We start from the raw sequence: 57,671 nt of genomic DNA on the forward strand, positions 1-57,671 counted from the left end.
GTCAGCGAGCTGAAACTGTTTGAGGCCAACCGCCGGATGATCACCAGCCAGGAAGAGCAGATGCGGCTGCAGATCGGCCAGTTCGAGGAGCAGATCCGCGGCCTCAAGGCCCAGACCGGCTCGAGCGACAAGGAGAAGGAGATCGTCGAAAAGGAACTCAGCAAGCTCGACACCTTGCTGAAGAGCGGCCTGGTGCCGATCTCCGAACATCGCGACCTGTTGCGCCAGATGGCCCGCATCGATGGTTCCAAGGGCGAACTGCTGGCCCGCATCGCCGAGGCGGTCGGCCAGATCAGCGAGCTGCGCATCAAGCTGCTGTCGATCGACCAGAACAACCGCAAGGAAACGCAGGGCCAGATCGTCGGCCTCGAGGCCAAGATCGCCGAGCTCAGCGAGCGGGCGGTGGCGGCCGAAGACCGGCTGTCGCGCATGGTGGTGCGCGCCCCCGTCGACGGTCTCGTCTACGACCTGCAGCTCCACACCATCGGCGGCATCATCGCCCCCGGCGCCACCGCCATGTCGATCGTGCCCGAGGGCGAGGACCTGACGGTCGAAATCCGCATCCCGCCGGCCGACATCGACCGCATCGCCCCCGGCCAGCCGAGCCGCATGCGCTTTACCGTCTTCAACCAGCGCACCACCCCCGAACTCGACGGCCGCATCGACGTCGTCGCCGCCGCCACCACGCTCGACCGCAACACCGGACAGCCGTTCTATCTCGCCACCGTCGAGATCACCGAGCCGCTCGACAGGCTCGGCGGCCGCAAGCTGATGCCCGGCATGCCCGTCGAGGTCTTCGTCCAGACCGACGAGAGAACCGCAATCTCATACCTCACAAAACCCTTCACCGACCAGATGCTCAGGGCCTTCCGCGAGGAGTGAGGGGGAGACATAATCGGCGGCTACAGCAAATTTGGCATTCGGTAGCGGCGGAAGGTCTGCTTCCGCCACTTGGCGACGGTCTTCTGATTGATCCCGTAGCGCTTCGAAAGCGTCCTCAGGCTCTCTTGACTATGTTGTATTTGGCATAGGCCCAAAGCCAGGCTGTCTTTGTCGATCCTGAACCGGGAGCCAACGTCGGCAAGGTGGTTTCGTCGGCGAAGATCCGCTCCCCTTTCTTGATTTGATCAAAGAGGCAGTCGGCGAGGTGGGAACAAAAATGTCCAGAATTTTGAGGTGGTGTACTTTTCTGGACGTTTGGACAACAAAACGACCTAAAACCAAAGGCTGATTTTAGTGATGGTGCCCGGAGGCGGATTTGAACCACCGACACGCGGATTTTCAATCCGCTGCTCTACCAACTGAGCTATCCGGGCATCCTGCCGTTTCGGGCAGCGGCTCCTCTCGGAGCCCTCGGGGCGTTGTCTGTGCCCCGGAAGCGAGCGGGGTTATAACATCTTGTTCGGCGGTGTCCAGCACCAAATGAAAGTTTTTTGGCAGGAATTTCAAAGATAGTGGAAAAAGCCAAAAAACCGAAGATATTCAGGCAGATCGCGGTCAGCGATCGTCGTCGTCCGCTTTCGTCTCGTCGTCTGCGGCAGGAATGGCATAGGAGCCCGAGAGCCAGCGATTGAGGTCGACATTGCGGCAGCGGTCCGAGCAGAAGGGATAGTGCTCGCGGTGCGAGGGACGGCCGCATTCGGGGCACGGACGCGGTGCGCGCAGAGGTGCTACGTTCGAACCGCTCTTCTTGTCTTCACCAGTCACTGCCTTCAGCCTTCCAGCCAACGGTTGTGAACGTCGTAGCCTTCGCCGACCAGCAGGCCGACCGTCTCATAGAGCGGCAGGCCGACGACGTTGCTGTAGGAGCCGACGATTTTGACCACGAAGCTGCCGGCGATGCCCTGGATGCCATAGGCCCCTGCCTTGCCGCGCCATTGGCCGGAGGCAAGATAGCTCTCAATGTCGAAGCCGGAAAGGCGCTTGAAGCGAACCTTGGTGTCGACCACCTTCTGGCGCAGCGTCTTGTCGGGCGTGATCAGGCAGACGCCGGTATAGACGCGGTGGCTGCGGCCCGACAGAAGATGCAGGGCGCTCGAGGCTTCGCTGACGAGTTCCGGCTTCGGCAGGATGCGCCGGCCGACACAGACGACCGTGTCGGCTGCCAGGATATAGCTGCCATCCCAACCGGCTTCGCCCTTGATCGCCGCAAGCGCCGCCTTCGCCTTCTCAGCCGAGAGGCGACGCGCCAGCGAACGCGGATGCTCGGAACGCTTTGGCGTCTCGTCGAGATCCATCGGCATCAGGCGCGCAGGCTCAATGCCTGCCTGGGCCAAAAGCTCGACGCGACGCGGCGAACCGGACGCCAGTATCAGTTTTTGAGCCGCTGTCATCGGAACGCGCCGTCACCCCAGAGATATGATGAAGCCACCTGTCGGTGGTTTACTTGAAACGATAGGTGATGCGACCCTTGGTCAGGTCATAGGGCGTCATTTCGACGAGCACCTTGTCGCCGGCCAGAACGCGGATACGGTTCTTGCGCATGCGGCCTGCGGTATGGGCAATAATTTCATGTTCATTTTCGAGCTTCACGCGGAAGGTCGCATTGGGAAGCAATTCCGTGACCACGCCCGGGAATTCGAGGACTTCTTCTTTCGCCATGTAGGACTGTTCTTTCTGTGTTTGTTCGGGGATACGACACGCATCCCGAAAAATTCGCCGGAAACTACACAATCGACGAGGATTTGTGAACCGCTTTGCGCCGGCTTTTCCGCTTTTGTACTGCCTTAGGCCTTTTCGCCCGCGGGCGCCACTACCAGACGGCGACTAATCAGAGTGGCAAGGTGATCACGAACGGCGCGATAGGCGTCGACAATCTGCTCACGCGTGCCGGTCGCAACCGTCGGGTCCGGCGTCGGCCAATAGACCACGTCGACGGCCATGGAGCGCGTCAATTCCAGTGCTACGTGGTGCGCCTCCGGGGCCAGCGTGACGATGAGGTCGAAATAGTCGTCCTCGAGCTCGTCCAGGGTGCGCGGCTGATGCCGCCCGATCGACAGGCCAATCTCATCCAGCACGACATCGACAAAGGGATCGCGCTCGCCGTGGCGTACGCCGGCGGAGGCGACATAGGTGCCCGCCGGCAGGGCCGCCTTGGCAAGCGCCTCTGCCATCGGCGAGCGGATCGCGTTCATGCCGCACATGAAGAGAACGGAACGGGGCGTTGTCGGCGGGTGCGTCGCGGTTCCCGTCATCCCGGTCTCCGCCGTCATCCGCGCCAATAGAGCACGCAAACGAGCGTGAACAGGCGGCGGGCGGTGTCGAAATCGAGCCTGATCTTGCCGGACAGGCGGTCCATCAGCGTCTGCGATCCCTCGTTGTGGATGCCGCGGCGCCCCATGTCGATCGCCTCGATCTGGCTCGGCGTCGCCGAGCGGATCGCCTCGTAGTAGCTCTCGCAGATCATGAAGTAGTCCTTCACGATCCGGCGAAACGGCGTCAGCGAGAGAATATGGGTGGCGACGTCAGATCCCTTCTCGGTCGAGATCGCAAAGACCAGCTTGGCATCCATCAGAGAGAGGTTGAGCTTGTAGGGGCCGCCGGGATGGCCGACCGGTTCGAACAGGTTTTCTTCGAGAAGGTCGAAGATCGCAACCGCGCGCTCATGCTCCACGTCGGGCGTCGAACGGCCGATCGTCTCGTCCAGTACGACATCGCAGAGGCGCTGGTTGCGGTCAGCTTTCATCCCGCATCCCCGAGATTGAGGCGAATGGCGACCGAGCGCGCATGGGCCTCAAGCCCTTCGGACCGTGCCAGCGCGATCGCGGCCGGGCCGAGGATGCGAAGCTGCTCCGCGTCCAGACGCAGGATCGACGTGCGCTTCATGTAATCGAGAACGCCGAGACCGGAGGAGAACCGTGCCGAACGCGCCGTCGGCAGCACGTGGTTCGAGCCGCCGACATAGTCGCCGATGACTTCGGGCGTGTGGCGTCCGACAAAGATGGCGCCGGCATTGCGGATCCTGGCGACCATCGGCTCGGGATCGGCAAGCGCCAGTTCCAGATGCTCGGCGGCTATGCGGTTTGCAAGCGGTATAGACTTTTCGAGGTCCGGAACCAGGATGATCGCGCCGAAATCGCGCCAGCTCGCCGATGCCGTCTCGGCCCGCGGCAGGGTTTTCAGCTGACGCTCGACCGCCGCTTCGACCGCCTGGCCGAAGGCCGCGTCGTCGGTGATCAGGATAGACTGGGCGCCGACATCGTGCTCGGCCTGCGCAAGCAAGTCGGCAGCAATCCAGTCCGGGTCGTTTTCCCGATCGGCGATGACGAGCACCTCGGACGGGCCGGCGATCATGTCGATGCCGACGGTGCCGAAGACCTGGCGCTTGGCGGCAGCGACATAGGCATTGCCCGGCCCGACGACTTTTGCCACCGGCGCGATGGTTGCGGTGCCATAGGCAAGGGCAGCGACCGCCTGCGCGCCGCCGATGCGGTAGATTTCCTCGACACCGGCAAGCCGCGCCGCGGCCAGCACCGCCGGGTTGATCTTGCCGCCACTGGCCGGCACGACCATGACGATGCGCTCGACGCCGGCGACTTTGGCCGGCAGCGCGTTCATCAGCACCGAGCTCGGATAGCTCGCCGTGCCGCCCGGGACGTACAGCCCGACGGCGTCGACCGCCGTCCAGCGCGAGCCGAGGCCGACGCCCATCGTATCCTCGTAGATATCGTCCTTCGGCCGCTGGCGGGCGTGGTGCGCCTCGATACGGACGGCGGCAACCTTGAGCGCGCCCAGCACTTCCGGCTCGACGCTCTGGATCGCGGCATCGATTTCCTCGGCACTGACGGCCATCGGCGTCGTTGCGAAGTCGATGCCGTCGAAGCGGGCGGAATATTCCGCCACCGCCTGATCGCCGCGCAGGCGAACATCGTCGATGATCGCCTTGACCGTCGCGTTCACGTCCTCGGAAACTTCACGCTTGGTGGTCAGGAATGCCGCGAACTGCTGTTCGAAGTTACCGTCGAGATAGTTCAGCCTGATTGCCAACGCAAAATGTCCTTGTGGTATGCCAGTGTCGTGGGGTTCAAACGCCTTCGGGATGCCGGGGCTTGAAAGCGGTTTCCCACGCTCCGCCGGTATCTGCAAGCTGCGCCTCGATGCATTCCACATCAAGGACAATGGAAGCTTCGCCGGCAAGCACCAGTTCGACGGTGCCTTCCGGCCCCTCACCCGCAACGGCGAACCGCACCGCCAGCAGATCGAGCACGGCTTCGCCGTTGCGACGGTCAAAGCCGAGCGAGCGCACGGCGCTGACCCGCTTGAACAGGAGCACGGCGCGACGACGCTCGAAGGAACGCCGCTTGCCATCGGCCATCTCCCAGACGAAGCGGTTGACGGTGAGCGAAAACTGCTTGCGGCGCGCGTCGTATTCCAGTCCGGAAACCTTGAACACGGCATCCTGGACGTGGGCGGAGACAACCGCCAGGTCCTCCTCGTCGAGCGCCAGCAGCTTCAGACCATCCATGCGATCCATTCCTTTCGCTTTCGTCGCACATTTTGCGTGCCACAAGTGAAATGGACATAGGACGTCGCGCCTGAAACCGCAACGGCATCAGGCGCAACGGGCAAAATCAGTCGCTGACGCGCTCGACGTGAGCGCCGCAACGGGTGAGCTTTTCTTCCAGCCGCTCGAAGCCGCGGTCGAGATGGTAGACGCGCGACACCATGGTTTCGCCTTCCGCCGCAAGGCCGGCGATCACGAGCGAGACCGAGGCGCGCAGGTCTGTCGCCATCACGGGCGCGCCCTTCAGCCGGCTGACACCTTCGATCTTGGCCGTCTGGCCGGAAAGCGAGATCTTGGCGCCGAGGCGCGCCAGTTCCTGCACGTGCATGAAGCGGTTTTCGAAGATCGTCTCGGTGATGTGCGAAACGCCGTTCGCCTTGGTCATCAGCCCCATGAACTGGGCCTGCAGATCGGTCGGGAAGCCCGGGAAAGGATCCGTAACGATGTCGACCGGCTTGATGCCGGCGCCGTTGCGCACCACGCGGATGCCGCTGTTGGTCGGGGTGATCTCGGCGCCCGCCCGGCGGATCGCCTCGAGCGCGGTGTCAAGCAGCGCCATATCCGTGTCTTCGAGAATGACGTCGCCGCCGGTCATGGCGACGGCCATGGCATAGGTGCCGGTCTCGATACGGTCGGGCAGCACGCGGTGGCGCGCGCCGGACAGGGAGCGAACGCCCTCGATGGTGATCGTCGCCGTGCCCTGGCCGGTGATCTTGGCGCCCATGGCGTTCAGGCAATTGGCAAGGTCGACCACTTCGGGCTCGCGCGCGGCATTGCCGAGCACGGTGGTGCCGTTGGCAAGCGTCGCCGCCATCATCAGCACATGGGTGGCACCCACGGAAACCTTCGGGAAGGTGTAGCGGGCGCCGATCAGGCCGCCTGCCGGCGCCGTGGCGTTGACGTAGCCGCTGTCGATCTCGATGTTGGCGCTCAGCGCCTGCAGACCCTCGATGAACAGATCGACCGGGCGTGTGCCGATGGCGCAGCCGCCCGGCAGCGACACACGGGCCTTGCCTTCGCGCGCCAAAAGCGGACCGATGACCCAGAAGCTTGCACGCATCTTCGACACCAGCTCATAGGGCGCCGTGGTGTCGACGATGTTGCGGCAGGTGAAATGGATCGTGCGGGCGTAGCTTTCGCCCTGGCGCTCGCGTCGGCCGTTGACCGAGATATCGACGCCGTGGTTGCCGAGGATGCGGATCAGCTGCTCGACGTCGGCCAGATGCGGAACGTTTTCCAGTGTCAGCGTGTCGTCGGTCAACAGCGATGCGATCATCAACGGCAGGGCCGCATTCTTCGCGCCGGAGATCGGGATGACCCCGTGAAGTTCATTCCCGCCTACAATCCTGATGCGATCCATGAGGCCTCTCGAACGGGCTTGGCCCGCCTTTCCAAAAAATTGAAGTGTGTCTGAAGGCGCCTCTTTAGTGGAGACGCCGCGAAATTAGAAGTGCCTTGAACGCAAGACGGCCACGGCCACCTGCATGCGTGAAGGAATACCGAACGGCAGCCCTCCCCCTCGTCGAACTAATCTTCGGATTCGTCCGTTTTTGCGGCAGGCACGCCGATCGCCTCGTCGGCGGCACCGGAACGGCGCGCACGCATCTGCTGTTTGCGGCGCTGGAGATTGTCGCGCAGCGTCTTGGCAAGGCGCGCCTTTCTCAGGTCCTGCTCGGTCGTATCCTTTTGCTTGCGCTTTGCCGTCGCATTCTGCGGTTCGGCCAGCGGCGGTTCGCCCTCAGCGCTTTTCTTATCGTCTGTTTGCATAAGGCTGCATTAGCGCAAAACCAGGGGCTTCGGAAGCCAAAATGGATTTTCTCACAGCTCAACACCGAAAACTTCGAAATGCGGCTTGCGCTCCCCGTCCAGCTATGGCAATAGGCGCCTCGCTTGATGCGGCTTGTCAACGAACCGGCCGCGAGATGCTGCTATAGCTCAGGGGTAGAGCACTCCCTTGGTAAGGGAGAGGCCGAGAGTTCAAATCTCTCTAGCAGCACCAGTTTCCTGCATAATACTCCAAAAACCTTGTCGCCATTCAGCGCGATGATATCTTGGTGAGCGCTCGCATGTGCATACCCGCGCAACTCGTCGAGGCATCGGCGAACAAAGCCTTGCAATCGTCACATTCAGCTCCTATGTGGCGGAAATCGATATTGCTGACGAACTTTGTGTCGGCGCCCTAAGCGCGTGAGAGACGGACTTCCCTCTTCAAAATCGGTTATCTTGATCCGGAGGTTTGTTTCCGGGAATGTCTATTACGAGCGATTGAAAGGGAATCGTCATGGCTACAGGCACAGTAAAGTGGTTCAACAGCACCAAGGGCTTCGGCTTCATTCAGCCTGACGACGGCAGCCCGGACGTGTTCGTTCACATCTCGGCCGTTCAGCGCGCAGGCCTTTCCGGCCTCAACGAAGGTCAGCAGATCAGCTACGAGCTGACGCGCGACCGCAAGACCGGCAAGTCTTCTGCAGACAACCTGCAGGCCAAGTAATTTTCGCCCGACGTCGCCGAACGCAGATTTGTGGGCGGCGGCAGTGCAGCGAATGAGAAGGTCGGGCTCGCCCGACCTTTTTTGTTGCTCTTCGGTCAGCGACAACTGGCCAATTTCTCCCTGGATCGAAACCGACCCTTGGAAGACATTACGCAGCAATCTCAAAATATTACGACGCCCTTACAGCGCCGCGCATCAAATATGATGCGCAAAGGACGCTGTAACGCTTTAAACTTCTGCATAATTCCTTAAATCGATTCCGATTTAAGGAATTATGCAGTAGCGCGCCCGATCTGACTGACAGTGCCGTAAGGCCTCCATCCGATGCAGAGAACGTTTCCCGACAGCCCGCGTTACCAATTCAACGGCAACGACGTGGAGGTTCTGAAATGAAAGGCATCGTTCTCTGGCTCATGGGCGTGCCCCTGATCGCCATCATTCTGCTTTAAATGTTCGTGTTCTGACGCGCCGCTCAAGAAAGCTGAGGCGATCGGTCGATCGAAACACTGAAGCGGAAAATTTAATTTGTAGTTGCAGGCACCAAAGGATGCGCCTTAACGCAACCTTAAGATTCGGCCCCCTAGATTTGACATCGCGATGATGGACAATCGCAACGCTTAAATCCCCTTTTGAAACCGGCTCACGCCGGTTTCTTTTTGTCCAGTCGTCTGCCATCAGACCTTGACGGCCTGCTCGACGAAATCCTCGCTTCCAAAGAACTTCAGATAACGCTGGACCTCGGCGGCATCGCCCGTCGCCTTGCGCGGGTTATCCGACAGTTTGACCGCCGGCCGGCCATCCGCGTCGCTGACCTTGCAGACGATCGATATCGGATTGAGGCCCTTGATCTCCGTCGGTGCGCAATCGGCGAAGTCGTTGGTAAGGTTCGTTCCCCAACCAAAGCTCATGCGCACGCGCCCTTCGAAATGCCGGTAGGTTTCGATGATCGTTTCGACATCGAGGCCATCGGAGAAGATGAGCAGCTTTTCCCGCGGGTCGCGCCCCATCTTCTTCCACCAGGCGATGATCTTTTCGCCGCCTTCGATCGGCGGGGCGCTGTCCGGGCGGAACCCGGTCCAGTCCGCCACCCAGGCCGGCGCGTTGCGCAGGAAGGCCGCCGTGCCGAAAGAATCGGGAAGCACGATCAAGAGGTTGCCGCCGTAGAGCTGGTTCCAGTCCTGCAGCACCTTGTAGGGCGCCGCCGCAAGCTCGGCGTCGTTGCGGGCGAGCGCTGCTGCCACCATTGGCAGTTCATGCGCGTTGGTCCCGAGCGCTTCCAGGTCCGTATCCATCGCCAGAAGCACGTTGCTGGAACCGGAGAAGGACGCGCCGATGCCTTCCTTCAACGCCTCGACGCACCAACGCTGCCACAGGAAGCTGTGGCGCCGACGGGTGCCGAAGTCCGAGATCCGCAGGTTGGGATATTGCCGAAGGCGTTCGACCTTCGACCACATCTTCGCCTTGGCACGGGCATAGAGCACATCGAGCGTGAACGGGCCGAGCCCCTTCATGGCCGAACGCGAGCGCAGCTCGTTGATGATCGCGAGTGCCGGGATCTCCCACATGGTGGTCTCGGCCCAGCGTCCGCGGAAGGTCAGCTCGAACTGGCCGTCGCGTCGAGACAGCTCGTAATCCGGCAGGCGGAATTTCGCGAGCCAGGCCAGAAACTCCGGCGAGAAGATCTGCTTGCGGCCGTAGAACGAGTTACCGGCAAGCCAGATCATTTCCTTCTTGGAGAACCGCAGCTCGCGGGCATGATCGAGCTGCTCGCGCAGTTCATGCTCGTCGATCTCGTCGGCGAGGCGCACAGTCTTGGTGCGGTTGATCAGCGAGAAGGTCGCATCCACATCCGGATAGAGCTGCCAGATCATCTGCAGCATCAAGAGCTTGTAGAAATCCGTGTCGAGCAGGCTGCGCACGATCGGGTCGAGCTTCCAGGTGTGGTTGTAGACGCGCCTGGCGATATCGGTCTTGGTCATTTCGGGAATTGCTCCTCCTAGGGGCGCAGGGCTAAACCATCCGCACGCCGGCTTGCCGCATACGCACGATCATCGCGGAGAGCGAGCCGTTGAGATCGATACCCCGACAGGCATCAAGCACGACCGAGGTGGAAAACCCCTGCGCGACGGCGTCGAGCGCTGAATAGGCAACGCAGAAATCCGTGGCCAGACCGCACAAGATAACGCTCTCTATGCCACGGTCCCTGAGGTAGCCGGCAAGCCCGGTCGGCGTGCGGCGATCATTCTCGAAGAAGGCGGAATAGCTGTCGATACCGGTGCGAAAGCCCTTGCGGATCACCAGTTCGGCGCGTGTCCATTCCAGCGACGGGTGAAAATCTGCGCCTGTGCTGCCCTGCACACAATGGTCCGGCCAAAGTGTCTGCTCGCCATAGGACATCGCTACCGTTTCGAACGGCGCTTTGCCCGGATGGACGGATGCGAAGCTGGAATGGCCGGCCGGATGCCAATCCTGCGTCAGGATCACATGGTCGAACTTCCGGATCAGATCGTTGACCACAGGCACGATCTCATCGCCACCGGAAACGGCTAGCGCTCCGCCCGGGCAGAAATCGTTTTGCACGTCAATGACGATCAACGCCTCAGCAGCCATCGCTTTCCCCTCGACCGGACCAATCGCTATCGATCACCAAAATCGATTTAAGTCCAAGATCAATCACAGAATTTGAGCGACGGCAACCCGCTTCGAACGCTCCCCGGCACGATCCTCTATGGCTATAGAAAAAGGGCGCCGACCACGGTCGACGCCCTCTATGAACTGGAGCCTCGAACGGATCAGTTGCCGAGGCTGTTGATGTTGTCGGCGATCGAGAAGCCGGAATTGGCAATACCGACCGGCTGGGCGACAAAGTTGAGGAACTTCCCGAAATCGACGGACGGATGACGCGACGCGTAGATCACGTCGCGATTCTTGACCGGGAAGGTCTGGCCGACGATCAGGCTGTCCGGCTTGCTCATGTCGAAGCGGTAGACGATCGGATAGCGGCCCTGGCTGTCGGTCTTCATGCCCTTGTGCAACATCTCGTTGAAGCGCTGCTGACCGAGAAGGCTCATGACCACATCCGGCTCTTCGTAACGGAAGATGAAGTAGCCCTTCATGTCGAGCGTATAGTCGGCGCCGCCGCCGGCAAGCCCCATGGCTTCCAGCAGATTGAGATCGTTGGCGCCGAACTCGACGCGCTGGTTGGCCTTGACGGCGCCGAGGATCGTGAAGCGGCGCGGGTCACGCGCTACGAAGATCTGGTCGCCCGGCTTCACATGGATGTTTTCAGACGGGTTCTCGATGATCGATTTCAGCAGGACCGTGCCGGTCTTCTTGCCGCGCACCAGCGTGACATAGGTCTCGTAGGGCTGGGCCACGGGGCCGCCAGCCTTGGCGATGACCTCGTTTATCGTCTCGTCGACGAGGCTGAGCGGCACGACGGAGGACTTGCCGACGGCGCCCGAAACGGTGACGTTGCGCGAAGCGGTGCTCATGCTCGTGACGATGACATCGGGCTCGACCGCTTTCTGCTTTAGCGCTTCCAGGATCTCCTGGCGCGCCTGTTCCAGCGTCAGGCCGGCAAATCGAACCGAGCCGACATAGGGAATGGCTGCCTTGCCGTCCGGCTGGACGACGAGATCGATGCTGGTCTGCTTGGAGTCCTGCGTCGAGAAGAGACCGTCGCTGCCGGCCTCGAAAATCGATACTTTCAGTGCGTCGCCGACACCGATGACCACCCGGCCGACGCCGCCGCCGATGCCGAACCGACGGTTGAGCGTCGACGACACATAGTCCGAAACAAGGCGTGCGGACTGACCGTTCACATCGACGATATCAAATACGGTTGCGTTCTTCCGACCGATCTCGGCGCCGGATTGACCAGCATCCGCAACAATGGCTCCAGCCAGCGGCCCCTCGCCCGGAACAGCCTGACATCCCGCAAGCGCGGTAGAAAGCAGAAGGGCAGCTACACGTTTCAACTACGACACTCCGAATTCGGCACAGCTATGATTCTGTTCACAGTTCTGCACCGCATGATCTCCCGGTCGGGAATCCGCCGGTCTCTGAAAAGCACAATAGCCGTCTCACAACAAGTCACTTGCAGACGACGACAAGCAAAAATATTGGCCCTGCGCCTTTCCGGTCATACCTCCTATACCTTGACGGGTTTGAAGCCCGATTTGTCTTGGATGAAGGTTCTAGGCATGTATATGTTAGGCCTTTGGACTTGAAAGCTAGGTACTTTAAGTTAAAAGCTGCCTAATGAGGCGGAACGAATATACGTGGGGATAACCCTGGGGCGAGATGATTGGCGATTGCGTTTTCCGCCTGGAATCGCAATCGCAGATGCAACTTTAACGTCAGTTTAGAGCGTTCGATCATATATGGCTGTTGAGATTATTGGGCGTGCATGCCTCGCCCCTGGAGCAGAATCGCCTTCGGCGTTGTTCAAACTTCTTCGTCAGGGCAAGTGCACAGTCACCAGCATCCCATCCGATCGCTGGGACGTCGCGCGTTTCTGGCACCCGGTCATGGGCACGCAGGGCAAGACCTATTCCTTCGCCGCGGGTGTGCTGGATCAGCTCTATGATTTCGACCCGGCCGTGTTCGGCATGTCGCAGCGCGAAGCCATGTATATGGATCCGCAGCAGCGCGTGCTCCTGCAGCTCGCCTGGCGCGCGCTTGAAGACGCCAATATCTCGACGACGTCGCTGCACGGCGAGAATGTCGGCGTCTATATCGGCGCATCCAGCCTCGACCACGCCAACCTGACGGTCGAGGATCCGGCGGCGGCCGGCCCCTACTTCATGACCGGCAACACCCTGTCGATCGTCTCCAACCGCATTTCGCACATCTTCGGCCTGAGCGGCCCGAGCATGACGGTCGATACCGCCTGTTCGTCATCGCTCGTCGCGCTCGATCAGGCGATGCGGGCACTCAACGCCGGCGAAATCGACACAGCGATCGTCGGCGGCGTCAATATTCTCGCCCATCCCCTCCCGTTCGTCGGCTTTGCGCAGGCGCGCATGCTGTCGCCCGAAGGACTCTGCCGCGCCTATGACAACGATGGCGCAGGCTATGTGCGCGCCGAAGGCGGCGTCGTGTTCGTGTTGCGCCGCTCGGACCGGGCACGGCGGGAAAAAGACCGGAGCTATGCGCGCATCGTTGCGACCGGCGTCAACTCGGCCGGCCGGACCAACGGCATCTCCCTGCCGTCGCGCGAAGCCCAGGCAAACCTGCTGCGGGCGATCTACGAAGGCAACGGCATCGATGCCAACCAGGTCGCCTTCGTCGAAGGTCACGGCACCGGCACCAAGGTCGGCGACCCGGCGGAAGTCTGGTCCATCGGCACGGTCATCGGCGCCAATCGCCGGGCACCGGTGCCGATCGGCTCGATCAAGTCGAATATCGGCCACACGGAGCCTGCTTCGGGCCTGTTCGGCATGATGAAGGCGATCCTGGCGCTCGAGAACAACTACCTGCCGGCATCGCTGCACTTCGACACGCCAAACGAACATATCGATTTCGACGGCCTGAACGTGCGCGTCACGGCAAGCCCGATCGAACTGCTGCGCGGCAAGCGGGCGCGCCTGGCCGGCATCAACTCATTCGGGTTCGGCGGCGCCAACGCCCACGTGGTCATCAGCGATCCGGAGCCGGTTTCCGAAGACAAGATCAACAATCCGCCATCGTCAGGCCACGTCTTCCTTGCGAGCGCCCATACCGCGTCGAGCCTTGAAGCGCTGCTCAAGGACTACAAGACGCGTTTTGCCAACGCTTCCAAGGGTGAAATCCGCTCGATGGTCGCAGCATCCGGTGCCAACCGCACCCACATGCGCTATCGGTTCGCAGCCCGCAGCGATCATCCCGAAGACATCGTCCGCGCGATCGCAAGCCATGTGGAAAAGCCGGGCTCGGATATCGGCGAAGTCGGCGAAGCCGTCACCAGAGATGCCAAGGTTGCCTTCGTCTTTTCGGGCAACGGCTCGCAATGGGCAGGCATGGGCGTCGAAGCGTTCCGCGAGAACCTCCATTTCCGGCAGTGTTTCACCTCCGTCAGCGCGCTCTTCAAGTTCCATTCGGACATCTCCCTGACCGAGCTTCTGACCGATCCCGACCTCGACAAGAAGCTGTCCGACACCAAGATTGCCCAGCCGCTGCTGTTCGCGGTTCAGGCAGCCCTTTCCGATTCGCTTGTCGCCATGGGCATCAAGCCGGTCGCCGTCTTCGGTCATTCGGTCGGCGAAATCGCCGCCGCCTATGCGGCCGGTGCCCTCTCGATGGTCGATGCAGTCTCGATCGTCGCGAAACGGTCGCTGCATCAGGACCTGCTCGCAGGCCACGGCACGATGGCCGCCGTGATGCTGGGCGAAGACGCCGCACGCACCTTTGCCGAGGCACGTGGCCTCAATGAGCTTTGCGTCGCAGCCGTCAACGCCCACAATTCGGTGACGATCTCGGGCCCGGCCCATGAGATTTCCGCCTTCCGCGATGCGGCGCGCAAGGCGAAGATCCCGGTTCAGATCCTCGACATCAACTATCCCTTCCATCACCCGATCATCGACCGGGCAAAGGACGCATTCCTGTCGGACATTCCCGACATCGCGCCCCGCCGTGCGGAGGTAACCTATCTGTCGACAGTGACGGGTGCGGCCCTTGACGGCACACAGCTCGACCCGGACTACTGGTGGAAGAATGTCCGCGAGCCGGTTCGCTTCCAGGCGGCGGCAGAAGCGGCCATCGAACTCGGTTGCCGGCTCTTCGTCGAGATTTCCCCGCGTCCGATCCTCTCTTCCTACGTCAAGGAAACGATCAAGCAGGCGGCCGCACCGGGCATGGTCGTGCCGACGCTGCTGAGAGACGTCGGAGAGACTGGCCAGGATCCGATCTCGGCCGCCATGGCGCGTGCCGTGGCGCACGGCGCGATCGTCGACACGGCACGTGTTTTCGGCAAGCGCAATGCGGCGATCTCGCTGCCGAGCCTGCCGTTCGAACCGGTTGAACTGCGGCCGGCCGCCACGACCGACGCCACGGATCTCTTCGGCCGCACCGCCAAACCCTATCGCCTCACCGGCTGGCGCAGCGATCCAAACAGCGGCAGCTGGAAGAACCACGTCGATGCGCCGCTCTTCCCGGATCTGGCGGAGCATGTCGTCGACGGCAAGGCCATCCTGCCGGGCAGCGGCTTCATCGAAATTGCCGTCGCAGCCGCGCAGCAGTTTTATGGAACCGACGAAGTCGAGATCACCAATCTGGAGATCGTCCGCCCGCTGGAGCTGAGCGACAGCCGCATCATGGAGCTGTCGACCATCCTGTCGCCGGAAACCGGCGACATCGAGATCCGCTCGCGCGAACGCCTGTCCGAAGACGACTGGGCCGTTCACGCCGTCGCCCGGTCCCGCAAGCCCTTGCCGAGCGAAGAGCGCCAGCCGCCATCGTTTGCCGGCATGCAGAAGACGGCAACGGTTGCTCCGGCGAAGGCCTATGACACGGCACGACAGTTCGGTCTCGACTATGGCCCGCGTTTCCAACTGCTCGCGAAAGCCGTTGCCTATGACGACCGGATCGTCGACGTCGAGCTGAAGAGCCCGGACAAATCCGGACATCCGCTCGTCACCTATGCCCTCAATCCGATCTCCGTCGACGCCACATTCCATGGCTTGGTCGCGCTTTTTGACCGCTTTACCGGCGACAAGAGCGGCGCACCCTATATTCCGGTGCGCTTCGGTTCCGTGCGTGTCGTCAATGCCGGCAAGCCGATCGCGCGAGCCACGATCGAGATCGAACGTGTCAGCGCCAATTCGATCAAGGCCAAATTCCATTTCTTCGACGCCTCGGGCGACCCGATCGCCCATTTCGAGGATTGCCGCTTCCGGCGCACCTATCTGCGCAAGCACAAGACGCTGGACGCTCTCTCCTTCCATTACGAGACGGTTCTTTCCGACACGCTTCTGCCGACAACTGAGACTGTCGCTCGGACGCCACTGACCCTCAGCGTGGCATCGGCGGCCGATACCGGTGTTGACAACACGACGTTGCTGTTCAACGCCGCCATCTATCGTGCCTGCCAGGAAATTGCGCTGAAGCTCGGCAAGGGGCGGTCGATCGTGCGCAGCGACAGCCTGCCTGGCGATTTCGCCTTCCAGTGTTTCCTGGCGAGCTGCCTCTACGTCCTCGAGGATGCCGGCCTTTGCGAGCACAAGGATGGCGTCTGGGTCGTCGCCCAGGAATTCAGCCTGCCGAGTGTCCCCGAAATCCTGCGCGATCTCTACGGCGAACGTCCCGACCGCGCAGTGGAAGCGGTTCTGATCAACAACGCCTATGCCGAAGCGCTGGCGCGCCTCGACGTCCTTCTGGCTACGCCTGTCGGTGGTGATACCGAGGCCGTTGCCAATGTCGGTTTCATCAGCGATGCGACGCTCGACCATCAGGCTGTGCATTCGCAGGCAAGCCGCCAGCGTATGGCACTCGTTCTCGATGCGGTCGAAAACGCGCTACGCGCGCAGCCGGCAGGAACGCGCCTACGCATTATCGAGCTTGGCAGCGTTTCTGCCGGGTTCACGCGCCGCATAGCGACGCTTGCTGCCAAACACGGTGCAAGCCTCAGCGTGGTCGAGCCGCGCGACAATGCTCAACGCGGCCTTGAACTCGCCTTTGAAAACGACGCCCATGTGCGTGTCCTCAAAAAGGGCGATCTTGCGACACAGGCGCCGTTCGACCTCGCCATCAGTGCATCTGACAGGCTCTATGGCCTGATCGAAGACGACATCGATGTTCGCGCCGCGCTTCGCTCGACGCTGCGGCGGAGCGGCGGTCTGGTGGCCGCCGTCGACGCCCCCTCGCTCTTCAACGATTTCGCGCTCGGGCTGTCAGACGGTTGGTTCGCCCGCAGCCAGACAGCCGAATTCCCGATCGGCAACCTCGCCGCCGTTCCTCACTGGCAGAAATGTCTGGCCGACCTCGATCTTCGCGAGATTGACGTCACCGACCGCGAATGCGCATCCGGCAATGTCATCGTTCTTGAAGCGCGCGGCGTGGAAGCGCCGGCTGCTGCCGAAGTCGGCGCCGCTGCTGCTGCCTCAGCGCCAGGTTCCTACCTTCTGCTGCAGGCCGGCGCGTCCAAGGCAAAGCAACTGTCGGCCGGCGCCATCCCAATCGACCTGACGGGTGATACGGCGACGGATACGACCTTGCTTCGCGATGCACTTGGGGCCTTCCGCGATCGCCCCGTTCGGGCCGTCTTCCTGTCGTCGTCTGCATCGAAGAGCCGGACAGACGAATCCGCCTCGTTGCAGACCCAGGTTCTCGCGCTCAGCGCCGTTGCCGAGGTGTTGCGACAGCATGTCGGTGACACCGATCCAAACGGCGACGCACGTCCCAGGCTCGTGCTTGTCGCGCCGGGCGGGGCACCGGTTGCAGGCCGTATGTCGGGTACGACAGTGGCAAGCTCCGGCACCAATGCCGGCCTTTGGGCTTTCGCCCGCGTGCTGCAGAACGAGTACGAATTCCTCGACGTGCATGCTCTGGATCTTGACGCAGACCTGACGTCCACCGAGCAGAAGGTTGCCGCGTCGCTGCCATTGCTCGCCGTTTCCGGCACCAACCGCGAATGGCTGCTGGAGGGCCCGAACGGATCACTTTCGGAAATCCGCGCGGTTCCCGGTCCGACCGACAGCGCCCATGGCTCGACGGCGTCCTTCGAGGCGGCCACCATCCGCCAGCGTGTCGCCTCCCAGGTCGGCAGCATCGTTTGGGAAGAAAGCAACATGCCGCCCGCCGGGCCCGGCGACGTCGTCGTCAAGGTTGCCGCCACCGGCCTCAACTTCCGCGACGTCATGTGGGCAATGGGTCTTCTGCCTGAAGAAGCACTCGAAGACGGCTTTGCCGGTGCAACGATCGGCATGGAACTGTCGGGTCACGTCGTTGCCGTCGGTGCAGGCGTGGACGATCTTTCGATCGGCGATGCCGTCATGGCGATCGCCTCGGCGGCGTTCTCTACCCATGCCGTCGTTTCGCGCGCGGGCGTCGCCAGGCTGCCGCAATCGGTCAGTCCGGTTGCCGCTGCCACCGTGCCGGTTGCATTCCTCACGGCCTATTACGCGATGGTCGAACTCGGCCGCATCCAGGCCGGTGAAACGATCCTCATTCATGGCGCGGCCGGCGGCGTCGGCCTTGCAGCGCTGCAGGTTGCCAAGCTGAAGGGCGCGAAAGTCATCGCCACGGCCGGCACCCGCGAGAAGCGCCGCTTCCTTTCGATGCTCGGCGCCGACCATGTGTTCGATTCGCGCTCGCTCGGTTTCGTCAACGATGTGCGCACTGTCACGAACGGCGAAGGCGTCGATCTCGTGCTGAACTCGCTCTTCGCCGAGGCGATGGAGCAGAGCCTGGCGCTCGTCAAACCGTTCGGCCGCTTCCTCGAACTCGGCAAGCGCGACTACTACGCCGACAGCAAGATCGGCCTCAGGCCGTTCCGCCGAAATGTCAGCTACTTCGGCATCGATGCGGACCAGTTGCTGGTCAATGCTCCATCCCTGACCAAGCGGATCTTCACGGAGATCGGCGCCCTGTTCGAGGACGGCAAGCTGACGCCGTTGCCATACCGCGCCTTCGACTTCGACGAGATCGGCAATGCGTTCCGCCTGATGCAGAACGCGGGCCATATCGGCAAGATCGTCGTGCTGCCGCCGGTCGCCGGCAAACACCAGGTCGCAACGCGGCCGCACGGCGGCGTCAAGGTCGATCCCGACGGCATGCACCTTGTCGTCGGCGGCATCGGCGGTTTTGGTCTGGCTGCCGCCAACTGGCTTGCCGAGAAGGGTGCGACAAACATCGCGCTCTGCTCGCGCCGCGGTCTTGCCGACGCCGAAACGACGGCGATGATCGAGCTTTGGGCCAAGGCCGGCATCTCGGCGACGGTTCATGCCTGCGACATCACCGACACGACCGCTGCGGATCGCCTGCTCAAGGAATTGCGGGCCATTGCACCGCTGCGCTCCATCGTCCACGCAGCGATGGTGCTCGACGACGCGCTGATCAGCAACCTCAATCGCGAGCGCAACCGGCCCGTCATCGACACGAAGGCAAAGGGTGCAGCTGTCCTCGATCAGTTGACCCGCGGCGACGCGCTCGACAACTTCATCCTGTTCTCGTCGGCAACGACGCTGGTCGGCAATCCCGGCCAGGCAAACTATGTTGCGGCAAACGGTTATCTCGAGGGTCTTGCCCGTGCCCGGCGCGCGGAAGGACTGGCCGGCCTTGCGGTCGGGTTCGGCGCGATCGCCGACAAGGGCTACCTAGTACAGAACACCGACGTCAACGATCTCTTGGCCAAGCGTATCGGCAAGACGGCACTGAAGGCGCAGACGGCGCTCGACATGGTCGAGAGCCACCTTGCCGGCGATCCCGGCACGGTCGACGCTGCTGTCGTGATGATCTCAGAGATCGACTGGTCGGCTGCCCGCAACCTGCCGGTCGCCCGCAATGCGCTCTTCGAAGTCATCCTGCGCAGCGCCGATCAGCATTCGTCCGGCGGCGAAGGCACCAAGATGGACCTCGTCGCGATGATCGACGGCAAGTCTGCGCAGGAAGCCGAGGATATTCTCTTCGATCTGGTCGCCGGCGAAATTGCCGCCATCCTTCGTGTCTCGAAGGATACGGTCACGCGCAGCAAGGTGCTGAAGGAAATCGGCCTCGACAGCCTGATGGCCGTAGAGCTTGGAATGAGCTTCCAGCAGAACACCGGCTTCGACATGCCGCTCAGTGGCGTCGCAGACAACACGACGGTTGGCGACGTCGCCCGTAAGCTCTATGAGAAGGTCAGCAAGCGCGACCAGGGTGAAGAGAGCGACGGTGCCGACGACAAGTTGGTCACCGAACTGGCGCAACGGCATGTCGGCACGGCAAAGGAAAAAGCACAGAGCCAATGAGCACGAACGGAAACGGTCCCGGCTCATCCAAGATGACCAGCAGCCTCAAGGAGAACCTGCTGGACCGGATGAGAAACACGCATCAATCCTCCGAGCGCAACCGCATGGCGCGTTCGGAGCGGGAGATGCCGCCGCCGGCCCGCCGGCAACAGGCCCGTTTCGAGGATCTGCCGGAGTACAAGCAGGTTCTGACCCAGAAGTTCGCAAGCGAGCAGCTCGGTATCGCCAACCCGTTCTACCGCGCGCATCAGACCGCGGCCGGCGCCACCACCATCATCGACGGCCGCAAGCTGATCAACTTCGCGTCCTACGACTATCTCGGCCTCAACCGGCACGCGGAGGTGCTGGCAAGGGCGCGGGAAACCGTCGAGACCTTTGGGATATCCGCCTCGGCCAGCCGTCTGGTCGCCGGCGAGCGACCCGTCCATGTGGAGCTGGAAGAAAAGATCGCGCGCTTCTACGGCGTCGATGCCGCCGTCTGCTTCGTCAGCGGCTATCTGACCAATGTCGCGGCCATCAGCTGCCTGATGGGACCGAAGGATCTCGTCGTCCATGACGAATTCATCCACAACAGCGCGCTTGCCGGCATCAAGCTCTCCGGCGCCACGCGCCGGCTGTTCAAGCACAATGACGCCAGCGACCTGGAACATGTGCTGCGCACGGTCTCGGGCGACTATCGCCGTATCCTGGTCATCGTCGAGGGCATCTACTCGATGGACGGCGACATCGCCGACCTGCCGGCTCTTTTGAAGCTCAAGGCCGAGTACGGATTCTGGCTGATGGTCGATGAAGCCCATTCGCTGGGGGTCGTCGGCAAACATGGCCGTGGCCTTGCCGAGCACTTCGGCGTCGATCCGAATGAGATCGACATCTGGATGGGAACGCTTTCGAAAACGACGTCCAGTTGCGGCGGATACATTGCCGGAAGCGAAGCGCTCGTGGCCGTGCTCAAGGCGTCTGCCGGAGGCTTCGTCTACAGCGTCGGCCTTGCGCCGGTTCTGGCCGCTTCGGCAGCCGGCAGCCTCGATGTGCTTGCACGCGAGCCGTCGCGCACGGCCGCCCTCAGACGCAATGGCGCGCTCTTCCTCAAGCTCGCCAAGGAGGCGGGTCTGGATACGGGCCTCAGCAGCGGTTTTTCGGTGGTGCCGGTGCTGGTCGGGGATTCCCTGCGTGCTGTGCAGCTGTCCAACGATCTGCTCGCCGCCGGCGTCAATGCGCTGCCGATCATCCACCCGGCCGTTCCCGAAGGACTGGCGCGGCTGCGCTTCTTCATCACCAGCGACCACACCGAAGAGCAGATCCGCAAGACGGTGGCCCTGACGGCGGAACGCCTGAAGGATCTGACCGAACGCAACTTCGGTCTCGGCGGCATCGATATCGACCAGATGATGAAGGCGCTCTCGGCGCGCTGAGGACGAAGTGCAGGCGCCCTTCAGGGGCCGGATGCCGCGGGCGGAAACCTGAATGACCCATGTGATCATCACCGGCGGCTCGAGCGGCATAGGGCTGGCGATCGCATCGATCTATGCCGGTCGCGGCGCGCGCCTTTCGCTGATCGCCCGCTCGAGCGAGATCCTGAAACGCGCACAGGACGAACTCACATCAAAGTCGACAAGTGCCGGCGATGTCCGGATCGAGACTGCGGATGTTGCGAAGGAAGACGAAATCGCCGCGGCCATCCATCGCTGCGAAGCTGAATTCGGACCCTGCGACATCCTGGTGACCTCCGCCGGCGTCGTCGAGCCGGGCCGGTTCGAGGAACTTCCCAGCGCCGCCTTCCAGCGCCAGATGGAGACGAATTTCTCCGGTACCGTTCATGCGGTTCGCGCCGTCTACGCCGGCATGAAACAGCGCCAGCGTGGAAAGATCATGATGATCTCCTCCGGCGCCGGCCTTCTCGGCATCTATGGCTACTCGGCCTATTGTGCCTCCAAGTTCGCGCTCCACGGCTTTGCCCAGGCGCTTCGCTCCGAGGCGCGCGCGCATGGGATAGATGTCTCCATCTGCTTCCCGCCCGATACGCAAACGCCGCAGTTCCAGCGCGAGCTCGCCTTCCGCCCCCCTGAGGCTGCCGCCGTCATGGGTACGGTCCGCCCCTGGCCGGCAGAAGCGGTCGCCCGCAAGGTTGTCGCCGGCATCGAGCGTGGGCGGTTCGAAGTCTATTTTGGCCTGACACTTCTTCTTCTTGGCCGGTTCGGCCCGGCTGTCAGACCGCTTCTCAACTGGTGGTTCGACCGGGCAATTGCCCGCAGTAGCGGTGGAGTATCAAAGGGCGGCCGGTGACGGCGCTTGTGCGCGCCAGCGATAGGATCTAAGTGTCGGACGGATGCCGTGCTGCATGAGGCGGCGCCGGCGGGCAAGAAAGCATGAAGGTTTCCGCTTGGCGTTGCTCCCCTTTCAATTGCACGACTATCCGATAACACTGACGGTCTGTTGTTTCATCTTGTCCTGTGCGGTGATCTTCTTCACCGATCGCTTTGCTCTGCCGAAACGAGAGCGCCGGGCAAACCCCTCTCCCTTTGGCCGCAGGCAGGACATCATCGACGTGATCGCGCGCCTGCCGGTCATCGCGCTGGTGTTCGCCGGTTTCTTCGCAGGCTCCTGGCGGCCGCTCTATGCCGCCGCCGGCACGATGAGCTTCTTCATCATCTTCACCGGGATTTCTCGGGCCAAGTTCAAGTTCATCCGCGAGCCGCTGATTTTTTCCGACATCGCGCTCGTCGTCGACGTCTTCAAATACAAGACGATCTTCTATGCCAGTTCGCTGAACATCGTGTTCTGGACCGTCGCCTTTCTCTATGTCTTCGGCGTCTCCGGGCTCTATCTCTATTTCGAGCCGGCGATCCTGCCCAACAGCGGCAAGGTCTTCTGGATCCTGATGATGGTGGCGGTCGCGGCAGGCCCATGGCTTCTGCTGTTCTACGGTCCGGTGAACCGACCGACGGCGGCGCTCGTCCAGAGGCTCGTCAAGGTGCTCGACGTCAAGATGAACACGGTGCGCTTCGGCACCTTCGGGTCGGTGATCTTCCGCTTCATCATCTGGCTCGGCGTCAAGCGCGAGAAGATCGTCGCCGAACTGTCGGAAATCGTCAGGGCGGCGGTCCAGGACCTGATCGGTGACGACGGCTCACCGCTGATCGTCGTCTGGCAATCGGAGTCCTTCATCGACATGCGGCATTTCGGCGTCGACACGCTGAAGATGCCGACACTCGACCGGTTGCGGCGCCAGGCTGCCCAATGGGGGCGTCTCAGCAGCGTCTTCGAAGGCGGCTATACGCTGCGCACGGAATTTGCCGTCATCAGCGGCCTTGTACCCGACGATATCCACGTGGATGCGAGCTACCCCTATTTGCGCGCATCGCATTATTCCGACGTCGTCTGGCCGGGCAAGATGAAGCGCGCCGGCTGGCACACCCATTTCATGCATCCCTACGACCGCACGTTCTTCCTGCGCCACAAGGCCATGCCGCAGCTCGGCTTTGCCGAACTGACGATGCTCGACGGCTTCGACCATGTGCCAGCCCGCGATGGGCCATATGTCTCGGACGAAAAGCTCGCCGCCAAGGTCATCGACGCCTGCGAGCAACTGCCGGAGGAAAAGAACGGTTTCGTTTTCGTGGCATCGATGGCAAACCACGGCCCCTGGGAGCCGGGCCGGGTTGGCGACCTCACCAATCCGGTGGACATCTACCTGGCGATCCTGGAGCAATCGGATGCGGCACTGAAGCAACTGACCGATCGGCTCGACAAGCTCGACCGGCCCGTCTGGTTCGTCTTCTATGGCGATCATGCGCCGCTGCTGAAATCTTTCGCGGACCCCTTCCCGGATCCACGCACGGACTATCTCATCGTGCCGCTCGCCAAGGCGAAATCGACGCATCATCGACCGACCGAACCACGGGACGTGGCGGCGTGGGACCTGATCGAGGCGCTGCTCAATCACGCCAACCTCAAGAAGGACACGCTGCGTTAGCGGCGGCGAGACGATGGAAAACGCTGCGTTTAACACTCGCGTGTCAGCCGATCGGCCAAGCCGGCGGGTATTCCTGTTCCTGCAAGGCCCCTCATCGCCGATCTTCCGCAAGATCGCCGATCGGCTCAAAGGCTACGGCCACGCCTGCCTGCGGATAAACCTCAACGTCGGCGACCAGATCTTCTGGCGACGCAAGGGTGCCTTCAACTACCGCGGAAAATCGGAAGACTGGACGGCATATCTGGAACGGTTCATCGACGCCCACCAGGTCACCGACATGATCCTGCTTGGAGAAGAGCGCCCCTACCATCAGGCCGCCACCGCTGCCGCACGGCGCGCCGGCGTCGCAATCACCATCGTCGAGATGGGCTACCTCAGACCCGACTGGTTGACGCTGGAGCGCGACGGCATGTCGTCGAACTCGCACTTTCCCACCGATGCCGTCCACATCGTCGAAGCAGCAAGGAACTTGCCGGAGCCGGATTGGCGCAAGTACTACAGCCAGACCTTTTTGGCCGATGCGAGTTACGATCTTCTCTACAACCTGCCCAACGTCTTCCTGTGGTTTCTCTTTCCGCACTACCGGCGGCACGCGATCTTTCATCCGCTTGCCGAATACGCCGGCTGGATCCGCCGGCTTCTCACCGGCAAGCGGCGCAGTACCGAAGCTGAGGAGACCGCGCGTGCGCTGCTTACGGGGGGCGGACCCTATTTCGTCTACCCGTTGCAGCTCGAAACCGATTTCCAGCTGCGCGCCCACTCGCCGTTCCATAGCCAGAAGGACGCAATCGACGAGGTCATGCGCTCGTTTGCAGCCCATGCGGTTGAGGACCACAAACTGGTCTTCAAGGTGCACCCGCTCGACAATGATCTTATCGCCTGGCGCAAGTTCATCGAAGCGAAGGCAGCGGAACTCGGGCTGACAGGGCGCGTCTTCTATCTCGATGGCGGCAATCTGGATGTGCTGGCAGAGGCCAGTGCGGGCATGGTCACGGTCAACTCGACCGCCGGCCTGCATGCGCTGAAGCAGGGCCGGCCGGTCAAGGTGCTGGGCACGGCTGTGTTCGACATCGCCGGCCTGACGGACCAGCAGTCGCTGAAGGATTTCTGGCAAAGGCCAACGGTACCCGAGGCCGAAGTGAGCGCCGCCATGTTCCGGCTGCTCGCCGCCTCGATCCAAGTTCGCGGCAACTTCTATTCGCAAGCAGGCACCGATGCCGGTGCGCGGGCAATCGCCGAGCGTCTGCATGAGAACACGGTCAATCAGCCCGGCGCCTTCGTCGATCCACCGCCACGCCGGAAGCCGCAGAAAAGACAATGGCCAGCCTCGCCATCCGCATAGGCTGGCCGTCAACGATCGAAAAAAGGGCTGGGATCAGGCAACGCCGGCGCGAAGCAGGTCGTGAATGTGCAGGATGCCGATCGGAAGCCCGTCTTCGTCGACGAGGAACAGCACCGTCACCTTGTGATCCTGCATGAACTCCATCGCACCACTTGCCAGAACGTCACCCCTGATGACGCGGGGGTTGCGCGACATCACCGCCTCGACGGTCTGCGCAAGCAGATCGCCCGACATGTGGCGACGAAGGTCGCCGTCGGTGATGACGCCGGTCAGCTTGCCGTCTTCGTCGACGATGCCGACGACGCCGAACCCTTTGGACGACATTTCGATGACGGCTTCGCTCATCGGGCGGCCGACGCTCAAGAGCGGCACCTGTTCGCCAACATGCGCCAGCTCGCGCACTAGGCGCAACTGTGCGCCCAGCTTGCCGCCGGGATGGAACGTCTTGAAATCTTCGGCGGAGAAGCCGCGGCGCTCGAGCAGGGCAATGGCCAGCGCGTCGCCGACCGCCAGCTGCAGCATCGCCGACGTCGTCGGTGCCAGCCCGTGCGGACAGGCTTCCTGAACCTTCGGCAGAACGATCGGCACTTCGGAGTTGCGGGCAAGCACGCTGTCACGGTTGGACGAGATCGAAACGATCGGCACCTTGAAGCGCTTGGCGTAGGTCAGCATGTTGGCGAGTTCCGCCGTCTCGCCCGACCAGGACAAGAGGATCAGCACATCCTGCGACGTAACCATGCCGAGATCGCCGTGGCTCGCCTCGGTCGGGTGAACGAAATAGGCCGATGTGCCTGTCGATGCCATGGTCGCGGCCATCTTGCGGCCGATATGGCCGCTCTTGCCGACGCCGGAAACGACAACGCGCCCCTGGCTTTCGCCGATGAGTTCGATCGCCTCGACCATGCTTTGCGCAAACGCCGCGTCGGCACCGAGATGATCGGCCAGAGCCTTGATGCCCGTCATCGCCGTCGTCAGCGTTCTGCCGACCGACTCCAATGCGGCAAAACCGCGACGCTCATCCGCTGATGCGTGTCTCAAACCCATGGTGTTTCCATTCCCGCGAAGACGTTTGCGCCGGTTAGAAGCGGCGTTTCCCAGACCCATTGCAGGCAGATAGGCGCTTTTTGTTGGCAAACCAAGCCAAAGCCGTCGAGTTTCGGCAGGAAATCCCGCAAAGACGGCGTTTTCGTCAGCCGACGCGCTTTTCTTCCGGCGCTTCGAGCGGCATCGACTTGTCGGCAGCAAACTCTTCGAGCGTCATGGAGTCCAATATCGAGGCAACCGCGTCGCGCACGGTGGTCATGGAAACGCGGACCTGACAGGTCTCGGGATCGTTGCAGTCCTCACAGACCTCGTAAGCCGTGCGGCTGGCACAGCGGATCGGCGCGAGCGGACCATCAAGCGTGCGGATGACATGGCCGATGCGGATTTCCGCGGCCGGACGCGACAGCGAATAGCCGCCGCCTGGCCCCTTCTTCGAGCGCAGCATGCCGGCATTGCGCAGTTCGAGCAGGATCGTGTCCAGGAATTTTTTCGGAATATTGTTGCGCTGCGCGATCTCGGTGATGAAAGCCGTCTCTCCCGGCTCCAGTCGAGCAAGGTCGACGAGAGCCTTCAATCCGTACTTTCCCTTCTTCGTCAGCATTCCGGCAAGCTTTCCCTGCGGCTCCCTTAAGAACGGGAATCATCCGCGCAAACGCAATCTTGGTTTGGCATAGCACAAGAAACGTGCGGCCAATACACAATTGTGGCGCGGAATCAGCGCAAAACTGGTCTTTGGATGCGCTCGGAATGCAGAGGGGACGGCCGCGCTTGGCATTATGCCGCGGCCGCACCACCGTGACGTTCGGCAGGCACTGCCTGGCGCGCGAGCAGATGGCGAATTGCCGCGCGCGCTTCGTCAGCCGACCGGAACCGCTGCGCGTCCAGATCCCAGACATGGTACTTGACTGCCAGGAACTTGAAACGGCCTTCGTCCGGGACGACGACCCCGACGGCTTCGCCGCCATATTCGATAACCTGCTTGCTCATGCAAATAACGCTCCTTCCACACCTGAAGGCGCGGACATTTCAATTTCGGCAAAGGATGAATTTCGAGAGTTCGAGGATCACATTCGGCAGAGGCGAATGAGACGTTTCTTCACTGTTGCACGACAATGGGAACGCGTGCCGAAGAAGGCGGCGGTCGAGACGGTTTCGGACATGTCACACTCCTTTGGCTTGGTCCGGCATCGCAATGCCGGAGCGGTTCATGAACAACCGTGAGGCGGACTCGTCCGCGTCACAGGGCTGCAAACTAGAATAATCTACCAATTCCGTCAAATAAAAAGATGATGATGCGAAAAATATTTCTCCACCCATCAAATTTTAGGGGGTTCGGATACAAAATCCGTTCTCCCGATCCGAAACCGGAGGCCCTCACTATCTAGGAAGCGAAGAATCAACCTGCAAGGTCCGGGTGAGATAAAGCCAGCACTTTCGGACAAAAAAGGGGCGGCCCACCGGACCGCCCCTTCACGTTTTGTATCCTTAGAACGGGATGAGGAAAAATGTGTGCGGTTTTCCTAATCCCGCTCTAACCTGGAAGAACCGATCACGTTTGTAATTCCGGGTCGATTCGACCCGGAATTATCGAGATCTGCCCGGATCAGGCAGCGGGCGCGCCCGGCTGCGTGGTCCCGGTGCGGGTCGCTTCGCGATCCTTCCACCAGCGATTGAGGAACAGGAGGATCGGGCCGCCGATGTAGATCGACGACGTCGTCGCGACGATAACGCCGAAGATCATCGGCCAGGCGAAGCTCTTGACCGCATCCCCGCCCCAGATCGCCATGGGCACCAGCGACAGCGCGGTGGCCATCGAGGTGAAGATGCATCGCGCGATCACCTGGTTGATGCTCATGTCGATGAGCTCGGAGAACGGCATCGACTTGTACTTGCGCAGGTTCTCGCGCATGCGGTCGTAGACCACGACCTTGTCGTTGACGGAGTAACCGATCATCGTCAGCAACGCGGCGATGGCCGTCAGGTTGAAGTCGATGCCGGTAAGCGCGAAGAAGCCGATCGTCTTGGTGATGTCGAGCAGCAAGACCGCGATCGCGCCGACGGCGAAGTGCCATTCGAAGCGGAACCAGATGTAGAGCAGGATAGCCACCATGGCGAGGCCGACAGCGAGGAAGCCGGAACGCGCCAGTTCCGTGCTGATCGTCGGGCCGACCACTTCCGTCCGCTCGAAGGTCACATCAGGAATGGTCTGAACGGCCGCATCCTTGATCTTGTTCAGAGCAACCGTCTGCTCCTGCTCACCGCCTGGCTGGCGCTGAACGCGGATAAGGACCGACTTGTCCTGGCCAAATTCCTGCAGGGCCACTTCACCGATGTTGAGGGCCTCCAGGCCATGGCGCAGCGCCGGCAGGTCGAGCGTCTGCTTGGACGTCGCCTCCACCTGGATACCGCCGACGAAGTCGATGCCGTAGTTGAGGCCGGGCGTGAAGAACAGCACGACCGAGCTGATCGACAGGAAGGCGGACATGCCGATGGCAACGAAACGGCCCTTCATGAAGGAGAAGGACGGCAGATGCGGAACGCGTCCGAACAGCGAGGGAATCTCGAGCTTCTTCATCTTCCGGCGGATGACGACTTCACGCATCATCAGGCGCACGACGGTAACCGACGTGAACATCGAGATGACGATGCCGAGCATCATGGTCACCGCGAAGCCCTTGACCGGTCCGGAGCCGAACGCAAACAGGAGCACCGTGCCGGAAAGCGTGGTGACGTTGGAGTCGATGATCGTCGCATAGGCCTTGTTGAAGCCGATATCCAGCGCCTTCATGGCGCCGGCACCGCCCTCGGTTTCTTCTCGAATACGGGCATTGATCAGAATGTTGGCATCCACCGCCATGCCGATGCCAAGGATGATACCGGCGATGCCGGGAAGCGTGAGCGTCGAGCCGAGCATCGCCAGCACGCCGATCGTCAGGATCGTGTGCAGCACGAGGCCGACATTGGCGATCATGCCCCATGCGCCGTAGAGCACGACCATGAGGGCAACAACGAGGCCGAAGCCGGCAAGGCCGGTGAAGATGCCCATGCGGATGGAATCGCTGCCGAGGTTCGGACCAACGGAGCGCTCTTCGATGACGGTCAGAGGCGCGGGCAGAGCGCCCGAGCGCAGCAGCGCCGAAAGAACGGTTGCTTCCTGCGCGGTGAAATTGCCGCTGATCTGGCCGTTGCCGCCGATGATCGGTTCGCGGATGACGGGCGCGGTCAGGACCTTGCCGTCGAGCACGATGGCGAAGGGTCGGCCGACATTGTCGCGGGTGATTTCGGCGAACTGCCGGGCGCCGAGCGAATCGAAGGTGAACGAGACGATCGGCTCGTTGGTGCGCTGATCGAAGCCGGCCTTGGCATCGGCCAGACGCTCGCCGGAGATGGCGACGCGGCTTTCGACCGGATACGTGGCACCGTCGTTGGCGCCGGGCAGGATATCGACGCCACGGGGTGCCGGCTGCGTTACGTCCACCGTCTGATCGAGCATGTGGAAGCTCATCTGGGCGGTCGAGCCAAGGAGCTGGCGCAGCCCCGTCGGATCCTGCAGACCCGGAAGCTGAACGAGAATGCGGTTGGAACCGACGCGCTGGATCAACGGCTCGGCCACGCCGACCGTGTCGACGCGGCGACGGATGATCTCGAGGCTCTGCTCCACCGCCTTGGTCATGCGGTCGTTGAGGCCGGCCTCGGTCATCGCCAGGCTAATGTTGCCGCCATTCTCGGTGACTTCGACATCCGAGGCCGAACCGCCGAAACCGAGCGTACCGACGGGTGCTGCAAGCTCCTTGAGCTTCGGCAGTGCCTTTTCAAGGTCGGCCGGATCGTCGATCTTGACGGTGACGGTGTCGCCGCTGATGCGCGCCGACGAAGCGGGAATGCGCTCGCCGCGCAGCGCCCTGCGCGTATCGTCGAGCAGGGTTTCAAGCCGTGCCTTGCGCAGGCCGGCGGCGTCGACTTCGAGCACGAGGTGAGAGCCGCCCTTGAGGTCGAGACCGAGGGTGACGGGCTTCACCGGGAGCCAGGCGCCGAATTGCTCGCGTTGTGCGGGCGAGAGAACGTTTGGCAGCGCCGCTATGCATCCGAAGATGATCACGACGACATAGGCGAAAATCGCCCATTTGGATGTACGCATGTTGTGGTTCCAAGAGAGCCTGCGCGAGCGCCAAGCGCGTCGTCAGGACTTTGTTTCATCAGGGGCATGAACACGATCGCAGCGATCATCACGCCCGAATATCGGCAATCGCTCAGGCGCGCGGAGGCGCGCGGATTTGCAGGCCGCGGTTTGACAAACCAGAAGCGAAACGGACGTGGCCGAAAGCGAGATCCTGGCCGGATGGCTCGAAGGGAAGCGCCAGGCCCGACGCAAGCAGCACCGGCGTCGAGCCGTCACCGGTTACGGATTTGCCATCCTTGCGTTCGGCGGTGAAGCGCAGATCCGAAACCGGCGTGGCGCGCGATATCTGGCGCGCGGCGGGGTGATCCGAAGGAGCGGTATCGGGCGAAGAGAAATTGCCCGCCTGCTGTTCGGCCGAAAGGCGCGAGGAAAAGCCCTGCCCGACGACGATCAGCTGCATGGCGAGCGAGGCACAGAACAGCCACAGCACGGCGAATAGCCGGCCGGCAAACCTGCCTCTGTTGCCACCACACACTGGGTCCATTCGGGACGCCGCCCCTTCCTCGGCGCTTGGCGCCTGAAAGTTCAATTCAGCCGGAATGCAGCAAATCTAGCCGAAGAACATGGCCGGAATCGAGCACGAGGCGCTCTTAACACCATTGCGGGCGCGAAATGTCAAATCTTGAGGCCATGTACCTGTATCGTGCCGGGATCATCATAGAAATCAATCATGTAAATAGAGGCGCGTTCCCCGGCATTCCCCGGACGTTCCCCATCTATGTTTGCGGAACGTTCTTTTGGTCACGATGGGCAACCCGCAACTCGGCGACCTGCCTTGTTTTCCCGAGCGTTTTTCTGTTGTACCGCTGCGTCGTCTGGGCGTTCTTGTGGTTGGCGTGATGACGCAGATGTTCGAGATCCGCGCCCGCATCTGAGCCCTCGGTCACGCCATCTGCACGGCTATCGCGATTCCAGACATCAACAGGAACACCCACTTCGTTTGCGATATCCCGCCACTTCTTTTGAAAATGGCGTAGACGGTACGGCACGCCGGTAGTCTCGCACTTAATCATCGGTCCGACCCGGTTTTCAGCGGGAACCCTGTCGATGATCTCTCGAAGGAAGGGGTAGGCCATTGTGTCGTGTTGAGCAACGACATCATCGACTTTGCTCGTCGTCTTTATGAGACGCTGCACTTTGTAGTCAATTTGCCGTTGCCATCAATGACTACAAAGTGTAATTAGCTACATTGTGTAACTATGATTGCTAAAAGGGGAACGCCGGTGAAACAGAAGAAACCTCCGTTCGGTCTTCGCATGCCTGACGACGTGAAGGATTGGGTGGAGCGTCAGGCGAAGGCCAACATGCGCTCACAGAATTCGGAAATCGTGGTTGCATTGAAAGAGAAAATGGAACGCCTGGCCGACAAAACGATTTCTGAAAAAGGGCCAGCGAAGCGCGCCTGAAACAGGGACGCGATCAACCCACTGAGGAACCCAGGAATTGCATGATGATCCTCTTTTTGTATCAAGTAGACGAGGATATGCGGCCGCGCTTTAGGCTTTAGCGGCCGACGTACAATCGGAAATGCAGCATGTTGAAATGCCTTTCCGAACCTATGAGGAGGCGCGGCGTGAAGTCGAAACCGCCTCGAGTGGCATGGAGAGCCCGTCACGGGATGACGAGTGTCGATGGGAGGCGGCGACAAGCCGAGAGACCGAAGCCCTCTTTGCTCTTCTCTCCTATCAGGACAAGAGCCTCAACGCCTTCAAGATCCGGTCCGACTGTATTCAAATGATCCTGCAGCACGACAAGCTGCAGCGCGACCTAGGCGACGATCGCGACGCTTTTTCGGTGTTCGTGAACTCGGTTGCACGCTTCTAACCCTGTGCTTTGCAGGGGTTCTCGGGCGCGGGCATCCTCGCGCCCATGTCTATCACCTCGCCCGACGATCGCCTCTCCCAATACAATCCCGTCGTCCCTACGACGGAGTTCCCCGCGAATTTTCCGGTCTTCGACAACGACGATATCAAGGTTTTCGTCGATGGCGAGGAACGCGACGATTTTGCAGTCTCCGGGACGTATACAGACGGTGTTTCAATCGACGCAAAGGCAGTGTTTGCTGTAGGGGTCACGGGGCAGGTCTATGTCGTTGGCTATCGACTGCCGCGCCGGACAAACCTTTTTCATAACGGCGGTCCACTCCCGATCCGAGATCAAAACCTTGCCTTGAGCACGGTGGAATCCGAGGTGCAGGAGTTGAGCCGAGAAGCGCGGCAGGCGCACCGGGCACCTTACGGCGAAGAGGGTATTGTTCTCAGCGGGCAAGAAATCCTGAACGCGAAGGAATATGCCGAACGGGCGGAAAATGCTTCCGAGGAAGCCACCCAGCTTGCAACACCTGCCGACGGAACGGTTTCACAGATCAAGCTATCCGCTGAACTCAAGGCTTCTATGCCGCTTGCCGTCAACCTGTTCGGCATTGGTGACACCTTCTGGGATAGCCGTTTCGATAAGGCAATCGACGCCGCCGCAGCGCTATCCAATGGCGCGGATATCTATATTCCTCCGGGGGAATATACGCTCACACAGCGTGAAATTCCGGCAAACGTGCGCCTGATCCTTGATGGGGGGCCGTCATCAAGCCACGCGCCTCTACCCCGAGCCTTTTCAAGATTACAGGCGGGCTCTCCGGAATCATTGGCGGTCGCTTTCAGAATGTCAGCGGCTTCGCGACGCGGGCCATCATGATCGACAAGCCCGATGATGACACGCGCGTTACGGTGGAAGGTGCCTATTTCGGCTCGTTCACCGAAGCGATCCGAAGCGATGGCGGTGACTGCCTGTTCATCAATCACAATCGCGCCGTTTCGAACGATGTCTTTCTGAACGTGACGGAAGACGGCCGAAATTCAGAGATGAACAGTAACGACGTGCTCGGCGGAAGCGGGTTTCACTTCAGCAAAACGTCAACGTTCGAGGCCGAGGGCGTTCTGATCTTCGGCAACAAGGTCAGACCATCTTTCTCGGGAACCTACTGCGTGCAACTCGAATGCGGCCTGGACATCACGATCGAGGCCAACTGCTTTGACCAGATCACGACGGGGCCTGGCATCTTCATTGACGGCCAGGTCAAATACGTTAGAGAAATCGTCATAGCCGAGAACTGGATCGGGCGGGCATCAGGCGCCGCCGGTGCTGACTACGGTCTTTTCGGTGTTGGTCAGATCCGCTCTATAACGTCCTCGATGAACAAATACGTCGGCTTCCGGCAGGCAGCTATCAATATGAATGGCTTGGCCGGCGGGACGCTCATTGGGTTTGTCTCTTCCAAAGACAGGTTCCACCATCCAGATCCGAGCGTGAGAGACATTCAGCTCACATGTGCGGAAGCGGTATGGATCGACGGCGCAGATTTCGCCGGTACCGCGGCTATCGTCGAAAACACCGGCGTCGATGGGACCGTAACGAACTGTGATTTTTCGAAGGTTTCAAACCTGACTACGGGAATTCTGACGGCAGGGCTTCGTTATGGCGGGCAGAGGAAGGGAATGACCCTCCTGAACAAGGGAACAACGTCTATCCCGTCAACGGGAACGCCGACACCTGTTGTCACCCATGGTTTGACCTACACTCCCAGCGCTGCCGACATCAACATCGTCTGCACGAACAATCCGACAGATGATCCAGCCCGCTTCGTATCTCGAACATAACCGCTACCGAGTTCACGATAGCGCCCCGCGCCGCGCCAAACTCTACGCTGAATATTTCGTGGAAAGCAGATATTCGCCGTTAAGCGATCTTCCTGAGAACAAGCTGGATTTCGTTCTCAATGCCGGTTTCAAACTCGATCTTTGCAACGCCCTTAATCGCACGGCTCACATGATCGTTGAAGGTGTCTCGGGTCCAGCAGTGGACGTGGGTATCCATCCGCTTCTCAAGAAGCATTTGAGCTTCGTTCTCCTGCTGATCATCTGGAATCGCAGGCGCGAAAATGGGGTGAACCAACTTCACGTGATCCCGGTATGCCTCGATCAGAGACGGCTCGCCGCCAGTGCGCAGATCCTCGACGAGATGTTCGTAGGTTGTCGCGGTGCGGTTTCTGTCGAAGGTGTATCGCATATCAGGGGCGGCGATCACGTAGACGCCGCCTTTCTTGATGCGCTTCAGCCCCTCCAAAATTGATCCTAGAGGATTGCAAAGGTGCTCGATCACATGCGCCGAGATGATAAAATCAACACTTTCGTAGGCAACGCCCTTGAAAGTTTCAGCGTCGATTGGGTGCCCGTCCACAACCTCATCGTTGCCGAAGTGGTTTCGGAGTTCCGATGAATCCCTTATGTCGCCATAAGAGACCTTGACCCCTGGCCCCACAGGGAACGGTCGATCCCCGCCGCCGACTTCGATGCCGGTACCGGTGATGAACACGTCAGAGACAATCTCGCGAGCGCCATTTACCCGATGAAACCCGATCTGCTCCTGCATGAGGCGGCGCTGACGGTGAAGGGCTGCTACCGTCTCGACGAGCACCTGATGCGGTTTGGGTTCCCAGAAAGCGTCTGTTTCCGCTTCAAATAGTGCGCTCATCAGCAATTCCCTCAATTCTCCTCGGCGGATTATAGCTCACACAATGCAGAATTGTGTCAACCCCTGAGACTATGGGGATTTGAGTGTGCTTTGCACCCCACCTTCTCAACGCCGATTATCCCGCTCGAACACACGACGGGAGCGATCACGTTGAAAGAAGAAGCCAAGACGCCGGAAAAACTGATGGAGCTCCCACCAAAGACGCGCGAGCTCCTGGCTTGCTTGGACGACGACGATATCAGCTTCTCGAACAAGGCATCAAACTGATCGGAGCATTTCTGACCGTCGGCGGCGTCGTGAAATGGCTCATCGTTGTTGGCGTCGGCATTCTCGTCGGCCTCGTCATGATCTGGGAGAACGTGGGCAAGCTCCTTCGCCTCATCAGCCCTTCTCTACCGAAGTGAGGCCAGCCATGAACCGCACCACGTTCCTCGCATTTGCCCGTAAGGCACCATTCGGTGGCCGGCTGACGCAAGCGCAGATCGATGGCATGAATGCCGTTCTCGATGAGTGGCAGCGTCGTGGGCTGCGCGATCGCCGGTGGCTGGCAAACATGCTTGCGCAGGAGTTTCATGAGACTGGCGGGCGCATGCAGCCAGTTCGCGAGACCTTCGCTTCGTCGGACGCGCAGGCGATTGCACGGCTGGAAAAAGCGTCGTCTGACGCCAAGCTGAAGTGGGTCAAGAAGCCCTATTGGCGGAAAAACCGGCGCGGCCTCGCATTCTTCGGCCGTGGCCCCATCCAGATCACCCACGAATCGAACTATGCGAAATTCGGCATCGCGGACCATCCTGAGAAGGCTCTGGATCTCGAGACCGGCGTTCGCATCATGTTTGATGGAATGCTGGAAGGAAAGTTCACTGGCCGTCGCCTGCCCGACTATTTCAACATCGCAACCGATGGCCCGGTTGGCGCGCGCAAGATCGTCAACGGGACTGACAAGGCCAAGCTGATAGCGGGCTACCACAAGAACTTCCTCGATGCGCTCGATGCAGCAGCGGAAGCCGAGCCTCAGCCCGATGTGAAACCGGAAGACGCAAAGCCCGATGATGTGCCGGCGGCGAAAAGTAAGTCGCTCTGGACGATCCTTGTGACGCTGTTCCCCGGCCTAGGTGGGCTCGCCTTCCTTGAGAAGATCGACAATCCCTTCGCGCTCGTCGCCTTTTCTCTTGTGCTTGTCGCCGTTGGCGCGTGGCTCGTCTTCACTGGTCGCGTGACGATCAACCGAGGGAAGGCAACGGCATGAGCTGGCTCGCCGCAAAATTGGCGACGCTGAAGGGATACGCGCTCGCCGTTGCGGGCGCTGCTGTCTTTCTGGTGTTCGCCTACCTTCGCGCCCGCCAGGACGGACAAAATGCGGCCATTGCGGAGCAGCGGCGTAAGCAGGCCGACGCGCAGGTGCGTTTCCGCAATCTCCACACCTCGAACAACTACGCCGGGGCGGCGCTGGCTTGCACGGCTCTCGTCATCAGATCTGTTGCGCCCTGACGTTCCCCACTATATTCGGTGGAACGAGGAACTCGGGGAACGTCCCGACACGATTTCAAGCGCTTACCTCAGATGTCAAATTTCGCGCCGCTCAACGATGTCATGGTTTGCAGGTTACGCGGTTGCGCCGTTCGTCCTGACCTGGTGGATCTCGATCAAAGACGGTCCGTTCCGCGTACCGGCATCCGCCAGCGCACGCGGGAGATCGGCGACCGACGCCAGTCTTTCCGCCTCGATGCCATAGGCCTTGGCGGCGAGGATGAAGTCCGGCGCCGAGGGCCTGACGCCCTCGGGCGTCACGCCGGAATCGACCATGTAGGACTCTATTTCCTGGTAGCCGTCATTGTTCCACACGAGAAAAATCACCCGCGCCTGAACGTCGACGGCCGAGCCGATCTCGGCAAGCGAGAACTGGAAGCCACCGTCGCCGACAAGGCAGACGACCGGGCGCGTCGGGTCGGCCACAGCCGCACCGACAGCGGCGGGCGGCGCGTAACCCAATGCCCCATAGCCGGTCGCGGAATTGAACCAGGCGCGTTGGCGCGGCGCGTCGCAATAGAGGTTGCCGGCATAGACGGCCTGGGTGGAGTCGCCGACGATGGTGCAGTCCGGCAGCGCCTTGTAGACCGCATCGACCACGGCAATCTCGGCCCGGATCTTGGCCGTCAGTTCCTTCAGCGCCGCTTTGCGTGCCACCTCCGCGCGGGCTGCCCCATCCTTTGGCGCATGTCCCGGCAGGAAAGCGAGAATACTCGCCGTTGCCGCCTTGGCACCGGACAGGATCGAAAGCGCCGCATGTGGACCGCGGGCCAGCTGTGCTGCATCGATATCGGTGCGGATCAGGTTGCGCAGCACCGGAAACCCGCCATCGGCATACATGTCGTAGTCGGTCTGTCCCATTTCCGTGCCAAGCGCCAGCACAAGGTCGGCCTCCTTGAGCAGCGATCGCACCGCCTTCAGGCTCGGGCTTGCGGGAACGCGCAGCGGACTGCCGGCCAGCATGCCGCGCGCATTGACCGTCGTGACGACCGGCGCGCCGATCTGTTCGGCAAGCGCCCTGACGTCCGCCTCGGCAGTGAGTGCGCCACCGCCGCAGATGATCACCGGGCGGGTGGCATCGGCGCAGAGGATGGCGGCGCGTTGCAGCGTCTCGCTGTCGGAGCGCGGACGGGTGGCGGCGGCCGAGCGGATCGCCTTCGGCTCGATCCGCGCCGCCATGACGTCGGTCGGGATTTCGATATGCACCGGCCCCGGCCGGCCGGACAGCAGCACCGAGAAGGCGCGGTCGACGACAAAGGGCAAATCGTCCGGATTGAGCAAGGTGTGGGAGTAGAGCGCCAGCGTCTTGATCATGCCGTGCTGGTCGGGAAGCTCATGCAACAGCCCGCGGCCATGGCCGAGCGAATCGCGACGATTGACACCCGAGATCACCAGCATCGGGATCGAATCCTGCCGGGCCTGCGCCATGGCAGTGATGGTGTTGGTCAACCCCGGTCCGGTGATCACGAGGGCGACACCCGGCTTGCCGCTGACGCGGGCGTAGCCATCGGCCATGAAGCCGGCGCCCTGTTCGTGTCGGGGGGTGACATGGCGGATCTTCGACGCCGCCAGGCCGCGATAGAGCTCGACCGTATGAACGCCCGGAATACCGAAGACCACCTCGACTCCATTGGCCTCGAGCAGATCGACCAGGGCCTCGCCAACCGTTTTCGTCGTCGTCATGCGCGGCGCTCCTGACGCAGTGTGGCGCGCTCGGCAAGCGCGGTAATGCGGCGGCAAGCCTCATCGATGTCGTTGTCGGGCACGGTCAGGCTGACGCGCAGGAAGTTCTGCGCCTCGTCGCCGAAGGAGGAACCGGGCATCACCGCGACTCCCTCTTCCTCCAGCAACGCCCAGGCGAAGGCTTCACCGGTCATGCCCGTTGCCGCCACGTCGATCAGCGTGAACATGCCAGCCTCCGGCGGCAAGACCAGCATGCCGGGCGCATTGGCGAGGCCATCGACAACGCGGCGCGAGCGGGCCTTGTAGCTCTCGCGCATCCGCCGCGCCGTATCGATCTCGTGCGTCAGCGCGTAGGCGGTCATGTCGGCGATGAACGGCTGCACGCCGAAAAGCATCGTTTCAGACACCGGCAGCAGCCGGCTGGTAAATTCCGCCGGCCCGACGGCCCAGCCGCTGCGGAAACCAGGTGCGGCATGCGACTTGGAGATCGACGAAACGACGATGGTGCGCTCGGCCAGATCCGGATTGTCGAACGGAGAGGCGAACACGGCGTCGAACACCAGTTCTTCATAGACCTCGTCACAGACGATCCAGAGGTCGTGGCGGCGTGCAACCTCGCCGATCTCGGCGATCTCGGCAGCGGTGAGTACGGCGCCGGTCGGATTGTGCGGTGTATTCAGCAGCAGCACCCGGCATTCCGGCGTGATCGCCTTTTCGATGTCAGCGGCCTGCATATGAAAACCGAACTCCGGCTTCAGCGGCACCAGCACGTGATGGGCACCTGTCGACTGGATGACGCCTTCATAGGTGGCGTAGAGCGGATCGCCGACGAGAACGGCATCACCGGCCTCGACCAGCCCCAGCATGACAGCGAAAAGCGCCGTCTGCGTGCCCGGGAAGCACATGACGTTTTCGGTGGTCACATCGGCGCGGCGACGACGGTACTTCTCGACGAGAGCCGCCACGACCGCGTGCTCGCCGCGACCGTTGGAATAACGATAGCGGCCGGCGTTCATGGCGCGCTGGCATTCGTCGAGCAGCGCGCGGTCCGGCGGCACGTCTGGCTCGCCGATGGTCAGCTCGATGATATCGGCACCACCCGCCTTCAACTGGCGCGCACGGATGTGCAGCGACCATTTTCCCGAACCGAGGTCGGCGAGACGTTCGGTGATCGACGCATAGCGCATGGTGTTTTCTCCCGTTTTCATTGTTTTTCACTGCCGATCGAGGTGCCGAGCAGCGCCTCGACCGAGGCCATCGCGATGGCGACCAGTTCGCCTTCCCGGAACAGATCTCCCGCCAGGCAGCCTTCGATCCACAGGCCGTCGACGAGACCATTGATCGCGATCGCGTAGGCGCGGCAGGTCTCCGCGTCGGCCGGTTTGTTCTTCACCGCCAGGAAATCGGCCAAGAGGTCCTGCAGCGTATTGCGAAAGGTCACATAGCCGTCCCGGTGGATTTCGGCGAGGATCGGGTCGACGCGCACCTGGCTGATGAAAGCCGCCCAGAGCGAGATACTGCGGCTGTCGGCGACCGGCTCGGTCAGGTTGATGGCGATGAAGTCCCTGAGCCGTGTTTCCGGATCGCCTTCGACATGAGCCGCCTTGTCGGTCAGGGAAGCAATCACCGCGCGGTAGGCCTCGGCGACCATCTGGTCCTTCGATTCGAAATAGTGCCGGACCAGCCCGGCCGTCACCCCGGCGCGGATGGCGATCTGGCGGACCGTCGCGCCCTTCAGGCCGAATTCCGCTATGCAATCGAGCGTCGCTTCGATCAGTTCCTGCCGGCGCTCTCCTTCTGGGGCCCGATGAAACGTCCGGCGATTCATGCCGCCATCCGCGCACGGGGTCCGGCGAACGGGTTCGTCAAGTCCTTCGAGCGGAACGGGCGCATGGGAGGCTCCTTCAGGGAAAATTCGGTCGGCGGGCTGCGATAAAAAAACGACGATACGCATTATTATACGCTTGAACAATAGCGGCACAAGTGCAACCATGCCTGCCAACAAATACCGTGACAAGCCAAAGATGCTGCACGGAAAGACGACAGGGGAACTGTTTCATGCCTTCAGAAAAAGCTCGCAGAGCCATGGGAGCGGCGCGTCGATGACGGATGCGGCCCAGGCAATCGCGGTCACTGACCTGCACAAGCGTTTCGGGCCATTGGAAGTGCTGAAGGGGGTTTCGCTCACCGCGAAACAGGGCGACGTCATCGCCATCATCGGCGGCAGCGGTTCCGGAAAATCCACCCTCCTGCGCTGTATCAACATGCTGGAACTGCCGTCCGCCGGCACCGTCAGCGTGCATGGCGAAAAGATCCGGATGAAACCGGATGGCCGCGGCGGCCTCGTGCCCGAAGACCGCAAGCAGGTACAGCGCATCCGCAGCCAGCTCGGCATGGTCTTCCAAAGCTTCAATCTGTGGCAGCACATGACAATCCTCGAAAACGTCATCGAGGCGCCGATCCATGTGCTCGGCAAACAGAAGGCCGAGGCGGTCGCCACGGCCGAAACGTTGCTCAAACGGGTCGGGCTCTATGAAAAGCGCGATGCCTACCCGGCCTTCCTGTCCGGCGGCCAGCAGCAGCGCGCCGCCATTGCCCGGGCGCTCGCCATCCAGCCGCTGGTCATGCTCTTCGACGAGCCGACCTCGGCGCTCGACCCCGAACTCGTCGGCGAGGTGCTTTCAGTGATCGGCGATCTCGCCCGCGAGAAGCGCACGATGATCCTCGTCACCCACGAGATGAAGTTCGCGCGCGACGTCGCCAACCACATCGTCTTTCTCCACAACGGCGTCATCGAAGAGCAAGGGCCGCCAGAGGCCATCTTCGGCGCCCCCAGATCCGAAAGGCTCAAGAAGTTCATCAGCTCCATTCACTGAATTCAGCAATGCTCAACAACCAAAAAAGGGGAACAGCATGAAGAAGACATTGAAAGTCCTGGCGGTCGCGGCCGCCATCGCCGTCAGCGGCGGCATCGCCGCTTCGGCGGAAGCCCTGAAGGTCGGCGTCGCTGCCGAGCCTTACCCGCCCTTCACCGCGCCGGATGCGAACGGCAACTGGGAAGGCTGGGAAGTGGAATTCATGAAGGGCGTCTGTGCCGAGGCGAAGCTCGAATGCGTGCTGACCCCCGTCGCCTGGGACGGCATCATACCGGCGCTGACGTCGAAGAAGATCGACATGATCATGAGCTCGATGTCGATTACCGACGAGCGGCTGAAGACGATCGACTTCTCCGACAAGTACTACAACACGCCGACCGGGGTCATCGGCACCAAGGGCGTCGATTTCAAGCCGACGCCGGAAGGCCTTGCCGGCAAGACGATCGGCGTCCAGGTCTCGACCGTGCATCAGGCCTACGCGGCCAAGCATTTCGCCTCAGCCGGCATCGAGGTCAAGGAATATCAGACGCAGGACGAGGCCAACAACGATCTGGCCGCCGGACGCGTGGACGCCGTCCAGGCGGACGCGATCGCGCTCAAGGCCTTCCTTGCGACCGACCAGGGCAAGGAGTGCTGCGACTACAAGGGTGACGTGGCCGAAGACGTGGCCGTGATCGGCCCGGGCGTCGGCGTCGGCCTGCGCAAGGGCGAGACGGAGCTCAAGGACAAGCTCAATGCCGCGATCAAGGCGATCCGCGACAACGGCAGCTACGATACGTTCTCGAAGAAGTATTTCGACTTCGACATCTACGGCGAATAAGGCGCAGCCGGCCGGCAGTCCCTGGGCTGCCGGCCGATGCCTTCGGAGGTCGAAGACGCATGGCATCGGATTCTATCGTCAACTGGAGCCTGCTCGCACTTTCCGCGCCCGGTTGGGGCGGCGTGCTGCTGCAGGGCTTCGTCAACTCGATCCAGATCGCCGTCGGCGGTTTTGCGCTCGGGCTGGCGCTCGGCGTCGGCGGCGCTTTCGGCAAGCTCTATGGCGGCCCGATCCTGCGCGACCTGCTCGAATGCTACACCACGGTCGTCCGGGCTGTGCCCGAGCTGGTGCTGATCCTCCTGCTCTACTACGCCGGCACCGACCTCTTGAACCAGGTGCTGGCGCTGTTCAGCATCGGCCCGGTCGACATCAGCGGCCTGATGGCCGGCATCTTCGTCATCGGCGTGGTGCAGGGTGCCTACTCCACCGAGGTGCTTCGCGGCGCGATCAAGGCGGTTCCGGCCGGGCAGATCGAAGCTGCACGCGCCTACGGCATGTCACCCCTGAAGGTGCTGCGACGGATCACCTTGCCGGCCATGCTGCCCTACGCCATACCGGGTCTCTCCAATCTCTGGCTGATCGCCACCAAGGACACGGCCCTTCTTGCCGTCGTCGGCTTCAGCGAGCTGACGCTGGTCACGCGCCAGGCGGCCGGCACGACCAAGGCCTATCTGTTGTTCTTCCTGGCCGCCGGCGCGCTCTACCTCGCACTGACGCTCGTCTCCAACATCTTCATCGGCATGCTGGAACGACATGCGAGGCGCGGTTTCGCGGAGCAGCGATGACGGATCAAACCACACATGCCGTCGCCTTCACGCCCGAGGACCTGCCGACCGCGCGCAGCTTCTTCCAGCCCCATCGCATCGTGATGATGGTGGTCTTTGCCGGCTTCGTCATCGGCGTCGCAGTCTTCATGCGCTGGGACTGGTTGCCGCGCTACCTGCCGCGGCTCGGCTGGGGCATTCTCATCAGCCTGGTGATGCTGTTCAGCACGTCGATCCTCGGCTTTCTGCTCGCTGTGCCGATCGGCCTGGCACAGGTGGCGGGCCCCTGGTTCTTCAAGCTGCCGGCAAAGGTGTTCTGCACCGTCATTCGAGGCACGCCGCTGCTGCTGCAGCTTTGGCTTCTGTACTACGGGCTCGGCTCGCTGTTCCCGCAATTTCCCGCCATCCGCCAATCCTTCCTCTGGCCCTATCTGCGCGAGGCATGGCCCTATGGCGTCGCGGCGCTGACGATCTCGTTCGCAGCCTACGAAGGCGAAGTGATGCGCGGCGCCTTTGCGGGCGTTCCCGCCGGCGAACTAGAAGCCGCTAAGGCCTATGGCATGAGCCGCTGGACGATGTTCCGTCGCATCTGGCTGCCGCGCGCCATCCACCGAGCCTTACCGACGCTCAATGGCGAGACGGTGCTGCAGCTGAAGTCGACGCCGCTGGTGGCGACGATCACGGTCGTCGACGTCTACGCCGTCATCTCCAAGGTGCGGCAGGAAACCTTCCTGACCTATGAGCCGCTGCTGCTGCTCGCGCTCATCTATATGTGCCTCACCGGCATTCTGGTGGTGGCTTTCCGCACGTTCGAAAACCGCATTCCTACCCGTGGTGCATGACATGAAGCTTTCCTCCTCCATCGACAACGCCATGCCGGAACTCGTCGCCATCCGCCACGATCTGCACGCCCATCCTGAACTGGGTCTGGAGGAGACACGCACCTCGGCTTTCATCGCCAGGCACCTCACCGAACTCGGCTACGAGGTGACCACGGGGCTTGCCAAAACCGGTGTCGTCGGAACGCTGCGCAACGGCAGCGGATCGCGCTCGATCGGCATTCGCGCCGATATCGACGCGCTTCCGATCCTTGAGGAAACCGGTCTCGACTATGCCAGCAAGACATCCGGGCTGATGCATGCCTGCGGCCATGACGGCCACACGACGATGCTGCTCGGCGCGGCGCGCGCGCTTGCCGAACGCCGCAATTTCGATGGCACCATTCATCTGATCTTCCAGCCGGCCGAGGAGAATTTCGGCGGCGCCAAGATCATGATGGACGAAGGGCTGTTTGAAAAATTCCCCTGCGACGCGGTCTTTGCGCTTCACAACGAACCGGGCCTGCCCTTCGGCCAGTTCGCTCTGCGCGAAGGGCCGATCATGGCGGCGGTCGACGAGGCGCGCATCACCGTGCACGGGCGCGGCGGCCACGGGGCCGAACCGCAGGAAACCGCCGACCCGATCGTCTGTGGCGCCTCGATCATCATGGCGCTGCAATCGATCGTCTCGCGCAACATCCATCCGATGGATCCGTCCGTCGTTACCGTCGGCGCCTTCCATGCGGGCTCGGCCAGCAACATCATTCCGGAGCGCGCCGAAATCGTCGTCGGCATCCGTTCCTTCGACCCCGGCGTGCGCGACGAGCTGGAGCGACGCATCCGCATGATCGCAGAGGCCCAGGCGACGAGCTTCGGCATGCGCGCAACGGTTGACTATCAACGCAGCTACGACGCGACTATCAACCACAAGACTGAGACGGACTTCGTCCGCGATCTCGCCGTCCGGTTTGCTGGCGCCGACAAGGTGGTCGATCTCGAACGCCCGTTCATGGGCAGCGAGGATTTCGCCTACATGCTGCAGGAACGGCCGGGGACTTACTTCTTCCTCGGCTCGAAAGTGAGCGGCGAGGAGAAGCCGCTCCATCATCCCGCCTACAACTTCAACGACGACCTGCTGCCGATCGGCGTCGCCTTCTGGACCGAGCTTGCCGAAGCCTATCTGCCGACGCGCTGAGGGCCGACCCTCGGCATAAAGCCCGTCCCATTCTCCCGTGCCACCGATGACCGGCGCGCCCGCTCCCTTTTGCCGCAAGCGCGACATTGCCGCAGTGTGACAACGTGGCGGCCGGCCTGTCATTGACCTTTGGCAATTTTGGCTCAGATTCAATCACATGCTGAAACTCGGGTGCAACCACAGGATTGGCCCGACCTGAAAGACCCTGCGTAACGCCTGAGATCGGAAACGGTGCAAGGCTCAAAGTGTGCAGCAGACCAGAGAGCTGCAGTGACCTTTGCGTGTCCAAACGGAGGCGCGGCGCTGTATGTCTGAAAGGATTGTGCCGTGTTTGAAAATTTCGATGCGACCATACTCGCCCGCATCCAGTTCGCCTTTACCGTCTCGTTCCACATCATCTTCCCGGCTTTCTCGATCGGGCTTGCCAGCTACCTTGCGGTGCTTGAAGCGCTGTGGCTGTGGAAGAAGGACGAGGTCTATCTCGAGCTCTTCAATTTCTGGAAGACGATCTTTGCCGTCGCCTTCGGCATGGGCGTCGTCTCCGGCATCGTCATGTCCTATCAGTTCGGCACCAACTGGAGCGTCTTTTCCGACAAGGCCGGGCCGATCATCGGGCCGCTGATGGGCTACGAGGTGCTGACCGCGTTCTTCCTCGAGGCCGGGTTCCTCGGCGTCATGCTCTTCGGCCTCAACCGCGTCGGCCCGAAGCTGCATTTCGTGGCAACGGCCATGGTCGCGATCGGCACGCTGATCTCGGCGACCTGGATCCTTTCGGCAAATTCGTGGATGCAGACGCCGAGGGGCTTCGAAATCAATGCGGCCGGGCAGTTCGTGCCGGTCGACTGGTGGGCGGTCGTCTTCAACCCCTCCTTCCCCTATCGCCTGGTGCATATGGTGCTTGCCGCCTATCTGACGACCGCCTTCGTCGTCGGCGCCTGCGGCGCCTGGCATCTGATCCGCAAGACGGCGCCGCGGCGCGCGCGAAAAATGTTCTCGATGGCGATGTGGATGGCGGCGATCGTCGCACCGATCCAGATCTTTGCCGGCGACATGCACGGCCTCAACACGCTGGAGCACCAGCCGGCCAAGGTGATGGCGATGGAAGGCCATTACCAGAGCCACCCGGACGGCGCGCCGCTCATCCTCTTCGGCATTCCCAATTCCGCCGAGAAGCGCGTCGACTACGCCATCGAGGTGCCGAAGCTTTCGAGCCTCATCCTCAAGCATGACCTCAACGCGCCGCTTGCCGGCCTCGACACCATTCCCGACGAACTGCACCCGCCGGTCGGCATCGTCTTCTGGTCGTTCCGCGTCATGGTCGGCCTCGGCTTCGCGATGCTCGGCATCGGGCTGTGGAGCCTGTGGTGTCGGTATCGCGGCACGCTGGACAGCAATGCCTGGCTGCATCGCGCAGCGGTCGTGATGGGGCCGGCCGGCTTCGTCGCCGTGCTTGCCGGCTGGGTCACCACGGAGGTCGGCCGCCAACCCTATACGGTCTACGGCCATCTGCTGACGGCAAACTCGGTCGCACCGATTGCGGCCCCCGCCGTCGGCGCTTCGCTGCTTGCCTTCATCATCGTCTATTTCTTCGTTTTCGGCGCTGGCACCTTCTACATCCTGCGGCTGATGGCGCGGCTGCCGCGCGATCCGATGCCGGATCTCGACGAGGGGCCGATCCGCACGGCCGGTGCCGCCATCGCCAACCCCCATGGAGGTCATCATGGACATTGATCTGCCGCTGGTCTGGGCCGGCATCATCGCGTTTGCGGTGCTCGCCTATGTCATCCTCGACGGGTTCGACCTCGGTGTCGGCATCCTCTTCCCGTTCTTTCCCGAGAAGCATGATCGCGACGTGATGATGAATTCGGTCGCGCCCGTCTGGGACGGCAACGAGACCTGGCTTGTTCTGGGCGGTGGCGGCCTGATGGCGGTGTTCCCGCTTGCCTATGCGACCATCCTGCCGGCGCTCTACGCGCCTGTTATCGCCATGCTCGTCGGCCTCATTTTCCGCGGCGTCGCGTTCGAATACCGCTGGCGCACCAGGCGGGCGGAATACCTCTGGAACTGGGCCTTCGCAGGCGGCTCGATGCTGGCGGCCTTCGCGCAAGGGGTGACGCTCGGCGCGCTGGTGCAGGGCATTCCGGTCGAAAACCGTGCCTATGCCGGGAGCTGGTGGGATTGGCTGACGCCGTTCTCGATCATGACCGGCGTCGCGATCGTCGTCGGCTATGCGCTGCTCGGAGCCACTTGGTTGGTCATGAAAACCCATGGCGATCTTGCCGAACGGGCGCGCGCCATGGCGCTGAAGTGCTGCTTTGCCACCGTCGCCGCCATGGGCATCGTCAGTCTGTGGACGCCGTTCCTCGAACCGCTCTATCTCCAGCGCTGGTTCGGCTGGCCGACGGCGATCTTCAGCGTCATCGTGCCGCTGCTGGTGCTCGCCTGCCTCTACCTGCTGATATCAGGCATTAGGAGCCGTCATGACAGCCGCCCCTTCATCGCCGCCCTCGGGCTGTTCGTGCTCGGTTATGCCGGCATCGGCATCAGCTTCTATCCCTATATGGTGCCGCCATCGCTGACGATCTGGGATGCGGCCGCACCCGACGAGAGCCTGTCGTTCCTGCTGGCCGGCGCGCTGGTGCTGGTGCCGATCATCCTCGCCTATACCGGTTATGCCTATTGGGTTTTCCGCGGCAAGGTCGATCCGGAGGAGGGCTACCATTGAAGAGCGAAACGGGAACCGGCCGCAAGCTTCTCTGGTTCGTCGGGCTTTGGTGTGCGGGGGTGGCGACCGTCACCGTCGTCGGCCTGGCGATCAAGCTGATGATCGGCACCTGATTGTAATCTTCATGTGACAGGGCAAAAAGCCTCGCTCAAGCTTGGCGGGTTAGCTTTTCCCAACACGTCAGCAGGCGATCGCCGCGGACGGAGACAGGACCGCACCCTCCTCCCCCGCCAAGCGATCGCCTGCTGAGGTGACCACCGCCCCGGTGGCACCGGGTGACCACCGCTCCGGTGGCACCAGGTGACCATCGACCCGATGGCACCGGCACCGTGCGACCCTGTTGCCTCTTCTCAGATCACCCGCCGTTTGTTAGCAGTGCGCCGCATGAGCGCCGCGTGCCCATGCGGACGCAAGGCATCACTGCCGCAACCGGACGAGACAGATGCAAAAGACCCCAGCCGAGTGCACGACCATGGCCGATGTGCGCGCAGAGATCGATCGGCTCGATCAGGCGCTGATGGCGCTTTTCGCCGAGCGCTGGGGCTATATCGACCGCGCTGCGGAGATCAAACGGCCACTGAAGCTGAAGGCTGATATCCCCGCGCGGGTCATGGAAGTGCGCGAGAACGCCCGCAAGAATGCCGAAAGCCAGAACCTGGACCCGGATTTCTACGAGGAAATCTGGGCGCGGCTGATCAACCACGCGATCGCGCATGAACAGAAGATACTGGGCGAAACGAGCAACGATCAGACGCCCTGATCAAGGATTTCAGACCAGCCGCATCTTCGGGCGCGGTAGGTCGTAGCTGTTCTTGCGTGCCAGATGCTGCTCCCAGGCGAAGGCGCTCTCGACGATTTCCTCAAGGCTCGCATGGGCCGGCACCCAACCAAGCTTCAGCCGCGCCAGTGAGGGATCGGCGACGATGCGCGCGATATCGCCCGGCCGCCGCGGCCCGTGCTCGACCGCTATGTCACGGCCGGAGACGCGCCTGATGGTGTCGATGACCTGCAACACGGAAAAACCCTCACCGTAGCCGCAATTGCTGATCAGCGGCTCGCCACCGGCCTTGAGATAGGCGAGTGCGCGCATATGGGCTTCGACGAGGTCGGTCACATGGATGTAGTCGCGAACACCGGTGCCATCGGGCGTCGAATAGTCAGTGCCGTAGATATCGACCTTCAGCCGCTTGCCGAGCGCCGCTTCGCAGGCGACCTTGATCAGATGCGTCGCGCCGATTGTCGACTGACCTGTCCTGCCCAACGGATCGGCGCCGGCGACGTTGAAGTAGCGCAGCGCCACATAGCTGAAATCGTGGGCCACGGCCGCATCCCGCAGGATCAACTCGGCCATCAGCTTCGACAGCCCATAGGGGCTTTCGGGGTGGAGGGCCGCCGTCTCGCACACCGGGTCCTCGCCGTCCTGGCTACCGTAGACGGCAGCCGTCGACGAGAAAACGAAACGGCCGATCCCCGCCTTCACGCCAGCCTCGATCAGCGTGCGCGTGTTGGCGGTGTTGTTTTCGTAATAGGCGAGCGGGCTGGCAACTGATTCAGGAACGATCGCCGAACCTGCGAAATGCACGACGGCATCGATGCCGTTCTCGTCGAAGATACGCGCCAGCAAAGCCTTGTCGCCGGCATCGCCGCGATAGAAGCGCGCCTCGGGCGGCACGGCCCAGCGGAAACCGGTCGACAGCCGATCGAGCACGACCACATCCTCGTGCGCGTCGAGCAACGCCCACGTCATGTGGCTGCCGATATAGCCGGCACCGCCCGTTACCAACACGGCCATTCGCTGCTTCCCGTTCCCTGGAACATTGGAGACAGCAAAGCTCACTGATGCTTTCGGAATAGGTAAAGGCCGTACGTCTGCACGGCAGCAGGACCACAATTCCTTGTTGTAGGGTTAAGAAATGATCACGCCGAAAGGTCGGCAGGGCATCTGGCGCCCGCCGGCCTTTGCCACGGCCGCTCACTACCGGCCGAGAATGTAACTCTGCAGGCGGTTTGCCGCTTCTGCGACCTGAGCCGGATCACGCAGGAAACAGGCGCGCATGAACAGCGAGCCGCCATCGCCGAAGGCGGTTCCCGGCGCAAGGCCGACGCCGGTCTTGTCGACGATGTCGATGGCCGCGGCGCGCGAATCCGTGACGCCGTCGATCTTGAGGAACGTGTAGAGCGCGCCGTCCGGCTTGAGCGTCTCGACCCGATTGGTGGCAATCAGCGCATCGCACAAGAGGTCACGGCTCTGTGCCGCCTTGGCGATGTTGGCGTCGACGAAAGCATCCCCCTCGTCCAGCGCCACCACGGCGCCGCGCTGCATGAACTGCGCCACACCTGAGGTCGCATACTGCACCAGGTTTTCAAGCACCTGGCCGATTGCCGGCGGGGCAACGATCCAGCCGACGCGCCAACCGGTCATCGACCAGTTCTTGGAGAAGGAGTTGACGAAGATGATGCGATCGTCGTCGTCCATCACATCAAGGAAAGAAGGCGCCCGGCCGCCGGCGTAATGATAGAGCGCATAGATCTCGTCAGCGACGATCCAAAGACCGTGCTTGCGCGCCAGCGCAAGGATGGCACGCAGATCGTCGTGGCTCGCGGTCCAACCGGTCGGGTTCGACGGCGTGTTGATGAACAGCGCCTTGGTCTTCGGGCCGATCGCCGCTTCGAGCCGCTCATGGTCGAGCTGCCATTTGCCGTTTTCGAAGCGCAGCTGCACCGAGACCGGCTTGACGCCCGACAATTCCGCGGCTGCGGCAAAGTTCGGCCAGGCCGGGGTCAAAAGCACCATTTCATCGCCTGGCGAAGTGATCGCCTCGATCGAAAGCTTGATTGCCTGCATCCCCGATCCGGTGACGTAGAAGTGTTCCGGCGACAGGACCTTCTGGAACCGGCGCTGGTAATAGCGGGACAGCGCCTCGCGCAGCGGCGGGATGCCGCGCTGCCAGGTGTAGAAGGTCTCGCCGGCCAAAAGGGCCTCGCTGGTGGCCTTGGAAATGAAAGTCGGCGTCGAAAGATCGCCCTCGCCCACCCATAGCGGGATCAGACCATCGCGCCCACGGGCATAGTTCACGACCTCGACGATGCCGCTTTCCGGCGCCGAGAGTGCACGAGGGCTGATGGTGGTCATGATGGTCATCGACGGGCTCCTAAATTGCCCGTCGCTTCTAGCCGCTTTCGCACTTGCGATCACGCGACTTTATCTGACCGGTTTATTGATTTCTGTGATGTTTCGCGGGCGCCGGCCGACGCCGGAGCCCGCGGGAAGGGGAAACTCAGGCGCGCTGCTTCAAGAGGTCGCGAATTTCCGAAAGCAGCCGGACATCTTCCGGCGGCGGGGCGGCCGGTTCGGATTCCTTCTGCTTTTCGACCGATGCGCGCACGCGGTTCACCACCTTGATCATCAGGAAGATGATCCAGGCGAGGATCAGGAAGTTGATGAGGACGGTGATGAAGTTGCCGTAGGCAAAGACAGCACCCTGCTGGCGGGCAGCGGCGAGAGACGTCGCCGTCACGTTGGCCGAGAGCGGCAGGAAGTAGTTGGAGAAATCGAAACCGCCGCCGGTCAGCGCACCGACGATGGGCATCACCAGGTCTTCGACGACCGACGTGACGATCTTGCTGAAAGCGGCACCGATGATCACACCCACCGCGAGATCCATGACATTCCCGCGGGCAATAAACTCCTTGAACTCATTCAGCATGCGTCTCTCCGTATTATCCCCGTTGAAAGCGACCGCCGGCGCTGTCCCGCGCTGCAACCGTTGACGGAAACTAAACCAAAGCGGGCAACGAGGAAACCTTTCTTTGCCTTTGATCAAATCGCATGCAAGCAAGTTGCCCGACAACGAGCGGCGCCTGACTGCAACCACAACTCGCGGACTTTCTGCAGCACGGTCTTGAACTTAAGACTGATGCCCGAGGCAATTCTCAACCTCTTGCAGTTGGCCTATGCTTGCCCTTGGAGGAATGAGGCATGCTCTCGGGTTCGGTCATCTTCGCGTCAGCCTTCGCCTATCTGCTGCTGCTTTTCGCAGTCGCAAGCTACGGCGACCGGCGGGCCAGGAGGAAAAGCACTGCGGTCAAAGGCAGGCCGCTGGTCTATGCGCTGAGCCTTGCGATCTATTGCACGTCCTGGACCTATTTCGGTGGCATCGGTCTTGCGGCCGAGCGCGGCCTCGAGTTCACCGGCATCTATATCGGTCCGATCCTGATGTTCACACTCGGCATGCCGCTGATCCGCAAGATCATCCGGCTGGCCAAGACCGAAAAGCTGACCTCCGTCGCCGACTTCATCGCGGCGCGCTACGGCAAGAACCCGGCGGTTGCGGCGATCGTCGCGCTGATCTCGCTGGTGGGCGCCGTGCCCTATATCGCGCTGCAGCTGAAGGCGATCTCCAGCTCGGTCGCGGCGATGATCAACACCAGCGATTACGGCATCGGCGCCGGGCAAAGCTTCATCGACCTGCCGCTTCTCGTCACCCTGTTCCTCGCGTGCTTCGCCATCGTCTTCGGTACGCGCCATACGGACGCGACCGAACATCAGGACGGTCTGATCCTCGCGATCGCAATGGAATCGGTCGTCAAGCTGGTGGCGCTGATCACCGCCGGCCTCTACATCGTCTTCGTGATTTTCGACGGGCCGACGCATCTGTGGACACTCGCCCAGCAGAGCCCGGCGGTCGAACAGGCGCTTTCCTACGAGACCCCGATCGCGCGCTGGATCCTGCTGATCGTCACATCGGCCTTTGCGATCATCATGCTGCCGCGGCAGTTTCATGTCACCGTCGTCGAGAACCGCACCGAAGGCGAATTGCGCACCGCCGGGATTCTCTTTCCGCTCTATCTCGTCGCCATCAATCTCTTCGTTCTGCCGATCGCGATTGCCGGTATCCTGACCTTCTCGGGATCCGGCGACGCCGACCTCTACCTGCTGACGCTGCCGCTCGCCAACGGCCTGCCGCTGTTGACGCTGATCACCTTCATCGGCGGCTTTTCGGCAGCGACCGCCATGGTCATCGTCGCTTCCGTGGCGTTGTCGATCATGATCTCCAACGACATCGTCATGCCGGTTTTCCTGCGCCGCAATCTCGGCCAGCGTGGCGGGCTGCAGGAAAACCTCGCTGGCACGCTGCTCAACATTCGCCGCACGGCGATCTTCGTCGTGCTGCTGCTCGGTTATGCCTATTACCGCTCGGCCGATATCAGCGCTGGCCTCGCCTCGCTCGGCCTCCTCTCCTTCGTTGCCATTTCGCAGATGGCGCCATCGCTGCTCGGCGGCCTCGTCTGGCGGCAGGCGAATGCCCGCGGCGCCATCACCGGCATGGTCTCGGGCTTCCTCGTCTGGGCCTATCTGCTTTTCCTGCCAAGCCTCGGCGGGCCGGACAATTCGCATGTCGCAACGACGGTCCTAAGCTTCCTCTTGCCTTTCACCGACGTCTTCTCCGGGCCTGACGCCGATCCGCTGGTCAACGCCACCACCCTCAGCCTGCTCGTCAATCTGACCACCTACGTGCTCGCCTCGCTCACGCGCGCACCCAAGCCGCTGGAACGTTTCCAGGCCGGGGTCTTCATCACCCGACGCTCGCGCAGCGAAAGAGCGTTTCGCGGCCGCAAGACGAAGGTCACCGTTCGCGACCTCAAGGCGACGATCGCCCGCTACATGGGTGATGAGCGCATGCAGCGTTCGTTCCATACCTATGAGCGCCAGTCCGGCCGCTGGCTCGACGACAACGCGCAGGCCGACATGGCGCTGGTGCATTTTTCAGAACAACTGCTCGGCAGCGCCATCGGATCGTCCTCGGCCCGTCTCGTCTTTTCGCTGGTGCTGCAGCGGGTCGACGACACGTCGTCGGATACCGCCTGGCTGCTCGACCAGGCAAGCGAAGCGCTGCAATACAATCAGGACATGCTGCAGACCGCGCTTTCGCAGATGGACCAGGGCATTGCCGTCTTCGACAATGCCAACAACCTGATCATCTGGAACCGGCGCTTCCGGCAATTGCTTGAGCTGCCGGAGGCCGCCGGTCAGGTGGGTTTCCCGCTTGCCGACATCGTTGCGATCCTGACCAAGCGGGGCGACATTCGCAAAGAGGACGAGAAGCGGCTGATCGCCAACTTCCTGACGCTCGACAAGCCGTTCCTGCTGGAGCTTGGAAACCGCCAGCACATCATCGAAGTGCGCACCAACGCCATGCCGGACAAGGGCATCGTCACGACCTATACCGACATCACCCAGCGCGTTGCGGCCGACATGGCACTCAAGCAGGCGAACGAAACGCTGGAGCTTCGCGTGGCCGAGCGCACCGGCGAACTGACGCGCGTGAACCATGAACTGGCCGAGGCGCGCGCCGCCGCCGAAGAGGCTAATATCGGCAAGACACGTTTCTTCGCCGCCGCCGGCCACGACATCCTGCAGCCGCTCAATGCCGCTCGCCTCTACTCGTCCTCGCTGGTGGAGCGGCTGGGGGAATCGGACAACAGCACGCTGGTGGAAAACATCGACTCCTCGCTGGAGTCGGTGGAAGCCATTCTCGGCGCCGTGCTCGATATCTCCCGCCTCGATACCGGGGCGATGAAGGCGCGCCTGCAGTCCGTGCCTCTCAACGACCTGCTGCGCCGCGTCGAGACCGACTTTGCACCGATGGCACGGGCGAAGGATCTCGAACTCGTCGTCATGCCGACGTCGCTGGTGGTGCGCACGGACCCGAACCTGCTCAGGCGTGTCGTGCAGAACCTCGTGTCGAACGCCGTCAAATACACGCTCAGAGGCAAGGTGCTGGTTGGCGTGCGCCGACGCGGCAAGATGGCGACGATCGAGGTACTCGATTCCGGCATCGGCATCCCGTCATCGAAATTCAGGACCGTCTTCAAGGAATTCGCGCGGCTCGACGAAGGCGTCCGCACCGCGTCGGGCCTCGGTCTCGGGCTTTCCATCGTCGATCGAATTTCTCGTGTGCTCAATCATCCCGTCAGCCTACAGTCGAAGCCCGGCAAGGGCACCGGCTTCAAGGTCACGGTGCCGCTCGACGCGAATGCCGGCGAGCGCGTGGCCGCAGGGCCAGTGCCGACGACCAAGGCCAGCGAGGCACTCAACGGCCTGCGCGTGCTCTGCATCGACAACGAGCCGCGCATCATCGAAGGCATGCGGGTGCTGCTGTCGGGCTGGGGCTGTATCGTCACGACAGCGGAATCGCTTGCCGCCTGCACCGAGATGTCGACGTCCGCCCAGGCGCGTCCGCACGCCATCATTGCCGACTACCATCTCGACGACGGCACCGGCATTGACGCGATCGCGCGCATCCGGGCACTGTTCGGTGAAAACATACCGGCATTGCTGGTGACTGCCGACCGGTCGCCGGAAGTGCGCGGAGCGGCGGAGCGGGACGGCGTCGGCCTGCAGAACAAGCCGGTTCGTCCCGCCGCGATGCGGGCATGGCTTACCCAACTCTCGACGACGGCAAAGGCGGCCGCGGAATAGAACATTTCCAGGAAAAGTGCGAAGCGGTTTTCCGTCAGGGAATGCGTAGAAACAAAGAGATAGAGCGTTTCTGCGGTTCCGTTTAAACCGGAAACGCTCTACAGCGCCGCGCGTCAAATATGACGCGCAAAGGACGCTGTAACGCCTTAAATCTGCTGCATAATTTTCTCCTTAAATCGATTCCGATTTAAGGAATTATGCAGTGGTCATCGAGAAGGTCTTGCTTCAGGCGGCGGCCACCGTGCCGATCTTCGAAAGCTGGATGACCGCCTGCGTGCGGCTGTCGACATTGAGCTTCAGCAGGATGGCCGACACATGCGCCTTGATGGTGGCCTCGGAGACTCCTAACTCGTAGGCAATCTGCTTGTTGAGCAGGCCCTCGCCAAGCATGCTGAGCACGCGCGATTGCTGCGGCGTCAGTGTCTGCAGCCGCTGCAGGAGATCGGCGACCTCGGGCTCGTATTCCTGCCCCTGATCGTAGCCGGCCGGCACGAAGACTTCGCCGGCCATGACTTTCTCGATGCCGTTGCGGATCTCCTCGATCCCCGCCGATTTCGACAGGAAGCCGGAGGCGCCAAGATCGAGCGCCCGGTGGATCGTCGCCGGATCGTCATGGGCGGAAACCACCATGACCGGCAGGCTTGGAAATTCGGCGCGAAGCGCGATCAGGCCCGAAAGGCCGCTGACACCAGGCATGGTCAGGTCGAGCAGCATCAGGTCGGCGTCGGGACAATCGGCGGCGGCCTTGCGCGCGGCGGCGAAATCGCCGGCTTCAACGATACCAGGCGCGCCGGCCATGCCGCTCAATGCCTGCCGCATGGCGCCGCGAAACAGCGGGTGATCGTCTGCGATGATGATGGTCATGTCCGGCGTCATGTCGCTCCCTCCCAAGAGCTTCGGCTACAACCGACGCCTCCAAACGTCGGTCGCAGCCGCACGGTCCGTCCGACCCCTCAGGTCTTCTGCGGCGACGCTCCGTCGCTGCTGCCTTCAAGATCCTTCACGATATCCATGAACTTGCGCATCATTCTTTCCATGATGCCCATTGTCCGGTCAATCTCTTCATCGGTCGGAAGGTCCGGTTTTGCGACGGCTCCACCGGATTCGACAGCCTTTTCCAGCGCTTCCACCCGCTTGGTCAGGAGATCGATCTCCAGCTCGAAGGCTGTGCGCTCATCGGCGGCCATGCGGCAGACGAGCTGGCCATCCCTCTCCTGGCAGAGCGAGACCTCGCCGGTCTGGGTGTCGAGCCGGGCAATGCCGGTCTCCGACTTCTGCATGCTGTAGCGACCTGGAGCCGGTTCCTGGGCGCACGCGCCTCCGGCAAGGCCAAGGCCGGCACCGATCAGCAGAACTGCGATTGCTCTTTTCATGATTTCCTCTCCGTTGCGGACATGCGGGCGGAAATCCGCCGGTGAACGACCTTCAGCAATGGACAATCGCCGATATTTGCGGCAAGGCCACGACAGAACATCACGACGGATAAGCGGGCATCATGAGCTCAATCATATACAAGATCGTTCCGGCCGCACTATGGCAGGAAGCCAAGCGTACCGGCCGCTTCGATGGAGCGCCCGTCGATCTCGCCGACGGCTTCATCCATTTTTCGACGGGCGAACAGGCGATCGAAACCGCCGCTCGCCACTTCGAAGGGCAGGAAGGCCTGCTGCTGATCGCGGTCGATGGCGATGCGCTGGGCGAAGAGCTGGTTTATGAGCCATCGCGCGGCGGTGCCCTCTTCCCGCATCTCTACGCACCGCTGTTCCTTTCGGCCGTCTTGTGGGAAAAGCCGCTGCCGCTTGGCGCGGATGGCCTTCACGTCTTCCCGGAACTCGACGCATGAACAATCCTTTTGCCAGCCTCGCCCGCCGCGGGCTTTTCCTCTTCGATCCGGAAGCCGCCCACGGCCTGTCGATCAAGGCGTTGAAAACCGGCCTCGTGCCGGGTTGTCCGACCAGGCAGGACAAGCGGCTCGCCCAGACCATCGCCGGCCTCACCTTCCCCAATCCGCTCGGCATGGCTGCCGGTTACGACAAGAATGCCGAAGTGCCGGAAGCGCTCTTGAAGATCGGCTTCGGCTTTACCGAAATCGGCACCGTGACGCCGCGCCCGCAATCGGGCAACGACAAGCCGCGCATCTTCCGCCTGGTGGAAGACGAAGCGGTGATCAACCGCCTCGGCTTCAACAATGAGGGCCATGGCGCAGCCTTGGCGCGTCTGAAGGCCTGCTCGCGCGATGCGCTGATCGGCGTCAATATCGGCGCCAACAAGGACAGCGCCGACCGCATCGGCGACTATGTCAGTGGCATCCATACCTTCTATTCGGTGGCCAAATATTTCACCGCCAACATCTCCTCGCCCAATACGCCCGGCCTTCGCGACCTGCAGGCGCGCGAAAGCCTGGCCGCGTTGCTGTCGGCCGTGCTTGCCGCGCGCGACGAAGAGGCATCCCGCGGCGGGAGGGTCGTGCCCGTGTTCCTCAAGATCGCGCCCGATCTGACCGAGGAAGGCATGGACGACATCGCGGCCGAGGTTCTGGCGCATAAGCTCGACGGTCTCATCGTGTCAAACACGACGCTTTCGCGCGACGGCCTCAAAGACCAGGCCCAGGCAAAGGAAGCGGGCGGCCTTTCCGGCAAACCGCTTTTCGAGAAATCGACGGCGGTGCTTGCCCGGATGCGCAAGCGCGTCGGTCCGGATCTGCCGATCATCGGCGTCGGCGGCGTCAGCTCGGCTGAAACGGCTGCAGAAAAGATCCGTGCCGGCGCCGATCTGGTGCAGCTCTATTCCTGC

Annotated in this window: 52 protein-coding genes, 2 tRNA genes and 1 pseudogene (1 of these 55 running past the window's edge); 26 read left to right on the forward strand and 29 right to left on the reverse strand. The window is 62.0% G+C overall.

What is annotated here, in order from left to right:
- The coding region (locus BC360_RS05895) for an HlyD family type I secretion periplasmic adaptor subunit (protein WP_139109933.1) at positions 1–882 on the forward strand (882 nt) is incomplete at its 5' end.
- 139 nt (positions 883–1,021) lie between these two features.
- On the opposite strand, the pseudogene BC360_RS30575 reads toward BC360_RS05895, so the two are convergent.
- From BC360_RS30575 to BC360_RS05945, 11 genes and pseudogenes are all read right to left on the reverse strand, one after another.
- Positions 1,022–1,147 (reverse strand): annotated as a pseudogene (locus BC360_RS30575) (IS66 family transposase); the annotation flags it as partial.
- 93 nt (positions 1,148–1,240) lie between these two features.
- Positions 1,241–1,316: transfer RNA gene (locus tag BC360_RS05900), tRNA-Phe, on the reverse strand.
- Positions 1,317–1,497: 181 nt separating this feature from the next.
- Positions 1,498–1,707, reverse strand: a complete 210-nt coding sequence (yacG, locus tag BC360_RS05905; RefSeq protein ID WP_065794592.1) for a DNA gyrase inhibitor YacG — start codon at positions 1,705–1,707, stop codon at positions 1,498–1,500.
- Between the two features lie 5 nt (positions 1,708–1,712).
- Positions 1,713–2,333 carry a Maf-like protein gene (locus BC360_RS05910; protein WP_065794593.1) on the reverse strand — a complete coding sequence of 207 codons (621 nt, stop codon included), beginning with the start codon at positions 2,331–2,333 and terminating at the stop codon, positions 1,713–1,715.
- Positions 2,334–2,382: 49 nt separating this feature from the next.
- On the reverse strand, positions 2,383–2,601 hold the full coding sequence (infA, locus tag BC360_RS05915; protein ID WP_004435948.1) for a translation initiation factor IF-1: 219 nt from the start codon (positions 2,599–2,601) through the stop codon (positions 2,383–2,385).
- A 125-nt stretch (positions 2,602–2,726) separates the two neighbouring features.
- Positions 2,727–3,194 carry a low molecular weight phosphatase family protein gene (locus BC360_RS05920; protein ID WP_065794594.1) on the reverse strand — a complete coding sequence of 156 codons (468 nt, stop codon included), beginning with the start codon at positions 3,192–3,194 and terminating at the stop codon, positions 2,727–2,729.
- A gap of 14 nt (positions 3,195–3,208) precedes the next feature.
- Complete coding sequence (locus tag BC360_RS05925) at positions 3,209–3,685, reverse strand: UPF0262 family protein (protein WP_025425876.1); 477 nt, start codon at positions 3,683–3,685, stop codon at positions 3,209–3,211.
- The gene (hisD, locus tag BC360_RS05930) at positions 3,682–4,986 is read right to left on the reverse strand and encodes a histidinol dehydrogenase (protein WP_065794595.1); all 1,305 of its coding nucleotides are present in this window, start codon (positions 4,984–4,986) and stop codon (positions 3,682–3,684) included. Before hisD ends, BC360_RS05925 begins: the two co-directional genes overlap by 4 nt.
- A 37-nt stretch (positions 4,987–5,023) precedes the next feature.
- A complete protein-coding gene (locus BC360_RS05935; protein WP_065781424.1) occupies positions 5,024–5,464 on the reverse strand; it encodes a DUF2948 family protein in 441 nt (146 codons plus the stop codon).
- 106 nt (positions 5,465–5,570) lie between these two features.
- Entirely contained in the window at positions 5,571–6,863 is a 1,293-nt protein-coding gene (murA, locus tag BC360_RS05940) for a UDP-N-acetylglucosamine 1-carboxyvinyltransferase (protein WP_065781323.1), read from the reverse strand.
- 167 nt (positions 6,864–7,030) lie between these two features.
- The gene (locus tag BC360_RS05945; RefSeq protein ID WP_139109934.1) at positions 7,031–7,270 is read right to left on the reverse strand and encodes a hypothetical protein; all 240 of its coding nucleotides are present in this window, start codon (positions 7,268–7,270) and stop codon (positions 7,031–7,033) included.
- A gap of 157 nt (positions 7,271–7,427) precedes the next feature.
- Here BC360_RS05945 and BC360_RS05950 point away from each other — a divergent pair.
- Both BC360_RS05950 and BC360_RS05955 read left to right on the forward strand, forming a co-directional pair.
- Positions 7,428–7,502: transfer RNA gene (locus BC360_RS05950), tRNA-Thr, on the forward strand.
- 282 nt (positions 7,503–7,784) lie between these two features.
- Positions 7,785–7,994, forward strand: a complete 210-nt coding sequence (locus BC360_RS05955; protein WP_025425871.1) for a cold-shock protein — start codon at positions 7,785–7,787, stop codon at positions 7,992–7,994.
- A 674-nt stretch (positions 7,995–8,668) separates the two neighbouring features.
- Here BC360_RS05955 and pncB read toward each other — a convergent pair.
- From pncB to BC360_RS05970, 3 genes are all read right to left on the reverse strand, one after another.
- Positions 8,669–9,973: a nicotinate phosphoribosyltransferase gene (pncB, locus tag BC360_RS05960; protein WP_065781324.1), complete on the reverse strand. Its 1,305-nt coding sequence runs from the start codon at positions 9,971–9,973 to the stop codon at positions 8,669–8,671.
- A gap of 31 nt (positions 9,974–10,004) precedes the next feature.
- Positions 10,005–10,604 carry a bifunctional nicotinamidase/pyrazinamidase gene (gene pncA / locus BC360_RS05965; RefSeq protein WP_065781325.1) on the reverse strand — a complete coding sequence of 200 codons (600 nt, stop codon included), beginning with the start codon at positions 10,602–10,604 and terminating at the stop codon, positions 10,005–10,007.
- Between the two features lie 182 nt (positions 10,605–10,786).
- Positions 10,787–11,974, reverse strand: a complete 1,188-nt coding sequence (locus BC360_RS05970; protein ID WP_065794596.1) for a polysaccharide biosynthesis/export family protein — start codon at positions 11,972–11,974, stop codon at positions 10,787–10,789.
- Between the two features lie 405 nt (positions 11,975–12,379).
- On the opposite strand from BC360_RS05970, the gene BC360_RS05975 reads away from it, so the two are divergent.
- The 5 genes from BC360_RS05975 to BC360_RS05995 are packed head-to-tail and all read left to right on the forward strand — an operon-like array spanning position 12,380 to position 25,236.
- A complete protein-coding gene (locus BC360_RS05975; protein WP_065794597.1) occupies positions 12,380–19,921 on the forward strand; it encodes a type I polyketide synthase in 7,542 nt (2,513 codons plus the stop codon).
- Entirely contained in the window at positions 19,918–21,333 is a 1,416-nt protein-coding gene (locus BC360_RS05980; protein WP_065794598.1) for an aminotransferase class I/II-fold pyridoxal phosphate-dependent enzyme, read from the forward strand. Before BC360_RS05975 ends, BC360_RS05980 begins: the two co-directional genes overlap by 4 nt.
- A 52-nt stretch (positions 21,334–21,385) precedes the next feature.
- Complete coding sequence (locus BC360_RS05985; protein ID WP_065794599.1) at positions 21,386–22,204, forward strand: SDR family oxidoreductase; 819 nt, start codon at positions 21,386–21,388, stop codon at positions 22,202–22,204.
- Between the two features lie 55 nt (positions 22,205–22,259).
- The gene (locus BC360_RS05990; RefSeq protein ID WP_065794600.1) at positions 22,260–23,894 is read left to right on the forward strand and encodes an LTA synthase family protein; all 1,635 of its coding nucleotides are present in this window, start codon (positions 22,260–22,262) and stop codon (positions 23,892–23,894) included.
- A 13-nt stretch (positions 23,895–23,907) separates the two neighbouring features.
- Positions 23,908–25,236 carry a capsule biosynthesis protein gene (locus tag BC360_RS05995; protein ID WP_065794601.1) on the forward strand — a complete coding sequence of 443 codons (1,329 nt, stop codon included), beginning with the start codon at positions 23,908–23,910 and terminating at the stop codon, positions 25,234–25,236.
- A gap of 33 nt (positions 25,237–25,269) precedes the next feature.
- Here BC360_RS05995 and BC360_RS06000 read toward each other — a convergent pair whose 3' ends face one another.
- The 6 genes from BC360_RS06000 to BC360_RS06025 all read right to left on the reverse strand — a co-directional run bounded on the left by BC360_RS06000 (position 25,270) and on the right by BC360_RS06025 (position 31,596).
- Entirely contained in the window at positions 25,270–26,280 is a 1,011-nt protein-coding gene (locus tag BC360_RS06000; RefSeq protein ID WP_065794602.1) for a KpsF/GutQ family sugar-phosphate isomerase, read from the reverse strand.
- A 145-nt stretch (positions 26,281–26,425) separates the two neighbouring features.
- On the reverse strand, positions 26,426–26,881 hold the full coding sequence (locus BC360_RS06005) for an RrF2 family transcriptional regulator (RefSeq protein ID WP_053248737.1): 456 nt from the start codon (positions 26,879–26,881) through the stop codon (positions 26,426–26,428).
- Between the two features lie 173 nt (positions 26,882–27,054).
- Complete coding sequence (locus BC360_RS06010; protein ID WP_053248738.1) at positions 27,055–27,267, reverse strand: hypothetical protein; 213 nt, start codon at positions 27,265–27,267, stop codon at positions 27,055–27,057.
- A gap of 616 nt (positions 27,268–27,883) precedes the next feature.
- Positions 27,884–30,418, reverse strand: coding sequence for a protein translocase subunit SecD (gene secD / locus BC360_RS06015; RefSeq protein WP_065794603.1), 2,535 nt, complete (start codon positions 30,416–30,418; stop codon positions 27,884–27,886).
- Between the two features lie 112 nt (positions 30,419–30,530).
- Complete coding sequence (locus BC360_RS06020) at positions 30,531–30,944, reverse strand: hypothetical protein (RefSeq protein ID WP_065781335.1); 414 nt, start codon at positions 30,942–30,944, stop codon at positions 30,531–30,533.
- A 232-nt stretch (positions 30,945–31,176) separates the two neighbouring features.
- Complete coding sequence (locus BC360_RS06025; protein ID WP_065794604.1) at positions 31,177–31,596, reverse strand: hypothetical protein; 420 nt, start codon at positions 31,594–31,596, stop codon at positions 31,177–31,179.
- A gap of 87 nt (positions 31,597–31,683) precedes the next feature.
- Here BC360_RS06025 and BC360_RS30580 point away from each other — a divergent pair, with 87 nt between their 5' ends.
- The 4 genes from BC360_RS30580 (at position 31,684) to BC360_RS06040 (ending at position 34,113) form a co-directional block, all read left to right on the forward strand.
- Complete coding sequence (locus BC360_RS30580) at positions 31,684–31,866, forward strand: Arc family DNA-binding protein (protein WP_244512674.1); 183 nt, start codon at positions 31,684–31,686, stop codon at positions 31,864–31,866.
- 136 nt (positions 31,867–32,002) lie between these two features.
- The gene (locus BC360_RS06030; protein ID WP_065794605.1) at positions 32,003–32,284 is read left to right on the forward strand and encodes a hypothetical protein; all 282 of its coding nucleotides are present in this window, start codon (positions 32,003–32,005) and stop codon (positions 32,282–32,284) included.
- A gap of 45 nt (positions 32,285–32,329) precedes the next feature.
- Positions 32,330–33,151: a hypothetical protein gene (locus tag BC360_RS06035; protein ID WP_139109935.1), complete on the forward strand. Its 822-nt coding sequence runs from the start codon at positions 32,330–32,332 to the stop codon at positions 33,149–33,151.
- Positions 33,148–34,113 carry a hypothetical protein gene (locus tag BC360_RS06040; RefSeq protein ID WP_065794607.1) on the forward strand — a complete coding sequence of 322 codons (966 nt, stop codon included), beginning with the start codon at positions 33,148–33,150 and terminating at the stop codon, positions 34,111–34,113. The genes BC360_RS06035 and BC360_RS06040 overlap by 4 nt, the downstream gene beginning before the upstream one ends.
- Positions 34,114–34,192: 79 nt before the next feature.
- Here the strand turns inward: BC360_RS06040 and BC360_RS06045 are convergent, their stop codons facing one another.
- Positions 34,193–34,987, reverse strand: coding sequence for a hypothetical protein (locus BC360_RS06045; protein WP_065794608.1), 795 nt, complete (start codon positions 34,985–34,987; stop codon positions 34,193–34,195).
- Between the two features lie 90 nt (positions 34,988–35,077).
- Between BC360_RS06045 and BC360_RS32090 the strand changes: the two genes are divergently transcribed.
- The 3 genes from BC360_RS32090 (at position 35,078) to BC360_RS06060 (ending at position 36,475) form a co-directional block, all read left to right on the forward strand.
- Positions 35,078–35,254, forward strand: a complete 177-nt coding sequence (locus BC360_RS32090) for a hypothetical protein (protein WP_161491360.1) — start codon at positions 35,078–35,080, stop codon at positions 35,252–35,254.
- Positions 35,255–35,399: 145 nt separating this feature from the next.
- A complete protein-coding gene (locus tag BC360_RS06055; protein WP_065794610.1) occupies positions 35,400–36,233 on the forward strand; it encodes a hypothetical protein in 834 nt (277 codons plus the stop codon).
- Positions 36,230–36,475, forward strand: a complete 246-nt coding sequence (locus BC360_RS06060) for a hypothetical protein (protein ID WP_065794611.1) — start codon at positions 36,230–36,232, stop codon at positions 36,473–36,475. The genes BC360_RS06055 and BC360_RS06060 overlap by 4 nt, the downstream gene beginning before the upstream one ends.
- Positions 36,476–36,589: 114 nt before the next feature.
- On the opposite strand, the gene BC360_RS06065 is transcribed toward BC360_RS06060, so the two are convergent.
- From BC360_RS06065 to BC360_RS06075, 3 genes are read right to left on the reverse strand one after another with little or no spacing between them, the layout of a single operon-like run.
- Positions 36,590–38,197 (reverse strand): 5-guanidino-2-oxopentanoate decarboxylase, encoded by a 1,608-nt coding sequence (locus tag BC360_RS06065; protein ID WP_065794612.1) that lies wholly within the window; start codon positions 38,195–38,197, stop codon positions 36,590–36,592.
- Positions 38,194–39,384: a pyridoxal phosphate-dependent aminotransferase gene (locus tag BC360_RS06070; RefSeq protein ID WP_065794661.1), complete on the reverse strand. Its 1,191-nt coding sequence runs from the start codon at positions 39,382–39,384 to the stop codon at positions 38,194–38,196. The genes BC360_RS06065 and BC360_RS06070 overlap by 4 nt, the downstream gene beginning before the upstream one ends.
- Positions 39,385–39,401: 17 nt before the next feature.
- Complete coding sequence (locus BC360_RS06075; RefSeq protein WP_053248935.1) at positions 39,402–40,025, reverse strand: TetR family transcriptional regulator C-terminal domain-containing protein; 624 nt, start codon at positions 40,023–40,025, stop codon at positions 39,402–39,404.
- A gap of 274 nt (positions 40,026–40,299) precedes the next feature.
- Here BC360_RS06075 and BC360_RS06080 point away from each other — a divergent pair, with 274 nt between their 5' ends.
- The 8 genes from BC360_RS06080 to BC360_RS06115 all read left to right on the forward strand — a co-directional run bounded on the left by BC360_RS06080 (position 40,300) and on the right by BC360_RS06115 (position 48,155).
- Complete coding sequence (locus BC360_RS06080) at positions 40,300–41,073, forward strand: ABC transporter ATP-binding protein (protein ID WP_065794662.1); 774 nt, start codon at positions 40,300–40,302, stop codon at positions 41,071–41,073.
- A gap of 37 nt (positions 41,074–41,110) precedes the next feature.
- On the forward strand, positions 41,111–41,893 hold the full coding sequence (locus BC360_RS06085) for a transporter substrate-binding domain-containing protein (protein ID WP_065781337.1): 783 nt from the start codon (positions 41,111–41,113) through the stop codon (positions 41,891–41,893).
- 59 nt (positions 41,894–41,952) lie between these two features.
- Positions 41,953–42,678 carry an ABC transporter permease gene (locus BC360_RS06090; protein WP_065781338.1) on the forward strand — a complete coding sequence of 242 codons (726 nt, stop codon included), beginning with the start codon at positions 41,953–41,955 and terminating at the stop codon, positions 42,676–42,678.
- The gene (locus BC360_RS06095; RefSeq protein ID WP_065781339.1) at positions 42,675–43,499 is read left to right on the forward strand and encodes an ABC transporter permease; all 825 of its coding nucleotides are present in this window, start codon (positions 42,675–42,677) and stop codon (positions 43,497–43,499) included. The genes BC360_RS06090 and BC360_RS06095 overlap by 4 nt, the downstream gene beginning before the upstream one ends.
- Before the next feature lies 1 nt (position 43,500).
- Positions 43,501–44,670: a M20 aminoacylase family protein gene (locus BC360_RS06100; protein WP_065794613.1), complete on the forward strand. Its 1,170-nt coding sequence runs from the start codon at positions 43,501–43,503 to the stop codon at positions 44,668–44,670.
- Between the two features lie 327 nt (positions 44,671–44,997).
- Positions 44,998–46,401: a cytochrome ubiquinol oxidase subunit I gene (locus BC360_RS06105; protein ID WP_065794614.1), complete on the forward strand. Its 1,404-nt coding sequence runs from the start codon at positions 44,998–45,000 to the stop codon at positions 46,399–46,401.
- A complete protein-coding gene (gene cydB / locus BC360_RS06110; RefSeq protein WP_065794615.1) occupies positions 46,391–47,395 on the forward strand; it encodes a cytochrome d ubiquinol oxidase subunit II in 1,005 nt (334 codons plus the stop codon). The genes BC360_RS06105 and cydB overlap by 11 nt, the downstream gene beginning before the upstream one ends.
- Positions 47,396–47,837: 442 nt before the next feature.
- Positions 47,838–48,155: a chorismate mutase family protein gene (locus BC360_RS06115; protein ID WP_065781343.1), complete on the forward strand. Its 318-nt coding sequence runs from the start codon at positions 47,838–47,840 to the stop codon at positions 48,153–48,155.
- A 9-nt stretch (positions 48,156–48,164) separates the two neighbouring features.
- Here BC360_RS06115 and galE read toward each other — a convergent pair whose 3' ends face one another.
- From galE to mscL, 3 genes are all read right to left on the reverse strand, one after another.
- Positions 48,165–49,187: a UDP-glucose 4-epimerase GalE gene (gene galE, locus BC360_RS06120; RefSeq protein ID WP_065781344.1), complete on the reverse strand. Its 1,023-nt coding sequence runs from the start codon at positions 49,185–49,187 to the stop codon at positions 48,165–48,167.
- 183 nt (positions 49,188–49,370) lie between these two features.
- Positions 49,371–50,537 carry a pyridoxal phosphate-dependent aminotransferase gene (locus BC360_RS06125; RefSeq protein ID WP_065794616.1) on the reverse strand — a complete coding sequence of 389 codons (1,167 nt, stop codon included), beginning with the start codon at positions 50,535–50,537 and terminating at the stop codon, positions 49,371–49,373.
- A 136-nt stretch (positions 50,538–50,673) separates the two neighbouring features.
- Entirely contained in the window at positions 50,674–51,102 is a 429-nt protein-coding gene (mscL, locus tag BC360_RS06130; RefSeq protein ID WP_065794617.1) for a large conductance mechanosensitive channel protein MscL, read from the reverse strand.
- 272 nt (positions 51,103–51,374) lie between these two features.
- On the opposite strand from mscL, the gene BC360_RS06135 reads away from it, so the two are divergent.
- Positions 51,375–54,878 carry a PAS domain-containing hybrid sensor histidine kinase/response regulator gene (locus tag BC360_RS06135; RefSeq protein ID WP_065794618.1) on the forward strand — a complete coding sequence of 1,168 codons (3,504 nt, stop codon included), beginning with the start codon at positions 51,375–51,377 and terminating at the stop codon, positions 54,876–54,878.
- Between the two features lie 225 nt (positions 54,879–55,103).
- Here BC360_RS06135 and BC360_RS06140 read toward each other — a convergent pair whose 3' ends face one another.
- Both BC360_RS06140 and BC360_RS06145 read right to left on the reverse strand, forming a co-directional pair.
- Entirely contained in the window at positions 55,104–55,754 is a 651-nt protein-coding gene (locus BC360_RS06140; RefSeq protein WP_065781348.1) for a response regulator transcription factor, read from the reverse strand.
- Positions 55,755–55,831: 77 nt separating this feature from the next.
- A complete protein-coding gene (locus BC360_RS06145; protein ID WP_065781349.1) occupies positions 55,832–56,251 on the reverse strand; it encodes a hypothetical protein in 420 nt (139 codons plus the stop codon).
- Positions 56,252–56,373: 122 nt separating this feature from the next.
- Between BC360_RS06145 and BC360_RS06150 the strand changes: the two genes are divergently transcribed.
- Positions 56,374–56,721, forward strand: a complete 348-nt coding sequence (locus BC360_RS06150; RefSeq protein WP_065781350.1) for a DUF952 domain-containing protein — start codon at positions 56,374–56,376, stop codon at positions 56,719–56,721.
- Positions 56,718–57,671, forward strand: partial view of a quinone-dependent dihydroorotate dehydrogenase gene (locus BC360_RS06155; protein WP_065794619.1) — the 5' portion only. The gene runs 135 nt beyond the window's last position; 954 of the gene's 1,089 nt are visible here — the first part of the coding sequence; it begins with the start codon at positions 56,718–56,720; its stop codon lies beyond the right edge, outside the window. Before BC360_RS06150 ends, BC360_RS06155 begins: the two co-directional genes overlap by 4 nt.

Origin of the sequence: Ensifer sp. LC163 (assembly GCF_001695855.1) — a bacterium.
GTDB lineage: Bacteria > Pseudomonadota > Alphaproteobacteria > Rhizobiales > Rhizobiaceae > Ensifer.

Coding starts and splice junctions, on each gene's coding strand:
- BC360_RS05910 (WP_065794593.1), bottom strand. CDS start 2,333: ATGACAGCGGCTCAAAAACTGATACTGGCGTCCGGTTCGCCGCGTCGC.
- infA (WP_004435948.1), bottom strand. CDS start 2,601: ATGGCGAAAGAAGAAGTCCTCGAATTCCCGGGCGTGGTCACGGAATTG.
- BC360_RS05920 (WP_065794594.1), bottom strand. CDS start 3,194: ATGACGGGAACCGCGACGCACCCGCCGACAACGCCCCGTTCCGTTCTC.
- BC360_RS05925 (WP_025425876.1), bottom strand. CDS start 3,685: ATGAAAGCTGACCGCAACCAGCGCCTCTGCGATGTCGTACTGGACGAG.
- BC360_RS05935 (WP_065781424.1), bottom strand. CDS start 5,464: ATGGATGGTCTGAAGCTGCTGGCGCTCGACGAGGAGGACCTGGCGGTT.
- murA (WP_065781323.1), bottom strand. CDS start 6,863: ATGGATCGCATCAGGATTGTAGGCGGGAATGAACTTCACGGGGTCATC.
- BC360_RS05945 (WP_139109934.1), bottom strand. CDS start 7,270: ATGCAAACAGACGATAAGAAAAGCGCTGAGGGCGAACCGCCGCTGGCC.
- BC360_RS05955 (WP_025425871.1), top strand. CDS start 7,785: ATGGCTACAGGCACAGTAAAGTGGTTCAACAGCACCAAGGGCTTCGGC.
- pncB (WP_065781324.1), bottom strand. CDS start 9,973: ATGACCAAGACCGATATCGCCAGGCGCGTCTACAACCACACCTGGAAG.
- pncA (WP_065781325.1), bottom strand. CDS start 10,604: ATGGCTGCTGAGGCGTTGATCGTCATTGACGTGCAAAACGATTTCTGC.
- BC360_RS05975 (WP_065794597.1), top strand. CDS start 12,380: ATGGCTGTTGAGATTATTGGGCGTGCATGCCTCGCCCCTGGAGCAGAA.
- BC360_RS05980 (WP_065794598.1), top strand. CDS start 19,918: ATGAGCACGAACGGAAACGGTCCCGGCTCATCCAAGATGACCAGCAGC.
- BC360_RS05985 (WP_065794599.1), top strand. CDS start 21,386: ATGACCCATGTGATCATCACCGGCGGCTCGAGCGGCATAGGGCTGGCG.
- BC360_RS05990 (WP_065794600.1), top strand. CDS start 22,260: ATGAGGCGGCGCCGGCGGGCAAGAAAGCATGAAGGTTTCCGCTTGGCG.
- BC360_RS05995 (WP_065794601.1), top strand. CDS start 23,908: ATGGAAAACGCTGCGTTTAACACTCGCGTGTCAGCCGATCGGCCAAGC.
- BC360_RS06000 (WP_065794602.1), bottom strand. CDS start 26,280: ATGGGTTTGAGACACGCATCAGCGGATGAGCGTCGCGGTTTTGCCGCA.
- BC360_RS06005 (WP_053248737.1), bottom strand. CDS start 26,881: ATGCTGACGAAGAAGGGAAAGTACGGATTGAAGGCTCTCGTCGACCTT.
- BC360_RS06010 (WP_053248738.1), bottom strand. CDS start 27,267: ATGAGCAAGCAGGTTATCGAATATGGCGGCGAAGCCGTCGGGGTCGTC.
- secD (WP_065794603.1), bottom strand. CDS start 30,418: ATGCGTACATCCAAATGGGCGATTTTCGCCTATGTCGTCGTGATCATC.
- BC360_RS06020 (WP_065781335.1), bottom strand. CDS start 30,944: ATGGACCCAGTGTGTGGTGGCAACAGAGGCAGGTTTGCCGGCCGGCTA.
- BC360_RS06030 (WP_065794605.1), top strand. CDS start 32,003: ATGCCTTTCCGAACCTATGAGGAGGCGCGGCGTGAAGTCGAAACCGCC.
- BC360_RS06035 (WP_139109935.1), top strand. CDS start 32,330: ATGTCTATCACCTCGCCCGACGATCGCCTCTCCCAATACAATCCCGTC.
- BC360_RS06040 (WP_065794607.1), top strand. CDS start 33,148: ATGATCGACAAGCCCGATGATGACACGCGCGTTACGGTGGAAGGTGCC.
- BC360_RS06045 (WP_065794608.1), bottom strand. CDS start 34,987: ATGAGCGCACTATTTGAAGCGGAAACAGACGCTTTCTGGGAACCCAAA.
- BC360_RS06055 (WP_065794610.1), top strand. CDS start 35,400: ATGAACCGCACCACGTTCCTCGCATTTGCCCGTAAGGCACCATTCGGT.
- BC360_RS06060 (WP_065794611.1), top strand. CDS start 36,230: ATGAGCTGGCTCGCCGCAAAATTGGCGACGCTGAAGGGATACGCGCTC.
- BC360_RS06065 (WP_065794612.1), bottom strand. CDS start 38,197: ATGACGACGACGAAAACGGTTGGCGAGGCCCTGGTCGATCTGCTCGAG.
- BC360_RS06070 (WP_065794661.1), bottom strand. CDS start 39,384: ATGCGCTATGCGTCGATCACCGAACGTCTCGCCGACCTCGGTTCGGGA.
- BC360_RS06075 (WP_053248935.1), bottom strand. CDS start 40,025: ATGAATCGCCGGACGTTTCATCGGGCCCCAGAAGGAGAGCGCCGGCAG.
- BC360_RS06080 (WP_065794662.1), top strand. CDS start 40,300: ATGACGGATGCGGCCCAGGCAATCGCGGTCACTGACCTGCACAAGCGT.
- BC360_RS06085 (WP_065781337.1), top strand. CDS start 41,111: ATGAAGAAGACATTGAAAGTCCTGGCGGTCGCGGCCGCCATCGCCGTC.
- BC360_RS06090 (WP_065781338.1), top strand. CDS start 41,953: ATGGCATCGGATTCTATCGTCAACTGGAGCCTGCTCGCACTTTCCGCG.
- BC360_RS06095 (WP_065781339.1), top strand. CDS start 42,675: ATGACGGATCAAACCACACATGCCGTCGCCTTCACGCCCGAGGACCTG.
- BC360_RS06100 (WP_065794613.1), top strand. CDS start 43,501: ATGAAGCTTTCCTCCTCCATCGACAACGCCATGCCGGAACTCGTCGCC.
- cydB (WP_065794615.1), top strand. CDS start 46,391: ATGGACATTGATCTGCCGCTGGTCTGGGCCGGCATCATCGCGTTTGCG.
- BC360_RS06115 (WP_065781343.1), top strand. CDS start 47,838: ATGCAAAAGACCCCAGCCGAGTGCACGACCATGGCCGATGTGCGCGCA.
- galE (WP_065781344.1), bottom strand. CDS start 49,187: ATGGCCGTGTTGGTAACGGGCGGTGCCGGCTATATCGGCAGCCACATG.
- BC360_RS06125 (WP_065794616.1), bottom strand. CDS start 50,537: ATGACCATCATGACCACCATCAGCCCTCGTGCACTCTCGGCGCCGGAA.
- mscL (WP_065794617.1), bottom strand. CDS start 51,102: ATGCTGAATGAGTTCAAGGAGTTTATTGCCCGCGGGAATGTCATGGAT.
- BC360_RS06135 (WP_065794618.1), top strand. CDS start 51,375: ATGCTCTCGGGTTCGGTCATCTTCGCGTCAGCCTTCGCCTATCTGCTG.
- BC360_RS06140 (WP_065781348.1), bottom strand. CDS start 55,754: ATGACGCCGGACATGACCATCATCATCGCAGACGATCACCCGCTGTTT.
- BC360_RS06145 (WP_065781349.1), bottom strand. CDS start 56,251: ATGAAAAGAGCAATCGCAGTTCTGCTGATCGGTGCCGGCCTTGGCCTT.
- BC360_RS06150 (WP_065781350.1), top strand. CDS start 56,374: ATGAGCTCAATCATATACAAGATCGTTCCGGCCGCACTATGGCAGGAA.